Origin of the sequence: Paraburkholderia sp. IW21 (assembly GCF_041321145.1) — a bacterium.
Taxonomy (GTDB): domain Bacteria; phylum Pseudomonadota; class Gammaproteobacteria; order Burkholderiales; family Burkholderiaceae; genus Paraburkholderia.
This window is the reverse complement of the sequence record NZ_JBGGWA010000003.1, coordinates 115,344-171,112: the sequence shown is the minus strand read 5'-3', so window position 1 is coordinate 171,112 and position 55,769 is coordinate 115,344. Positions and strand designations below refer to the sequence as shown.

Sequence of the window (55,769 nt, the reverse complement as noted above, 5' to 3'; positions counted from 1 at the left end):
TCGCGGCCAACGCGCCGGTCGCGCTGCGCCTCGCCCTGCATCTGAAAGCGCGTTACGGCGCGGATTGGCAGGCGCGCGTCGCGCTGCTGTCGATCGACGATCCGGAATGGGCCGAATTGACCGGCATCACGACGATCCGCCAGCCGACCTATGAGATCGGCTACCGTGCGGTCGAGTTTCTGCATGAGCGCATTGACGGTGTCCAGACCACCGCGCGCGACTGCCTCTTGCCAGGCGAATTGATCGTCCGCGCGTCAACTTCGCGTTGATCTGCGATCATTCGGGCTGCGGCGCGCAGCGGGTGCGCGCCGGTCATCGCAAGGAAACTCATGGTTGTTGAACCGTTTACCCTCTCGACCCTCGCCCTCGCGACGCTGTTGGTCGCCGCCTTACCGTTCCTGATCTACCGCCGTTTGCGCCGGCCGCTCGCGCTGAACCCCCGCGACGCGATCACCGGCATTGCCGTGTTCGCGCTGTTCGCGATGGTGATCGAGCGCGCGCTGAACGACTATGTGCTGCATCGGAACGAGGTGAGCGCCACCTTCCTGTCCAATCCGCTGGCGTTCGTGGTGTACGGCGCGTTGGCTGCGGGGGTCTGCGAGGAAGTGGGACGCTTCATCGGCATGCGGCTGTTGATGAGGCGCGCGGCAGCGAAGTCCGGGGCCGCGGCGAATACGGGCGACGGCACGGCGCTGACCTACGGCCTCGGCCACGGCGGCGCTGAAGCCTGGCTCGTCGGCGTGCTGGTCCAGATTCAATGGCTCCTGTTCGCGGTCTTCGAAAACCGCGGCGAGCTGGACGGCTACCTGAGCAATCTGCCGGCCGACTCGCTGCTGCGCATTCACGTGATCCTCGCCAGCCTGACACCGCAGACGGCCGGCATTTTCGCGCTCGAACGGGTGGCCGCGCTGGTGTTCCAGATTGGCTTGTCGGTGCTGATGTGGCGCGGCGTGCGGGCGGGCTGGCGCGGAATCTTGCCGCTGGCGATTGCGCTGCACGCGCTGGTCGACGTGCCCGCTGCGCTGTTTCAGGCGAACCTTGTGCCGCTCGCTGCGGTGGACGGTGTGTATGCGTTGGGGGCGGTGGTTGTCGCGGGCGTGTTGTTCCGCGTGTTCCGACGCCCGGCGGCGGTTGCCGCGTGATGAGCCTGCCACGCAAGCCTTCGACGATCCTCTAATTTTCGGCACATCCCATGGAAGAAGCTTACCAATACGACTGCGCGAATTCCGAGTTCGAGGAATTGGCCCGCGTCGTCAGCGACTTGTTTCCCGAGCAGACGCAGTTCATCCAGCACGCGGCTGAAGACGGCACGCCAACGCTGGCGATTCACTGGGTTGCGATGCGGTTCGGCGCGGCCGCGCGCCGGATCGTGATGACCGTGGTGATCGCGCCGGCGGCGCTGGCGCGTTATCGCGCGATGCCGGCGCGGCTGCGCGGGCGCAGCTTCGCGGTGCTGCGGGCGTATGTCGAAGCGAGCATCGGCTCGCTCGAAGAGCAGTATGCGAACGGCGAGGCGGTGCCGCGCGATGTCACGGTGGATCTCGGCGACGAGTTTGCTTGAAACGGTTCGCTCAAGGCCCTCGGCCTGAAGGGACTGCGAGCGCCGCCGGGCTGACTGCGCTCATCCGGGCTGCGATTCAATCCGCGAGCCGATAGACCTTCGCAAAGCGTGCTGCCTGCACCACGCCGTAGTCGCCCGGGGCGTACTGCATGATCCAGTCGCCGGCCGCGCCGTGCAGTACGTCGCCGCCACCCGCTGAGCGGGCCAGCGAGAACGCTTCATTCATCTGCCTCGCGAGGACGACGGCCGGACGGTTGCGGTACGCACCCGGTTCGCCATGAGCGAGGGCGGTGTCTTCAGGCAGGTATTTGGCGTCGAAGCGTTCGCGCGAGACGACCCAGCGGTCGCCGGTCGAGCCGGTGATGAGCGCGTCGCCGCGGACATAGCGGTTCGGGCCTTCCAGGCTCATCAGTTCGCCTGCGGTCGCGGCGAATTCAACGCTGACAGTTTCGCTTTTGACGACGCGCTGGGCGTTGGCATCGTTACTCAGATCGAGGTTTTTGAGTTCGGTCATGAAGGGTATAGGGGCTAAGCTGCGCGCTCAGGAGCGCGGGACTCCGCATCATGCCAGATGCATCGCCCGCGCTCCGCGCAATCAACCGGTTACGGCTTTACCGTTGCATCGCTCGCCGGCGCCTTCTTGCCGCCGCCCTTGCCGTGATGACGATGCCCCCCCTCGGCGCCGCCCGGCTGATGGAAAGTGACATCAGCCAGCTTCTTCTGCTCCGGCGAGAAGCTGCTATACAGCGGATCAAACGCGTCGACCAGTTTCTTCATGCCGTCCGCATGTGCTTGCGCAATCGTCGCGTATTGCTTCATGTCGTCGAGCGCCGACAGGTTCGTCTCAGCCTTACGCTGCTGGAACAGTTGCCCCATCGTCTGGCCATTGTTGCGCATGACATCGGCAAAAGCGTTCCATTGCGATTCCTGGGCCGAGGTAATCTTCAGCTGCGAATGCAGGAAGGCGATGCGGTCTTCGACATTGCGCTCGTGACTCCCTTTGGCGGCGGGTGCCGGAGCCGAAGCGCTCATCGGTGCCGAAGCCGGCGCGGAAGTTTGTGCGAATGCGCCGCTCATAGCGATTGCGGAGGCCAGCATGACGAGTGTTTTTTTCATCGAAACTCCTGATGTCTGTTCGAATTGGGACAAGGCGAGCATGGCGAGCGGCCCACCATGCGTTACCCATGGCAACGCAAGATGGCCGGCTGCCCACTTCGCCGTCGCCGCTATTAGTATCACGATATCCCTACAATGCGGCTGCGGTGCGACAAACGCTTACAACCGAAACGAAAGGAAATAGCGGGTGGATAAATTCGTCAGCATGGAAATCTTCGTCGCAGTGGTCGAGGCGGGCAGTCTCTCGGCGGCTGCCGAGCGCTTCGATATTTCGTCGGCGATGGTGGGCAAGCACATCCGCTCGCTTGAAACCCGGCTCGCGACGCGGCTTCTGACGCGCACCACGCGCCGTCAGAGTCTCACTGAAATCGGCCGGCAATATTACGAGCAGTGCCGGCGCATTCTGGCCGACGTGAAGGAGGCGGAGTCCCTCGCCGAGGCGATGGCGGCCGCGCCGCGCGGCGTGCTGAAGGTGACGGTGCCGCTGACCTACGGCGTCGAAGTCTTTGCCCCGGCGATGACCGACTATCTGAGCGCGTGGCCGGACGTGAGTCTCGAACTCGATCTGTCGAACCGCATGATCGATCTGGTGGAAGAGGGCTTCGATGCGTCGGTGCGAATCGGGCATCTGCCGGATTCGAGCTTCGTCGCGCGGCCGTTGAAGCCTTACCGGATGCGCGCATGCGCGTCGCCGGCGTATCTGGAGCGCGCCGGCACGCCGCGCACGCCGGCCGATCTGGTTCAGCACGAATGCCTCGGCTTTCTGCATTGGGGCCGTGAAGGCTTGTGGCGGCTAGGCGGCGAGACCGCGGACGAAAACCAGCTGCGCGCTGGACGGTTCCGGGCCAATAACGGCCAGGCGCTCAAGGTCGCCGCGTTGCGCGGTTTCGGGCTGGTGTTGCAGCCGGAGGCGCTGCTCGCCAAAGAGATCGCCAGCGGCGAGCTGGTGTCCGTGCTGGCAGACTATCTGCCCGACGGCGCGCCCGTCCATCTGGTCTATCCACGCGATCGCCGCGCCACGCCCAAGCTCACCAGTTTTATCGATTTCGTGATCGAACGGTTTGGTGTGTGAGCGGGCGCCGCTCGCCTTTGCCGCTCGCGGCTCACGGCTCGCGGCCCACGGCTCGCGGCTCGCGGCTCGCGGCTCGCGGCTTCGCTGCCGAATGACTTCATCACTTCGCCACTTCGCCGCTCAAAGCTGAAGACGCGCGATAATCCGCTCCACTGCTGACCAACTTCTTTCGCCCTCGATGAGACCTCCGCGCCTCGACCAACTCGACGACCTCGACCGCAACCTCGTTGCGCTGCTGCAAGCCAACGCTCGCGAGAGCGTCGCCAATCTCGCGCGCCAGCTGGACGTGGCGCGCACCACCGTGATCGCCCGCATCGCACGGCTGGAGCGCAGCAACGTGATCGCGGGGTATAGCGTGCGGCTCGGCCAGGACGTGCTCGACTCGAGCATCTATGCCTACGTCGGCATCATCATTGCGCCGAAGCACGGGCCGACAGTGCAGAAACGGCTCGGCAAGATGCCCGAGGTGCAACTGCTGTGCGCGGTGAGCGGCGAGTTCGACTACGTCGCGTGGCTGCGCGCCGATTCGCCCGACCGCCTCAACGATCTGCTCGACCAGATCGGCGGCCTGGAAGGGGTGGAGCGCACCACGACGTCGATCATTCTCGCGCGCAAGATCGACCGCGGGATGGTGTGATCGCGACACCCGGTTTTACGCCGCTTTAATACCATTTCGACATTTAGACTGACGCGTTCGTCATAACGTCGAAGTTGATGGTCATATCGCAGCATTTTGCGCGTATGAACTGTTTTCGCTTCTCCCTAAACTGTGTCTCAAGGGTTCAGCCCGCCGGGCGCGGCGCCTTAAGCGCAGCGCACTTCCCAAGCTGGTGACAGCACACAGAAAACCAGGAGAAGCGCATGAAAGTAGCCATCGTTGGTGCAGGTTTGATCGGTCACACCATCGCCCACATGTTGCGAGGCACCGGCGACTACGACGTCGTCGCGTTCGACCGCGATCAGCACGCACTCGATAAGCTCGCCGCCCAAGGCATTCCGACCCGCCGCGTCGATTCGGCCGACGCCGCGGCGCTGCGCGCTGCCGTGCAAGGCTTCGACGCGCTCGTCAATGCGCTGCCGTACTACCTGGCGGTGAATGTGGCCTCGGCAGCCAAGGGCGCGGGCGTGCATTACTTCGATCTGACTGAAGACGTGCGCGCCACTCACGCGATCCGCGCGATCGCCGACGACGCCGAGCACGCCTTCATGCCGCAATGCGGTCTCGCACCCGGTTTCATCGGCATCGCCGCGCATGAACTGGCGAACCGCTTCAGCGAAATCCGCGACGTCAAGATGCGCGTCGGCGCGCTGCCGGAGTTCCCGACCAATGCGCTGAAATACAACCTGACGTGGAGCGTCGACGGTCTGATCAACGAATATTGTCAGCCGTGTGAAGCGATCCGCGACAGCCGCACGCAGTGGGTGCAGCCGCTCGAAGGCCTCGAACACTTCTCGCTCGACGGCACGGAATACGAGGCCTTCAATACATCCGGCGGCTTGGGCACGCTATGCGAAACGCTGTCGGGCCGGGTCGAAACGCTCGACTACAAGTCGGTGCGCTATCCGGGCCACCGCAACCTGATGCAGTTTCTGCTGGAAGACCTGCGTCTTTCCAGCGACCGCGACACGCTCAAGACCATCATGCGCCGCTCGGTGCCGTCGACCGCGCAAGACGTCGTACTGGTGTTCATCACGGTGAGCGGCATGCGCGACGGCCAACTGGTGCAGGAAGTGTTCACCCGCAAGATCTTCGCGAAGACGGTGTGCGGCGTGCCGATGAGCGCGATCCAGATCACCACGGCCGGCGCGATGTGCGCGGTGCTCGACCTGTTCCGCGAAAAGAAGCTGCCGCAAAGCGGCTTTATCCGTCAGGAGCAGGTGTCGCTGCGCGACTTCCTCGCGAACCGCTTCGGCCAGTTGTACGAAGGGCAGTCGCTGGATGAGATGGCAACGGCGTAAGGCGCGACTGTCGCCTTGAGGCTCAAAACCGAGGGCCGTACGTTCACGCGGCGATGTCTGCCGCACGTCGGGAAGAAGGCCCCGCAGAGGGCCACCCGAACGCCCCGCCCGGTGGGGCGTTTGCCTTTGCCGAAGCCCGGCGGTCCTATACGGGCACCGACGGCAGCATCACAGACGAAGCACGCGGTTCGCCCACGAGCCGTGCGAGCAACGCGTCGTAATCAGCAGCAGTTGGCGCGGTGTTATCGAACATCAACAGGTCTTCGCAAAGGCCGCCGCTCGGCACGAAGCGGCGTTGCCGGTACTCATCCCAATGCGCGAGTTTGTATGCATCGTTCGGATTGCCGCGCTCGACAATACGCCGATGGGCCATCTCTTCCGACGTGTAGACCCACACGACGCGCAGCGCCACGTCCGCGCCGACGCCCAGCCATGCGCGATCGAACAGGCGCCGCTCGCGCACTTCGCGCGATAGCGGGCCGACCACCAGTGCGCTGACGCCGATCTCGAGATTGTCGCGGGCGGTATCGAGCAGGCCGCGATACTCGGGATCGCGCAGGTGCTGCAGAAAAAGCGGGCTGTCGCGGTCGTTCGGATCGCCAGTCAGCATGGCCATGGCGGCGGCGCTGTAGCCACCGAACAGCGTATCTTTGTCGAGCAGGCAGAAGGGCGACGCGCTTGCCTGCATGAGCGGCCCGATCAGTTTCCTGGCCAGGGTTGTCTTGCCGGTGCCTGCGTGACCGCAGAAGAAAACCAGATGTGTCACGACGGCGTGTCCCCGGGCGTGGCGGGCGGGGTGCCGGCGTGCTGCTGCGGGTCACGCACGAACCTGCCGCTGGCCTCCAGCCACATCACATTGATGATGCCAAAGCCCAACGCCACGCCGATGCCGAGTATCCAGGTGAAATACCACATTGCAGTCTCCTTGATTGTATTGTCCGGCGAGGCAGGCAATGAAGCGTTGCGCATAGCCGATACAGAGAAGCAAACATGCTGGCAACAAAGGTAGCACGCGGCGGGTCTGAGGGTAAATCCGCAGCGCAGGGCGCCCACAGAGCAACCCTTTGCAGCGATCATGAAGAAGAACGCGGCGCCACGCAAGAGGGTGCGCCGCGTTTGGCCGTTCGGCCAGGATGGCGGAACGCGCCTATAACAAAGAAGCAGAACCACAACCACAACTCGGGAGACCCAGCATGCTCACGCGCCCGCGATTCCGCTGCGAAGCCCTGCTTCTCGCGCTTGCCATCGCCTCGCTCGCCGGTTGCGCCTCCACGCCCGCCGAGCCCGTCCCGTTCAAGGAGGTGCCGCAAGCGCGCATCGTCCAGCCCGGCTACACGCAGCCGGCAACCGGACTGGTCGCCGTGGACGTGCGGCGTGAACGTTCCCGCGACGTTATCGTCCGGTTCCGCGACGCGCTGGTGTATATCGACGGCGAGCAGGTCACCGATCTGATGAACGGCGAACATGTGGTCTTCTACCTGAGCCCGGGCATGCATCGCATCGGGGTGTCCACGCAATTCGATCCGGTCGTCGAGATGCGCTTCACGGTGACAGCCGACACGCGCTATACGAACCGCGCGTCGGTCACCTTCGGTGAAGATCACCGCATCGCCTTGCGCAGGGTTGCCCGATAGCGGCGGGCAGAGCCGTCGAGCGCCTCGTAGCGCTCAACTTCACCGCAAGCACGTTTTAACAATTGGATACATGACGTTCACGCCTGGCACTTAATATGACGGCTATTGCGTAATCGTCCATTGCAGACCTCACGCCGATCTTACGCAGTGTGGGAAGGCGGCCGGGCTGCTTCCGTTTTCAAGGTAATTCAACATGCTGATCAATTGCGCCGCCTATCAGGACGGCCGGAAGCTGGCTGACATCGATATCGATAGCATCAGCGACTACGTGGCACGGCCCGAGTGTTTCGTCTGGGTCGCGCTGAAAGACCCGGGATCGGACGAGCTGGCCGTGATGAAACATGAGTTCGGCCTGCACGAGCTCGCGATCGAGGACGCGCAAAACGGCCATCAGCGGCCGAAAATCGAGGAGTACGGCGAATCGCTGTTCGCCGTGATGCATACCGTCGAGATGGACGAAGAGGGCGAACTGCTGATCGGCGAAGTCGACGTTTTCGTGGGACGCAACTATGTGCTGTCGGTGCGCCGCGGCACGCGTGCTGGTTTTCAGAACGTTCGGGCCCGCTGCGAACGCGAGCCGCAACTGCTCAAGGAGGGCTCGGCATTCGTGCTGTATGCGCTCGCCGACGACATTGTCGATCGTTATTTCCCGATCATCGAGGCGATGAACACCGAGATCGAAGCGCTCGAAGACCGGATCTTCGAGCGCAATAATTCAGCGGCATCGCGCGCGATCATCGAGGACCTGTACTCGCTGAAACGCCGCCTCGTGATTCTCCAGCACCACATTGCGCCGTTGCAGGAAGCGATCGGCAAATTGACGGGCGGCCGTATTCCGAGCATCTGCGAAGGCATGCAGGCTTATTTTCGCGACGTCTACGACCACCTTGAACGGATCGTCAGAACCATCGACGGCCGGCGCGAAATGATCGTCACCGCAGTGCAGGTCAATCTGGGGATGATCTCGCTTGCGGAGAGCGAGGTGACCAAACGGCTCGGCTCGTTCGCCGCGTTGTTCGCGGTGCCGACCATGATCGCCGGCATCTACGGGATGAACTTCCAGAGCATCCCCGAACTGCATTACAAGTACGGCTATCCGGTCTGTCTGGCGGTGATGTTCACGGTGGATCTGATCCTTTACTGGCGCTTCCGCAAGGCCGGCTGGCTTTGACAAGCGGTTGGCCGCCGCCCCGCGTTGTCCCCGCTTGCACCACGCGCAATAAAAGTCCAGCATAAGCGACCCGCCGGCTGTTGAGCTTGCAGCCGGCGGCCAATCTGCCACGCACGGACCGAGCGAGGGACCCTTGCCAATATGCAGCCTGCCGGTGCGCTTATCCGCCGCGCCGGGTCGAATTGATCGAGCGCATGGCATCGACGCATTTTCTGCGTGCCGGTGCATTGCAACACGGCGAATCGTTGACAATCCGAACAGGCCGCGCTGAGAATAGGACGTCGCAAACCGCTGAGAATAGGACGTCGCAAACGTTTGCGCGCAACAAAAATACGGCTCGACCGCGAGCCCGACAAACCTTGGAGATAGGCATGAGCCATCGCATTCGCCGCCGCATACTGGCGGCCGCCGTCCTCGTCACCGCCACCGCCGCCTTGCCGTTTTCCACCGCGTATGCGCAAACCGCGCCCGCCCATAAGCCGAAGGTCGCGCTGGTGATGAAATCGCTCGCCAACGAGTTCTTCCTGACCATGGAAACCGGCGCGAAGGACTACCAGAAGCACAATTCTTCCCAGTTCGATCTGATCACGAACGGCATCAAGGACGAGACCGATACCGCGAACCAGATCCGTATCGTCGAACAGATGATCGTCTCGAAGGTCGATGCGATCGTGCTGGCTCCGGCTGATTCGAAGGCGCTGGTGCCAGTCGTCAAGAAGGCGGTCGACGCGGGCATCATCGTCGTGAACATCGACAACCGGCTCGACCCGGAGGTGCTCAAGTCGAAAGACCTGAATGTGCCGTTCGTCGGCCCGGATAACCGCAAGGGTGCGCAGAAGGTCGGCGATTACCTGGCGAAGAAGCTGAAGGCGGGCGACGAAGTCGGCATCATCGAAGGCGTGTCGACCACCACCAACGCGCAGCAGCGCACTGCGGGCTTCAAGGACGCCATGAACACCGTCGGCGCCAAGGTCGTGTCGGTGCAGTCCGGCGAATGGGAAATCGACAAGGGCAACGCGGTGGCGTCGGCCATGCTCAATGAGTACCCGAATCTGAAGGCGCTGCTGGCCGGTAACGACAACATGGCGATCGGCGCGGTCTCGGCCGTGCGCGCCGCAGGCAAGCAGGGCAAGGTGCTGGTGGTCGGCTACGACAACATCGGCGCGATCAAGCCGATGCTCAAGGACGGCCGCGTGCTCGCCACCGCCGACCAGTACGCTGCCAAGCAGGCCGTGTTCGGTATCGACACCGCACTGAAGGCGATCAACGAGCACAAGAAGCAGTCGCAGTTGTCCGGCGTGGTGGAAACGCCGTGCGATCTCGTGACCAAGTAGGCATCGAGCAGTAAGGACTGCAATAAGAACCCAGGCCAGCACCGCAATAAGCTCCAGGCACGCGGGTTTGCGCTGACGCCGTTGCATGCTGAATGCAAGGAAGAAGCACGCGAATCCGCGCCAATTCAATAAACGCTCAAGAAACCTGCCGCGCCGCCGTTAAAGCCAGAGGTAAGCGTCATGACGGCGGCTGCGCGGCGGGAGGGTGGCGTGGTCGAAGGCGCCGGCGCATTTCGCGCATTGAACCGGCATGACACGCGGCTGTCGTTGGCTGCCTCATTCGAGCGAATCGCATGAAGCCGCATCGAGAGCCCCGCAACCAGGATCGCGATGGATTCAACCGAGCACGACGTCTTGCCTGCCGTACTGTCTGTCACCGATATCGGTAAGACCTATGCCGAACCGGTGCTCGCCGGCGTTTCGCTGTCGCTGCGCGCCGGCGAGGTATTGGCGCTGACCGGCGAGAACGGCGCCGGCAAGAGTACGCTGTCCAAGATCATCGGCGGCCTCGTCGATCCGACCACCGGCACGATGCAACTCGGCGGCACCCCCTACGCGCCGGCAAGCCGCACCGAAGCCGAAGCGCTCGGCGTGCGCATGGTGATGCAGGAGTTGAATCTGCTGCCCACGCTGTCGGTGGCCGAAAACCTGTTCCTCAACCGCTTGCCGCAGGCGGGCGCCTTCCGCTTCGGCTGGATCGACCGTCGCAAGCTGCGCGAGGATGCGCGCCACGCCATGGCGCAAGTCGGCCTCGATGCGATCGATCCGGATACGCTGGTCGGCGAACTCGGCATCGGGCATCAGCAGATGGTGGAAATAGCGCGAAATCTGATCGACGACTGCCGCGTGCTGATCCTCGACGAGCCGACCGCGATGCTGACCGCGCGCGAAGTCGACCTGCTGTTCGAGCAGATCGACCGGCTCAAGACCCGCGGTGTCGCGCTGGTCTATATCTCGCACCGGCTCGAAGAGCTGGCGCGGGTGGCCGAGCAGATCGCGGTGTTGCGCGACGGCAAGCTGGTGCATGTCGACGCGATGGCGAACCTGACCAGCGATCAGATCGTGACGTGGATGGTCGGCCGTGAACTGGGCGAGCGGATCGATCTGGGCGTGCGCAACATCGGCGCGCCGCTGTTGAAGGTGGACACGCTCAGGCGCGGCAAGGTGGTGCGCGACGTGTCGTTCGAAGTGCGCGCCGGAGAGATTTTCGGCATCAGCGGCCTGATCGGCGCGGGCCGCACCGAGCTGATGCGGCTGATTTACGGCGCCGATCAGAAGGACGGCGGCACGGTGTCGCTGGCCAGAACGCCGGGCGCGCTGCCCACGCCCGTGCAGATTGCTTCGCCGTCGGATGCGGTGCGCGCCGGCATCGCACTGATCACCGAAGACCGCAAAGGCGAAGGCCTGTTGCTCCCGCAGCCGATCGCGGCCAACGTGTCGCTCGGCAATCTCGGCCGGGTGGCGCGGCACGGCATCGTCGACGCGAAGCGTGAGAACGTGCTGGCGCAAAAGCAGATCGACGCGATGCGGATTCGCAGTTCGGGGCCGGGGCAGATTGTCGGCGAACTGTCGGGCGGCAACCAGCAGAAGGTCGTGATCGGCCGCTGGCTGGCGCGCGACTGCCGCGTGCTGTTGTTCGACGAACCTACGCGCGGCATCGACGTCGGCGCGAAATTCGATATCTACGGGTTGATGGGTGCGCTGGCTCGTGAAGGGCGCGCGCTTGTCGTGGTGTCGAGCGATTTGCGTGAACTGATGCTGATCTGCGACCGGATCGGCGTGATGTCCGCGGGAAGCATGACGGGTGTGTTCGAGCGCGACGACTGGTCGCAGGATGCCTTGCTGGCGGCGGCTTTCGCCGGCTACCGCGGCCGCGAAGCGTTGCTGCACGCCCCCGATACCCACGCAGCAGGGAGTCTGTCATGACCGATCAATCGGTGCATGGAGCATCGAGCCGCAAGCAGGGCGCAGCCAATGTGCCCGGCGCGACTGACGTGGCTCAGGTCACGCCGCCCGCCGACCCGTCCGCGCCGCTCGCGAGCGGCAAGCCGGCCGGCACCCGGCTTGGCTTTTCCAACTATCTGGGCCTCGCCGGCGCGTTGCTGGCGATGATCGTGCTGTTCTCGCTGCTGAGTTCGCACTTTTTGACGTACGACACGTTCAGCACGATCGCCAATCAGATCCCCGATCTGGTGGTGATGTCGGTGGGCATGACCTTCGTGCTGATCATCGCCGGGATCGACCTGTCGGTGGGATCGGTGCTGGCGCTGGGCGGGTCGGTGGTGAGCGTGGCGGCCTTGAAGTGGGGCTGGGGGCCGTTGCCCTCGGCGCTGCTGGGCGTCGCCGCAGCCGCCTTGACCGGGACCGTGACCGGCGCGGTGACGGTGGGCTGGCGGATTCCGTCCTTCATCGTGTCGCTCGGCGTGCTCGAAGCGGCGCGCGGCATGGCCTATCAGATGACGAATTCGCGCACCGCCTATATCGGCGACGCCTTCGATTTTCTGTCGAACCCGATCGCGGTGGGCATCTCGCCGGCGTTCCTGATCGCGGTGGCGGTGATGGTGATTGCGCAACTGGTGCTCACGCGCACGGTGTTCGGCCGCTATCTGGTCGGCATCGGCACCAACGAGGAAGCGGTGCGGCTGGCGGGCGTCAATCCGCGGCCGTACAAGATCATTGTGTTTGCGTTGATGGGCGCGCTCGCGGGGCTGGCGGCGCTATTCCAGATTTCGCGTCTGGAAGCGGCCGATCCGAATGCCGGCGTCGGCGTGGAGCTGCAGGTGATCGCGGCGGTGGTGATCGGCGGCACCAGCCTGATGGGCGGGCGAGGTTCGGTGATCAGCACGTTTTTCGGCGTGTTGATCATTTCGGTGCTGGCGGCCGGCCTCGCGCAGATCGGCGCGAACGAGCCGACCAAACGGATGATCACCGGCGCGGTGATTGTGGTGGCAGTAGTGCTGGACACCTATCGCAGCCGCCGCAAGCGCGCATGACGGCGGCACGGGCGCTGTAACGCAAGCGGGGCAGTCAAAGTGGCAACAGCGGTAAGCGTGAGTATTCAGGGGTTGGTCTGTCTTCGATGAAGACGTCCGGTGGTCGCCAGATGGCGTGACCGGCGGGAAAAACAGGCAGGGGAGCACAGGTTATGGCGACGATCAAGGATGTAGCGGCCGTGGCGGGCGTGTCGTTCACGACGGTATCGCACGTCGTGAACAACTCACGGCCGGTGTCGGCCGACGTGCGCGCGAAGGTCGAACACGCGATCCGTCAGCTTCACTATGTACCGTCGGCGGTGGCCCGCTCGCTCAAGGCGCGGGCGACGGCGACGATCGGACTGGTGGTGCCGAACAGTACGAATCCGTATTTCGCGGAGATGGCGCGCGGCATCGAGGATGGTTGCTCGCGCAACGGCTACTGTCTGTTCTTCTGCAATTCCGACGACGATCCGGCCAAGCAGCGCAACTATCTGCGGGTGCTGCAGGAAAAGCGGATCGACGGACTGATCGTCGCCTCAGCCGGCGACGACGACGTACTGGCGCAGACACTCGCCGACGCCCGCGAGCCGCTGGTCATCGTGGACCGGAATATTGAAGGCGTGAACGCCGACCTGGTGCAGATCGATCACGAGAAGGGCGGCTATCTCGCGACACGCCATCTGCTCGAACTGGGGCACGTGCGGATCGGCTGCATCACCGGGCCGGTGAAGACGGCGGTGAGCGCCATGCGGGTGCACGGCTTCATCCGCGCCATGACCGAGCGCGGCATCGAGATTCCAGCCGGTGCGATCGTCGAAAGCGATTTTTCGGGGACGGGCGGTCATCGCGCGGCCGGGCAGTTGTTCGACACGGTGAAGCCGTCGGCGATATTTGCCGGCAACGACATGATGGGCATCGGCGCGCTGCGCGCCGCGGCGGAGCGCAATATCAGCGTGCCGCGCGATTGCTCGATCATTGGTTTCGACGATATCGAACTGGGCCGATTCACCTATCCGTCGCTCTCGACGGTCGGGCAGTCGGTCCGCGCGCTCGGCGACATGGCCGCGCAGACGCTGATCGAACGCATTGCCGGGACCTCGGCGGGCAATCCACGCGCCCCGGGCCGCCGGCGTGTCGTGTCGCCACGGCTGATCGTGCGCGAATCGACCGCGACCTGGGCCGGCGCCGCCAGGCGCGATCTCGCGGCCTGATCCAGAGCACCGCGATGCCGGGTGCGAGCCAAGAGGCTTCGCGCGGGAGCGACGCGCCAGTATTTTGTAACTTCTTCCGATTGCGCGTGGCGCCTTTCTTCGTACTATACAAATCCTTCAAGTATGTAAGCGAAATGCCGCAAACGAGTGTGTTGGAACGCCGTTTCAGAATGGCGCCATGCACGCAGACAACGACCTCGCCACCTCCGACGACGCGCTGCGCAAGGGCCAGTTCGTGTCGGCCAGGCGGGAACCCTGCTTGTGCGGATCGACCGCACGACGAAAAAGACCGCGATTGCGCATGCAACCGCGGTCTTTTGTCATGGCCTGCGGGCTAAGTAACGTTTGCGAGCCTGGTCCGTGCCCTGGCGAGCGTCGCGATCCGGTACATTGTCGGGCGCAACGACCGCTTGCATCGGCAACATCGCCGCTTCAGCCTGTCAGCGCGCGGACCATGAGCCCGCTATCTTCAACTGCTGCAATCCAACGCCGCAATCAACCGCTCAACGCGCCAGCCACAAAGGACCGACATGACGCCATACGACCTCGCGCACCGCCTCGTCGAAGCACGCCGGCAGCATCGCCCGATCGATGCGCCCGCACCCGACAGCCTGCCGCCTGACGCAGCCACCGCGTACGCGATCCAGCAGGCGGTCATTACGGGCCTCGGCGACTCGACCGGTGCATGGAAGATCGGCGCCAGAGCGCCGGGCGGGGCTGCCGCGGGCGCGCCGATTCCGGCTTCGCTGGTGTTGCCTTCGCCTGCCCGGCTGGCCCATGCCGGCTTCTTCCGCGTGCTGGTGGAACTGGAGATCGCCTTTCGTTTCACCGAGGCGATCGAGCCGCGCGGCCGCGCCTATGCGCGTGACGAGGTGCTCGCGAAGGTCGGCGTCGTACTGCCGGCCATCGAGATCGTCGATAGCCGCTTTGCCGAGTGGCCGAATGTCGCGCCGCTCGCGCAACTGGCCGACGCGCAGAACAACGGCGCGTTGATCACCGGGCATCCGGTTGCCTATGCAGGCCTCGCGCGTGGATTCGACTTCGTGTCGCCTGAACTGGAACTGAGCTTCGACGGCGACTCGCTGGTGCCGGAAGCCACCGGTAATCCCGCAGGCGATCCGCGCGAATTGCTAGTGTGGTTCGTCAACCATTGCGCCGCCATGGGCATCACCATCGAGCCGGAATGGACGCTCACCACCGGTTCGTACGTCGGCGCACACAATGTGGACAAGCCCGGCATTGTGCGCGGCCATATCGACGGTCTCGGCGAAGTGGAGATTGAACTGACCTGAGTGTGTAACGGTGCGCTTGTCACGGCACGTGACGAAGTCTCATGCAAAACGGCTGCCTGCGGGCGGCCGTTTTGCATTTGCCGCATCTGCACTGGGCGCTTGGTCGTATACACCTATGAAGCGGCACGTCGCGTTGCCGTGATCCAGTCATAGATGCGCCCGACCATGCCGCCGGCGCGGTTAATACCACGTGTCAGGCATGAGTGGCGCGCGGCGATCCGCTGCACTCAATGCGAAATGGCGCGGAACAAAACCGCCGGCGCGTTGACGAACTGCTTGACGATGCGCCAGTGAAGGGCGCCTCAGGTCAGCACGGCGAACGAACATGTAACACACGCTTGCTGTTGTAGACCCAAAGACCGTGCCGCGCGTTGATAAAAATAGTAGCCGGATGAAGGAAAACGCATGACGTCTGCGCTTGATGCAAGAAAGTGTGCGCGTGCAGACAGGCTGTCTGGTGCGGCAGTGAGATCGTTCGATGAACGAGACGCTCCGCATAACGGAGCATTGCAAGCGGAAGATTGTAGGTGAGCGAATCTGTGTTTCCAAGTGATGAATGTGGGGAGGCGCATACGGCGCGATTTTCGCAACGTAGTTCGTGAAAAAAAATTTAAAAGGGTTTAGGATGAATTCGAGCGATGTCGTTTCCGAATAGCGCGCCGCGCACGACATCGGTCTAGACTTCGGCGAGGAGGTAGCATGGATATCTACAGCAGTTTCGCGACCCGCTTCGAGAAAACACGAGAAGATGAACTCTCGCTCGAGGAGTATCTCGCGCTCTGCAAAGACAATCCCGCCGCGTACGCCACGGCTGGCGAACGCATGTTGACAGCAATCGGTGAACCCGAACAGATAGACACTCGCAACGATCCGCGCATGTCGCGCATCTTCGCGAACAAGGTCATCAAGGTATACCCCGCATTCCGTGAGTTCTACGGAATGGAAGACGTGATCGAGCAGGTGGTCGCCTACTTCCGGCATTCGGCCCAGGGGCTCGAAGAAAAGAAGCAGATTCTGTATCTGTTAGGCCCGGTCGGCGGCGGTAAATCGTCGATCGCGGAACGGCTGAAGCAACTCATGGAACGCGTGCCTTTCTACGCGATCAAGGGCTCGCCCGTCAACGAGTCGCCACTCGGTTTGTTCGATTACGACGAGGACGGTCCGATCCTCGAAGAGCAATACGGTATTCCACGCCGCTACCTGAAAAACATTCTTAGCCCGTGGGCGGTGAAGCGCCTGCACGAATACAACGGCGACATCCGCAAGTTTCGCGTGGTGCGCCGCTACCCGTCGATCCTTCGTCAGATCGGTATCGCCAAGACCGAACCGGGTGACGAAAACAATCAGGACATTTCGTCGCTCGTCGGTAAGGTCGACATCCGCAAGCTCGAACAGTACGCACAAGATGACGCGGACGCATACAGCTACTCCGGTGGCCTGTGTCTCGCGAATCAGGGTCTGCTCGAGTTCGTCGAAATGTTCAAGGCGCCGATCAAGGTCTTGCACCCGCTGCTCACCGCGACTCAGGAAGGCAACTTCAAGGGCACGGAAGGCTTCGGCGCGATCCCGTTCGACGGCGTGATTCTGGCTCACTCCAACGAGTCGGAATGGAAGGCGTTCCGCAACAATCGCAACAACGAAGCACTGCTTGACCGGATCTTCGTCGTGAAGGTGCCGTACTGCCTGCGCTACGGTGAAGAGGTCAAAATCTACGAGAAGCTGCTGCGTAATTCGTCGCTGGCCAATGCGATATGCGCACCGGGCACGTTGAAGATGATGGCACAGATGTCGGTGCTCACGCGCTTGCAGGAGCCGGAAAACTCCAGTCTGTTCTCGAAGATGCAGGTGTACGACGGCGAGAATCTCAAGGACACCGATCCGAAGGCCAAGTCGTATCAGGAATATCGTGATTTCGCGGGCGTGGATGAAGGGATGACCGGCGTGTCGACCCGCTTCGCGTTCAAGATCCTGTCACGTGTATTCAACTTCGATTCGACGGAAGTCGCAGCGAATCCGGTGCACTTGATGTACGTGCTCGAACAGCAGATCGAGCGCGAGCAGTTCCCGCCGGAAACCGAGCAGAAGTATCTGTCGTTCATCAAGGACGTGCTGGCGTCGCGCTATGCCGAGTTCATCGGCAAGGAGATTCAGACCGCGTATCTGGAGTCGTATTCCGAGTATGGTCAGAATATCTTCGATCGCTACGTGACGTATGCGGATTTCTGGATTCAGGATCAGGAATTCCGTGACCACGACACCGGCGAGAGTTTCGACCGCGCGGCGCTGAACGCCGAACTGGAGAAGATCGAGAAACCTGCGGGCATCAGCAACCCGAAGGACTTCCGCAACGAGATCGTCAACTTCGTGTTGCGTGCGCGTGCTGCGAATGCGGGGAAGAATCCTGCGTGGATCAGCTACGAGAAGCTGCGCGTCGTGATCGAAAAGAAGATGTTCTCGAACACGGAGGAACTGCTGCCTGTGATCTCGTTCAACGCCAAGGGCTCGGCGGAGGAACAACGCAAGCATGAAGACTTCGTCAACCGGATGGTGACCAAGGGCTATACGCCGAAGCAGGTGCGCTTGTTGTGTGACTGGTATCTGCGCGTGCGCAAATCGTCATGATACGCACTGCGTGCCGCCTGCGCGGTCTGTCCGCGCGGGCACCTTGCGAGGCGCAAGCTGTATGGACATAGCGTTTGTTTGTAGACATGCCTATGCAGCGTGCGTCTCGCGCAGCGGAAATCAGTGCAGTTGCATGGGGTCGGGGTAAGTGCTGAAGCGCTAACTCTGGTCGACATGCGACTGCATAGGATCGGAGTAAGCGCTAAAGCGCTAACTCTGGTCGACATGCGAGTGCATAGGACCAGAGTAAGCGCTAAAGCGCTAACTCTGGTCGATACGCGAGTGCATAGGACCAGAGTAAGCGCTAAAGCGCTAACTCTGGTCGATACGCGAGTGCATAGGACCAGAGTAAGCGCTAAAGCGCTAACTCTGGTCGATACGGGAGACCGGGCGTGCTTCATCAAATCATCGACCGCAGGTTAGCAGGCAAGAACAAGAGCATTGCAAACCGCGAGCGCTTTCTGCGCCGCGTTAAGAACTATATTCGTCGCGCCGTCTCGGAAGCGGTGCGCGACCGCAGCATCAAGGACATTCAGAACACCCAGAGCATCATCATCCCGCGCAAGGACATCGCGGAACCGTCGTTCCGGCATGGTCCCGGCGGCAAGCGCGAAATGGTGCACCCGGGCAATTCCGACTACATCCGTGGCGACAAGATCCAGCGCCCGCAAGGGGGCGGTGGTGGAGGCGGCGGCAATCAGGCCAGCAATGAGGGCGAGGGTCAGGACGACTTCGTATTCGAGCTGAGCCGCGAAGAGTTCATGCAGTATTTCTTCGACGACCTCGAACTGCCGCGTCTCGTCAAAACCCATCTGATGGCCGTGCCTACGTGGAAAAGTATCCGCGCGGGCTGGGCGGCCGAAGGCACACCGAACAATATCGACGTGGTCCGGTCGCTGAGGAGCGCGCTCGGCCGCCGTATTGCGCTCGGTGCGCCGCTCGTCAATCAGTTGCACGAGATGGAGCGGCAACTCGAAGTGATGAAGGCCGATCCGGACGACCGTCGCGACGAAATCAAACTGCTCGAAGAGGAAATCCACCATTTGCGCGGGCGCATCTGGCGCATTCCGTTTATCGATCCGTTCGATTTGCGCTACGTAAACCGGGTGAAGCAGCCCACGCCGTCCAGCCAGGCAGTGATGTTCTGTCTGATGGATGTGTCGGGTTCCATGGACGAGCAGCGCAAGGATCTCGCCAAGCGCTTCTTCATCCTGCTGTATCTGTTCCTCAAGCGTAACTACGAAAAGATCGAAGTGGTGTTCATCCGGCACCATACGCGCGCCGAAGAAGTCGATGAAGACACGTTCTTCCATTCGACCGAAAGCGGCGGCACGGTGGTGTCGAGCGCGCTGGAGCTGATGCAGAAAGTAATGGACGAGCGCTATTCGCCGACTGAATGGAATATTTACGGCGCTCAGGCTTCCGACGGCGACAATTGGACCGACGATTCGCCCAAGTGCCGCAAAATACTTTCGGGTGACATCCTGGATAAGGTGCGCTATTTTGCGTATATCCAGGTCACGCCGGAAGAGCAGAACTTGTGGCTCGAATATGCGCAACTGGCGCTGAGCCAGCCGCACATGGCGATGAAGAAGGTCGAAACCGCGGCTGACATCTATCCGGTGTTTCGCGAATTGTTTGAGAAGCAGGTGGCGTCTTCATGACGACAAAGCACCTGCACGACGAAGCGCCCGGCGCTCAGCCGGAGCGCGGGAAAGGCGTGCCGCAGCGTCAGTCGGGGCATGCCGAGGCGAAGGCGGACGATTCTGGAGCCGCCGCAGCCGGAGCAGTCGAGACCGCTGCAGCACGGGGACACACCGGAACGCCCCCTGCGGGGCAAAGGGAAGTCCGTATGAACGTAGCCGATAGACGGCCTTTGCCGTGCCCGTCCGACTGGACCTTCGAATTGATCGAAGAGTACGACTCGCATATTGCCCTTGTTGCAGAGCAATATGAACTCGACGTGTATCCGATCCAGCTCGAACTCATCAGCGCCGAACAGATGATGGACGCCTACGCGTCTGTCGGCATGCCTGTGAATTATCGTCACTGGTCGTTCGGCAAACACTTCCTCGCCACTGAAAAAAGCTATCGTCGCGGCCAGATGGGGCTGGCGTATGAGATCGTCATCAATTCGAACCCCTGCATCGCGTACCTGATGGAAGAGAACACGATGACGATGCAGGCGCTCGTCGTCGCACACGCGGCCTATGGCCACAACTCGTTCTTCAAGGGCAACTATCTGTTCAAACTGTGGACTGATGCGCACGCGATTATCGATTACCTCGTCTACGCGAAGAACTACATCGCGGAGTGCGAGGAGCGCTTCGGACTCGACCGGGTGGAGGAACTGCTCGACTCGTGCCATGCGTTGATGAACTACGGCGTGGACCGTTACAAACGTCCGCAGAAATTGTCGCTGGAAAAAGAGTTTGCGGCGCGCCGCGAACGTGAGGCTTATCTGCAATCGCAGGTGAACGAGCTGTGGCGGACCTTGCCGACCCGGCATACGCCTTTGCCGGAGGAAATCGAGGAGCGTTATCCGCCGGAGCCGCAGGAAAACCTGCTGTATTTCGCGGAGAAAAATGCGCCGTTGCTCGAGCCGTGGGAGCGGGAAGTGATCCGCATCGTGCGCAAGGTCGGGCAGTATTTTTATCCGCAGCGGCAAACCCAGGTGATGAACGAAGGCTGGGCGACATTCTGGCACTACACGTTGCTCAACACGATGTACGCCCAAGGCAAGCTGGAAGACGGCTTCATGATGGAGTTTCTCCATTCGCACAGCAATGTGGTCTACCAGCCGCCGGTGACGAAACCGTATTACAGCGGCATCAATCCGTATGCGCTCGGTTTTTCGATGATGAGCGACATCCGCCGGATCTGCGAGGCGCCGACGGAGGAGGACCGCAAGTGGTTCCCGGAACTGGCCGGCAGCCCGTGGCTACCCGCCATGCACTACGCAATGCGCAACTTCAAGGACGAGAGTTTCGTCGCGCAGTATCTGTCGCCGCATCTGATCCGGGAAATGCGTCTGTTCTCGGTGCTGGATGACGACATGCGCGATGCGCTCGAGGTCTCGGCGATTCATGACGACAGTGGGTATCAGTATGTGCGTCAGGCGCTGTCGCGGCAGTACGACATGCATCATCGGGAGCCGAATATTCAGGTGTGGGCGGTCAACACGCGCGGCGACCGGAGTCTGACGCTGCGGCATTTCATGAGCGACAACCGGCATCTGTCCGGTGATAGCGATGAGGTGCTCAAGCACATGGCGCGCCTGTGGCAGTTCGATGTCTACCTGGAAAGCGTCGATGAGAACGGTACGGTGAGAAAGCGCTATGAGTGCAAGTATGTGCCGCCCGCGGTGAGGGTTTGAACTCCCGGTAAGCGCCCGTCAAGCAGAAGCCGATTCGTTCTGCCAGAAGCCCCCGTATGCCGCGCCTTACGGGGGCTTCTGCTATTGGACGTGCCGTGGACACTGTTCCGCATTTTTCAATAATTTTTAAAAAATTATTGAAAAATGCGTTCGGCTTCCGCTCGCGCGCCATAGGCTCCTAACAAACCCCCCATCTCTCCCTTGCAATTCTGTAAAATTCGCGCACGCGCGCCACGGGGGCCACTGCGGCACCTCGCTGCGCGTGTTGTGAAGGCGGCGCCGCGACCGCCACCTCCGTTTAAAGACAAGGAAAGACAACAGCATGACCGACCTATCCGACCAAACAACCGTGGCCTCGGCACACGACACCCGGCGCCGCATCTTCGCGATCGTTGGCGCTTCGTCAGGCAATCTAGTCGAGTGGTTCGACTTCTACGTGTACTCGTTCTGCGCGCTGTATTTCGCGCCGGCATTCTTCCCGAGCGGCAACACCACCACGCAGTTGCTCAACACCGCGGGCGTCTTTGCCGCGGGCTTCCTGATGCGCCCGATCGGCGGCTGGTTCTTTGGCCGGCTTGCCGACAAGCACGGGCGCAAGACCGCGATGATGGTGTCGGTGTTCATGATGTGCGGCGGCTCGCTCGTGATCGCCGTGTTGCCCACCTATGCGCAGATCGGCGCATGGGCGCCGGCTTTTCTCCTGATGGCACGCCTGTTCCAGGGCTTGTCGGTAGGTGGCGAATACGGCACCAGCGCGACTTATATGAGTGAAGTCGCCCTCAAGGGCCGTCGCGGGTTCTTCGCGTCGTTCCAGTACGTCACGCTGATCGGCGGCCAGTTGTGTGCGCTGCTGGTGCTGGTGATCCTTCAGCAAACGCTCTCCACGGAAGATCTGAAAGCGTGGGGCTGGCGTGTGCCGTTCGTGATCGGTGCGCTGGCGGCGCTGGTCGCGCTGTATCTGCGTAAATCGCTTGAAGAAACCACCACCGCCGAGATGCGTCAGCGCAAGGAAGCCGGCACGCTGCGCGGCCTGTGGCTGCACAAGGGCGCATTTGCGACGGTACTCGGCTTCACGGCCGGCGGCTCGCTGATTTTTTATACGTTCACGACGTACATGCAGAAGTACCTGGTCAATACCGCCGGCATGCAGGCGAAGACGGCAAGCAACGTGATGACCGCGGCGCTGTTCGTCTACATGGTGATGCAACCGGCTTTCGGCGCGTTGTCGGACCGAATTGGTCGCCGTCGGTCGATGCTGTTCTTCGGCTTCTTCGCGACCATCGGCACCGTGCCGTTGCTGCATGCGTTGAAAGACGTGACGAGCCCGTATGCGGCGTTTGGCCTCGTCGTGGTGGCGTTGGCGATCGTCAGCTTCTATACGTCGATCAGCGGTCTGATCAAGGCCGAAATGTTCCCGCCGGAAGTGCGCGCGCTCGGCGTGGGGCTGTCGTATGCGGTGGCCAATGCGATCTTCGGCGGCTCGGCGGAATACGTTGCGCTGTGGCTGAAGTCGGTGGGTAGCGAGTCGACGTTCTACTGGTACGTGACCGCGCTGTGCGCCATCGCCGGCATCGTGTCGTTGCGCATGCGTGATCCGTCGAAAGAAGGGTATCTGCGTCACGAGCCGTGAGCGTGAGCGACACGCTCGAACAGCGCGCATGAGCGCTGCTTGAGAACGGCGGCCACGGGCAACCCGGCCGCCGTTTTTTATTCCATCGGCGAGGCACGGCAAACCAGCGGCAGGGCGCCCGCTCAAGCCACCACGATCTCCGTCCCCACTGCGTGCAGCAGATCGCGCAGCGCCTCGGCTTGCGCCATCTTCGCATTGCTGCGCAGATGAATCTGCAGTGCGCGCCCGGCGATTCCGTCAACGGGATGCGCGAGCCATAACTCCACCGCGAGCCCCAATCCTTCCGGCTGATTGACGACGACCGGTTCGATCACGCGCGGTTTGAAACAGGCACTGTCGGACATGGCGAATCCCCTCGGGGCTGATGACGGTTCAAGGTTCATCCTAATCAGCCGCACGCGAAAGACCAAGCGACAAATACGCGTTTGCTAATCAGCGGATGCTTAGCAGGAAACGCGCTATCGGATTAGTTCGGAGCGATCGGTCACGCGCTCCGTCATAACGGTCGCCGGCTCCGCGACGACGGCAGGTGCTACGGCAACGGCTGCCCGCTGCCGGATGGCCATCGCCGAGCGCGAGAGCATCAGCAGATGGTAGTAGAGCCGCGTGCTGAATCCATAGTTGTATGCATACAGATGAGTGAACGCGATCTTCAGTCCGGCGAACGCGTGCCGATTCTTCGCATGGACCGAGACGACGATCGGCGCGAGACGGCGCAATGCGAGCTTGCGCGACGGCTCCAATCGCGGCGGCAATTTCAGCGCCTTGACGAACGCATACGCACTGATGGTGGCCGCGGCCGTCGTGCCACGGGTGCGATGCGAAATCGAGGTCGTTGTCTTGCGATAGACCGATACATAGTCATGCAGATAAAACACTTCGCGCGCTGAGAGGCAGAGCTCCGTGCCGAACACGAAATCGCAACACGTCCCGTACCGTTCCTTATAGCCAATCCGCTTCACGAGTTCCGCGTTGGCCATCCAGCCGTTGTTCGGGAACATCTGGATCAGCCCGGTTCGCCCGGGCAAGGGCTGCAAGCCTTCGGCGTCCCGGGTGCGGCGAAAGGCGGTGTTCAGTCGCGCACTGGCTTCGAAATCAATGGCGCCGCTGTGATCGGCCTCGTATTGATCGGCGAATGCCGCCTCGAGTTGCGGATGAAGCGCCCACAGCGATACGAGCTTTTCGACGCCGTCGGTGGTGAGCAAATCGTCGTCGTGAATCAACAGGATCTTGTCGCCGCGCGCGCTCGAACAGGCTCGCGACATTGCGCGCCTGGCCGAGCGGCGGCTGGTTCATCGCGTAACGGATGCGCGGCTCGTTCGCATAGCGCGCCGCGATCAACTGCCGGGTGCGCGCGTCCTTCGAATCATCGCCGATCACGATTTCCAGATTGCCGTAGGTCTGCGCAAGGCAAGAATCGATGCACGCCACGATGAGTTCAGGACGATCGCAGGTGGGCAGGCAGATCGAAACTTTGGGGGAGTGAGAGGAGGTCGGGGGGATGGGCATGGGGCGTCGCCTTTGTTATCTGTTGAGGGGCGGCAGCCGGTTCGCTTGGCGCACACATCGCTGCATGCAGGAAAATAGTCCATCACCCGAAAAAATAATGGCTAATAATTCGGAAAAAATGTCTGCCTTCTGAAAGCCTGTCGAAGGGGAAATTTTTTGCGGCTCTGCGCCCGAAACGCAGCAAAGCCGCTTGTAGGCTAGCGTTTAATATTTCAACCGACTGACGGTTCGCCCTCGCCGGGTTTCTTGCCCGGACGGTCTGCCGGTGACTGATCGCGCCCTTCATCGTCGCGTTCGGGTAGCTTGCTCTTCTCGTTATCGCTGTGCACAGCCGGTTGCGGATGTTCGATGTCGGCGGGCTTCGTTTCCTTGTTCTCTTTGGTTTCGTTCATGGCTTTGCTCCTTGATTGAGGACACTTGAATTCCAGCAAGGCTCGGGCCTGAGGCTCGAGGGCCGCTGTCCGCGCATGATGGGGCGACGTGAGCAGCTGGCTTTGACGCGATGTGGTTGACGACGATTTCATACGACTGCGAGACGGTGTGTCGGGCGGTGTGTCGGGCGGCGTGACGGTGCGTCGCATGACGAATTTGAACGGCGGCAATCGCTATACTTGAACTGACCGGCATGTGACGTTTAAATGCGTGCGGCTTTCACCTGTCCCGGTCAGGCAATGCGTTTCGTGCCGAACAATTCGATGTGCATTCCGAATGCGGAGAGGCATTGAAGAAAGTTCGGTATCCATATTGAATAATGATGGACGAGGCCTCTTTCAGCCCGTTTTGACACTGTCTTGTCGTGGAGAATAGTATGGATCTTGCTCAACTTGTTGAAAACAAAATCAACGAAAGCGCTTCGAAGATAGTCAAGGGAGGCAGCGGAACTGACGACGTAGCATTCGGGAAACTGACGTTTTATCTTGCACTGCGGCGAGTTCAGCAGAAGAAGGCTACTGCGGAGGACGTTGGTTTGCTGGATGCCATCAACGATACTTTGCAGGCGCTCGCGATCCTTGAAGAAGGGCAGACTTTTTACAGGGTTTAGGGAGGCGAAATTTGTCGGGCCGTCGGCACTTACAAACAACCCCTTGACCGTGGGGCTCAATCAGCGCACCGTGAAGAAGAAAAAGAACCCCGGGAGCCCGACATGTCTCTCAACTTCCCGAACCCGAGCCGCAGTTACGACGCCTTCCGTCATTGCGTCAATTTCTGGGGCTATGACAATGCACGCGAAATCGCCTTCACGGTTGACAATTCGGTCATTTCGAATCTGAGCCCCAGCGTGGGCTCTGACGAGCCGGCAGTGTTGGCAGCCTTCGACCGTCATCGCGAGCAGATCCTGACGCTTGCTCGCGGTCTGTATGTCGGTGGCCCGCAAAACCGCTATACGATTTCCTGATATTTCTTGATACAGCGCGGCGCGGCATGTCCAACCGGACCTGCCGTGCGCCGCCTTGTTCCACAGCCTAAGCAGTGCGGCGCCCACCGCCGCCTCATCCGCTTTGTCGCAGGAGTTTCACCATGGATGATGACCAGGTCAATCTGGAAGAAATCGCCGATGGCAAACGGCGGCGTGAAGCATCACGCCTCGCCGAAATTGACGAAGCCGCTGCGCCAGCGGCGATTGCGCCGCAGCACGGCCAGCAGGGCAATGAAGCCTCACCGAAGCAATGGGTTAAGCACGTCACGAAGTGGCTGGGCGCAAAGCGTACGCTGATGCAAACGCGCCGCATCGTGCCGCTCAAAAAGAAACCTGCCGTTCTTTAAGCATTCGCAACGAAAAAAAACCGGCATAAGGCCGGTTTTTCTATTTGGACAGTGCCCGTTGAAACCTTCCGATAACGGCAAAACTGGGCGTTTTGCTGGATTCTTGCGCGCCCGGCCGAAGCGACGCGACAGCATCGCTAATCAGCTTGCGGCAAGCGCTAACATCCCGTAGCCGCAGCGTCCGGCGACGCCTCGCGTTCGATCTTTTCGAATACGTCCATCAACCTTCCGATACGTTGGACGCTGCCAGGCGGCAGTCGTCCTTCGCCGGGCGATAAGGCGAGAATCCGGCGGCGCCAATAGGGCAAGCCCAGCGGCGGGGCAGTCATGAGAAATGGAATAATCAGTTCGAGATGAGCGAGCTCGCTCTCGAAGGGGTAGTTCGACATAGGTTTCCCGTGCAGGCTATAAGTGCCTCCATGGAGAATGCGCGCGGCGCGGGGCGATTGTCTGCACGCTACCGTACAGGATGCGAAGTGGCGCCCTGTGTCGCCTGTCCACGCACTTCGCGGGTGACAGGCGCTTCGTCGAGTTGGCGAAACACCCATGCCGAGGCCAGCGTGATGACGCCCACGCACACGAAGCTCAGACGGAATCCGAGTGCCGCCGAGCCCCATTGCGCCGAGAAAAAATTCACGAGTCCACCCCCGATCGATACGCCCAACCCGATCGCCAGCATCTGCACCATCGAAAAGAGACTGTTGCCGCTGCCGGCGTCTTCATGCGAGAGGTCTTTGAGCGTGGCGCTGTTCATCGCCGCGAATTGCATGGAGTTGGCCGCGCCGAACACCGCCAGAATCACGACTTCGACCATGAGCGGCGTGCCACGGGTAATCAGTGCGAACGCAACGATCGAGGTGCCGACTATCACCGTATTGACGAGCAGGAAGGTGTCGTAACCATAGCGGCGTATGAGCGGCGCAATCCAGCGTTTGGCGAGCGTGCCGGCAAGCGCCGCGGGCAGCATCATGAGGCCGGAGTGCAGCGGTGAGTAACCGAGTTGCAGTTGCAGCAGCAACGGCACCAGGAACGGCACGGCGCTCGAACCGACGCGGCACACCAGGTTGCCGATCAGGCCGACGCTGAAATTCGGCTCGCGGAACAGCGAGAGTTTGAAGAGCGGATTGCTGCGGCGTTTTGCGTGCGGAATGTAAGCGAGCGCGCTGACGACAGCGAGCGCGAAGAGACCTGCCGACCATGCCGCGCGATGCGTCTCCACCGGCGCCTCGATGGCCAGCGAAAACGCGATCATGCAGAGCGACAGGAGCCCGCAGCCGACGAAGTCGAATGGGGGCGCCTTGGTTTCGCCATGCGACGGCAAAAACCGCTGCACGGCGTAGAGGCCCACCGCGCCGATCGGCACATTGATCAGAAAGATCCAGTGCCACGTGACCGCCTGCACGAACCAGCCGCCGAGCGTCGGTCCGGCAATCGGTCCCAACTGGCCGGCAATCGAAATGAAGGCCAGCGCCGACACGTATTGCTCGCCCGACACGCTGCGCAAGACGGCGAGCCGTCCGATCGGCAGCAGCATCGATCCGCCCAGCCCTTGCAGGACCCGCGCCATCACCAGTTGGCCGAGCGTATGCGCGCTCGCGCAACAGACCGAACCGAGCACGAACACGAGGATCGCCACGAAATACACGCGCCGCGTGCCGAAGCGGTCGGCGAGCCAGCCTGAGGCCGGGGTGAGCATCGCCATCGTCAGCGTGTAGGCGACTACGATCGGCTGCATGGCGAGCGGCGCGACATGCAGGCTGTTCGCCATCGACGGCAACGCCGTGTTGACGATCGTCGTGTCGAGCGACTGCATGAAAAAGCCGGCGGCGACGATCCAGAGTAGTGCGGTCTGGGCGGAGTCCTTGTTCATGTTCAATTGAAGCTGCGGGGCGGTCGGGGCGAATGGGCGGCCTGGACACAATGCAATCGTTGGGGGTTCCATCATCATATTGACGTCGACGTTAATCGGGAACCCCACTGGGGGCGCTGACTGTTATCGACTTTGCCGATAACCGAGGCGACAATGGCACATGCTCAATCCCATCTGGCTCAAGACCTTCGCGACCGTCGCGGCCTGCCATAGCTTTACCGAGGCAGGGCGGCAGCTCGATCTCACGCAGTCGAGCGTCAGCGAACATATCCGCCGCCTCGAGCAAAGCGTCGGCCGACGCCTGTTCGTGCGCGACACGCATTCGCTTGCGATGACCCCGGACGGCGAGGCCATGCTGGCGCACGCCAGTGTGATCCTGCAAGCGCTCGCGCGGGCCGAGTCACAGTTTCGGGCGCCGCGCCTGAAGGGGCGCGTGCGGCTCGGTTCATCGGACGACGTCGCGCTCGGTCCGCTGCCCACGGTGCTGGCGGCGTTTCGCGATGCGCATCCCGATGTCGAACTGGAAATCACCATCGGCATGACCGGCAAGCTATACGAGTTGCTGGACGCTGGTTCGATCGATCTGCTGGTGGGTAAGCGGCGTCTCGGCGACCGTCGCGGTGTACCGCTTTTCACGGGACGGCTGGAGTGGCTGGCGCGCATCGGCACGCTGGTCGATCTCAGCCAGCCGTTGCCGCTGATTCTGGTCGCCGAGCCGAGCGTGACGCGCGCCGTGGTGCTCGATGCGCTAGCCGAAGCCGGCTTCAGCTGGCAGCTGGTGTGCACGAGCAGCAGTCACGCGGGCTGTATCGCGGCCGCGCGCGGCGGGCTTGGCATTACGGTTCGTCCGCAGTACCTGGCCGCGCGGGGCCTTGCGCCGCCGCTGAACGCAGCCAGTCTCCCGGCGCTGCCCTCGGTGGAATTCATCGCGCTGGCGGCCAAACGGCTTAGCCGCCCGGCGGGCACCTTGCTGCAACTGTTGCACGACAGCGATTTACGCGGCTCGTGGATTGGTGAGTGACTCCGCCCAGGCGGCGCTTGAGTCGTGCGAATGCACGGTGAAACGTACAGCGAACGTGCCCCAACCACCGGCGAAACATATCTCCTGCATGCTTGTTGCGTGTTTGCGGCGCCTGCCAAATTTAATTTTTTCACACTAGAGCGAATCGCTATACTTTCCATAGACGGTTCATTGGTCCATATAAGGAACATAAAATCGTCTCAAGAAGCGAAAATTGCCACGTGAAAGGTTCGGGACACAACGCCTTTCACACGTGCGCGGGGACCGCACGTCACGAGCCAAAGCGCCAAACCAGCCAGAGCTACGACAACCACGATGACCAAGAACCTGACCATCAATCTACGGATCGCGATCACCATCGCGTTTCTCGGCGTGCTGCTGATTGCCACCGGCGCGCTCGGCATCCTCGGAATGGACGAAAGCAACGCGGCGCAGCGCGACGCTTACACGGTGCATTTCGCTTCGGTCGTGGCGCTCGGCAAATCGGGCACCGCCATGTCACGCGCGCGCTTCGGGCTCGATTGGGCGATGAGCAATCCGCACTCGCCGCAACTGGCCGCGCAACTGGAGCGCGCCCGCATGCTGCTTGCCGATTCCGACAAGTGGTGGAACAGCTTCCGCGATCTGCCGAAAACGCCTGAACTGCAACGTCTCACCGACGACCTCGACGCGAAGCGCACAGCCGTGCGGCGTGACGGCATCGACAAGCTGGTCGACGCGATCCGCACGGGCGATGCGAGCTGGATGGACGAAAACCGCGCGCATCGTCTGATCGGTCTTTACACGGCAATGAACACGAGCCAGAGCGCGCTCGAGGACTATCTGAACCAGCAGGCAAGTGAAGCCAGCGAGCGCTCGGCCACGCTTTTTCAGACGCTGCTGGTCGCATGCATCGGCAGCGTTCTGGTGGGCTTGACGGTGGCGTTCATCAGTTGGCGCACGTTGCGCCGCGCGATCATGGCGCCGCTGAACGACGCGCTGCGCCAGTTCGACGCCATCGCCGCCGGCGAGTTAACCACGCACGTGTCAATCCGCTCGAACGACGAAATGGCGACGCTGTTGCGCGGTGTCGCGTCGATGCAGGACAAGCTCGGCGCGACCGTCACCACGGTGCGAGCGGGTTCGCACTCCATTGCTTCGTCGACGCAGCAGATCGCCGCGGGCAATCTGGATCTGTCGCAACGCACCGAGGAACAGGCGGCGTCGCTGGAAGAAACTGCCGCGGCGATGGAGCAGCTCACCTCGACCGTCCAACTGAACGCCGAGAACGCGCATCACGCGAGCGAGCTGGCTTTGCGCGCTTCCGAAATGGCCGCGCGCGGACGCAGTTCGGTCGGCAGCATGGTCGAGACGATGCAGGTGATTCACGCGGTCTCGTCGAAGATGACCGGCATCATTACCGCGATCGAAGGCATCGCGTTTCAGACCAATATCCTTGCGCTGAATGCGGCCGTTGAAGCCGCGCGCGCGGGCGAAGAAGGGCGTGGCTTCGCGGTCGTCGCGGGCGAGGTCCGCAGTCTTGCGCAGCGTTCGGCTGCTGCTGCGAAGGAAATCGGCACGCTGATTGCGGAGTCGACTTCGCGCGTAGAAAGCGGCGCGGCGCTTGTCAACGAAGCAGGCGATACCATGCAGGAAATCGAAGCGGCAATCGAGCGCGTGGCGCGGATTGTCGGCGAGATTGCGGCGGCTTCGAAGGAGCAGAGCGATGGCATCAGGCAGGTGAGCCTTGCCGTCACGCAGATGGATGAGGTCACGCAACACAATGCCGCGCTGGTCGAGGAAAGTGCGGCCACCGCGAATTCGCTGGCGGATCAGGCGCGCCAGCTGAGCGAATTGACCGCGGCTTTCAAGGTCGCCCGCGACGTAGCGGCGCGTGAGCCTTCGTTCTGAGAGCGACGGCCTCCTCTCAAGCCGGCAGTTTGCGAAACGAAACCGCAAAGCGGTTCCATGCATTGATCGACGAGATCAGCAGCGTCAGGTCGACCAGTTCTTCATCGCTGAAGTGCGGCCGCACGACATTCCACACCGCATCGGGCACATGTTCGTGCGACACCAGTGTCAGCGCTTCGGTCCATTCGAGTGCGGCACGTTCGCGGTCGGTGAAAAAAGGCGTTTCGCGCCAAACCACCACAGTGGCCAGGCGCCGATCGGTTTCGCCGCCTTTGCGGGCGTCGGCCGTATGCATGTCGACACAATAGGCGCAGCCGTTGATCTGCGAGGCGCGCAGCCGGACCAGTTCGGTCAGCGATTTTTCGAGTGCCGATTTGCCGATGCGCTCTTCGACGCCGATCAGCGCCTTGATCGCGGCGGGGTTGGCTTTGTAGAAGTCGAGACGTTGTTCCATGATTCACTCCTGAGTCGGTTTGGACGCATTCAGTGGTGCGGTGAATGAAGATTAATCGCATGAGTGGCTTTGCAAAATAACCGATTTTGGCTATTTTCAGGTGGCCACTTTTAGTCGGCCAACAAGGGTACCTGTTGCAACTCAAGCGTCCTTACCGGTTGTAATGGCATCGTTGCCGCGCTTCGGGCGATTCTGTATGGTGGGTCATCGACCTACTCGAAGAGACCTTGAATGACGCTCGCCGCAGACCCGCTTCCGCAACCGATTCGCTCCGATGTCCTGATCGTCGGCGCCGGCCCGGTGGGCCTCTTTGCCGCTTTTGAGGCGGGCGTGATCGGCCTGACGTGTCAGATCGTCGATGCGCTCGGCAAGGTCGGCGGCCAGTGCACCGAGCTCTATCCCGACAAGCCAATTTACGACATTCCCGCGATTCCGTCGTGTACCGCGCGCGAGCTGGTGGACCGGTTGATGGCGCAATGCAAACCGTTCGACGTGCCGATGCATCTGGAGCAGCGGATCGAGTCGGTGGAGCAGCGCGACGACGGGCGATGGACCTTGCGTACTGACCGCGGCCTCGTCTTCGACGTGGCGGCGATTCTGCTTGCCGCCGGCAACGGGGCGTTCGTGCCGCAGAAGCTGGTACTCGCCGAAGCCGTACCGCTTGAGTCACGCCATGTGCACTACAGCGTGAAACGCCTTGCCGATTTCGCCGACAAGACGGTGGTGGTGGCCGGCGGCGGCGATTCCGCGCTCGACTGGGCGCTAGCCCTGCGCAAGGTTGCGCGGCGCGTGACGCTGGTACATCGGCGCAATGGTTTCAGCGCGGCCGATTCGAGCGTCGAATTGATGCGGCGCGCGGTCGAAGCGGGCGAGATGGATTTCATCGTCGGCGCGATTTCGGGCCTTAACGTGGAGCATGACGCGTTGCAATCGATCTCGCTGCGGCATATTGGAGGCGAAACGCAGCTGGAAGCCGGGCAACTCGTTGTGTTGTACGGGTTGGTCGCCGATCTGGGGCCGATCGCGCGATGGGATCTGTCGATTCACGGCGGCCGGGTCGATGTGGATACGTCCAACTACGAAAGCTCGCGGCCGGGTATCTTCGCGGTCGGCGACATTGCCAATTATCCGAACAAGCAGAAGTTGATTCTGTCCGGTTTTCACGAAGCATCGCTGGCGCTGCGCAAGGCGTATTCGTATGCGTACCCGGATAAGAAGCGGGTGCACGTCCATTCCAGTTACGACGCGAAGTTGGCGGAAAAGGTTGGGGCGGCGGGGTGAGCGTCAGGCTGAAGTTCAGTGACGTGTCGGCATTTGCCTGTGTTTCATCTGTTTATTGATGCTCTGTTTTGCGGAAGAGCCCGCTGGTAATCCGTGGATTGCCAGCGGGCTTTTTGCATGGGCTTATTTGCCGGCCGGTTGGCTGGCGCCTGCCGCCGCACTGGCCGCCTTATCCTTCTTTTTAGCCTCGTGGTGGCCGATCGCGCAGCCGGCGGCCGCGCCTGCTACACCGTGGCCGCCGGCGACGTGGCCGGTGGCTCCACCCACAACCGCGCCTTTGGTGCAGCCTTCGGCTTGCGCGGCGGTGTAGGTCAGAGCTAGTGCTGCAGCGAGGGCTAGGGTAGTCAATGCTCGTTTCAATTGAAGCTCCTGGTTTTTGATAGGGGTGCTCTGCGAGTTAGCAATTCCGAGGCCCGGGCCGCCGCCGGCGCTCCTCTGATGCCTGATAACCACTGAAGACGGTGACGTCCCCCGGCATTTGACCCCTGCGGCACGCCGCTTGCTGTTCGTCTGCAAGCCCTGCGGCTACTGAACATACGCAGGCATAGATCGAATAGCTTCAGGGAGGCATGATGCTCGATACGCGTGATCGTGCGGCCAGCGCGAGTGCGCGGCCGCCGGAAAGACCCGGCCGAACGCGCTCTCCCGATTCGCACGCGGCACGGTCCGCGAGCGAGCCCGCGCAGTCTGCCGGGGCGCTTGAAATTTTTCTGCGTGACACGCCTCTTGATGCGAACGACCCCGCCTCGCTCGGCGAAGTGTTGCGCGCCCTGGTCGAATGCGGCTACGACCGTTTGCCATACCTGCCATTTCCGGGTCACGGCCAGACGTTGGCGCGCTGGCGTGCTCTCGCCGCGGTCGCCGCGCGTGATCTCGGACTCATCAAGCTGTTCGAAGGCCATACCGATGCGCTTGCCATCCTCGCCGAATTGCACGGACCTACGCCGCCTGCGGGCAGTCGCTGGGGCGTGTGGGCCGCGGAGCCGCCCGATGCGCGCGTGCAAGCGAAAAAAGCAGGAGCCCGAAGTGATGGCGCGGACCTGCACCTCACCGGCACCAAGGCCTGGTGCTCGGGCGCGGGCGTAGTCAGTCACGCGCTCGTCACCGCATGGCTTGACGATAAACCCGTGCTCGTAGCCGTCGCGATGGAGGAGGCTTCGATCTCGATCGATACGTCGAAGTGGCAAGCCGTCGGCATGCAGGCAACCGCGAGTGCCGACGTCATCTTCGATCAGACACCGGCTACGCTGGTGGGCGCCGCGCATGCGTACGTGTGCCGCCCGGGCTTCTGGCATGGCGGGGCGGGCATTGCCGCATGCTGGTACGGCGCCGCTGCGCAGATTGCCGGGATGTTGCGCGACGCGTCCATGCAACGCGCCGACCCACATCGGCTCGCCCATCTCGGCGCGGTCGACGTCGCTTTGGCCGGTGCCGCTGCGGTGTTGCGCGAAACCGCTACCCATATCGATGCGAACCCGCAGGCCGACGTGCAACGCGAAGTCATGCGCGCACGTCTTGTCGTCGAAGAAGCGGCGACTGCGGTCATGAGCCACGCCACGCGAACGCTCGGCGCCGGCCCGTTGTGTCGTGATGCACGCTTCGCCCGGGCGCTGGCGGACCTGCCGGTGTTCTTACGGCAAAGCCATGCCGAACGCGACCTTGCAGCACTCGGCGAGTTGACCTTCAAGGCGAAGGTCGAAGCCAACGCCAGGGCCAACGTCGACACCGATTCCGGCGCCGGAGGTTCCCCGTGGCTGCTCTGACGCGATCCGTGGAGGGCTGCTGACATGTCCTCGCCCGTGGTGTATTTCGATGAACTCTACAAACGCAGCGATGACCCCTGGAAGCTGCGCGAAGGCTGGTACGAAAACCGCAAGCGTTCGCTGACGCTCGCGTTGCTGCCGCGTCCGCGTTATCGGAATGCATTCGAGCCGGGCTGCGCGAACGGCGAACTGACGTCCGAACTGGCGGCGCGTTGCGATGCGCTGCTCGCAGCCGATCTGCACGAAACAGCGGTGCGTCTCACGCGGGAGCGCGTTGCCGGCGCCCCGCAGGTGCGTGTCGAACAACGCACGGTGCCGCGCGAATGGCCGACCGACGCAGGGCCGTTCGATCTGATCGTCATCAGCGAATTTGCCTATTACCTTGATGCAGCCGACCTCGAAACGCTAGCCGCGCGGATTGCCGCATCGCTGACGCCGGACGGCACGCTGCTCGCCTGCCACTGGCGCCGGCCTTTCGCCGAGGCGCTCGAATCCGCCGATACCGCGCATGCACTATTCGATACGCACTGCGGCCTGTCGCGTCTCGCGCACCACGACGAAGCCGATCTGCTGATCGACGTATGGTCGCGAGACGCACGTTCGGTGGCGCAACGCGAGGGGCTCCTATGATCGGTGTCATCGTTCCGGCGCATAACGAAGAGGCGTTGCTGGCGCCTTGTCTTGCTGCCTTGATCGAAGCATCGCGGCATGCCGATCTGGCGGGCGAGGCGGTGAGGATCGTCGTCGTGCTCGATGCCTGCAACGATTTTTCCGGCGCGATCGCGCGCGCTTATGGCGTCGAGACACTGACGCTGAAGGCACGCAATGTCGGCATAGGGCGTGCGACGGGCGCGGATTTCCTGCTGGCCGGCGGTGCCCGCTGGCTCGCCTTCACCGATGCCGACAGCCGCGTCTCGCCAGGCTGGCTGGTCGCGCAGTTGGCGCTGGACGCCGACGCGGTGTGCGGCTCGATTGCCGTCGACGACTGGACCGCGCATCCGCACAGCGTGCGCGAATATTTTCGCAAGACCTATGTCGATGCCGACGGTCACCGCCACATTCATGGCGCCAATCTCGGCGTCTCGGCCGACGCTTACCGGCGCGCGGGCGGTTTCCCGCCGCTGAAGTGCAGCGAAGACGTGGCACTCGTCGATCAGCTGATCGCCATTGGCGCCCGCATCGCGTGGAGCGCGGCGCCGCGCGTGATCACGAGCGCGCGCACGGCGGCCCGGGCACGCGGCGGCTTTGGCGACACGCTCGCCGCATGGGCGGCCGGATAATGCGTGCGGTGCCTGCTGCCCGCTCGACGTTTGCTTCGGACAACACAAGAGCAAGCCGGCGGCACGCCGCGAGGAGGGCGGCATGATGGATGTGATCTTGCTGTTGTTCGGCGAGGGCAAAAATCTCGACCCGCTGCAGATGGGCATGCGCTCGATTGCGGTGTTTCTGATTGCGTTGGTGCTGATCCGTGTGTCGGGGCGCCGCTCATTCGGGCAACGTTCGCCGTTCGACCTGGTGGTGGTCATCCTGCTCGGCGCGACGCTGAGCCGGGCGATCGTCGGCGCCTCGCCGTTTGTCGCGACCATTGGGGCGGCGCTCGTGATCGTCGTGTGTCACCGGTTGCTCGCGTGGGCCTGCATGCGTTCGCAGGCGTTGGAGCGTCTCGTGGGCGGTGTGGAACGCGAGTTGTTCAGCAACGGCAAATTCGACGCGCACGAAATGGATGCCGCGCTCGTGAGCAGAACCGATATTCACGAAAGCGTGCGGCAGAAAACCGGCTCGCGCACGATGGACGACGTGGCCGCGGCAATTCTGGAACGCAACGGCGAAGTGAGCGTGATCCGGAAGAAGGCGGAATAAGGCGCGGCTTTCACCCGCGACCGCCTCGCGAGATCTCTTCGCCGGCACCACGCGGCATACGCAACGTGACGGGAATCGAAGCGAACGAGCACAGTCCCACCACCAGAAACGCAGGCCAGAAGTCTGACCATGTGATGCTCGGATGCCCGTTCAGCACCCGCGAAATCTGCAGCATGATGCCGCCGACCGTCACGCCGAGGCCGAGCGACATCTGCTGCACGACGCTGCCGAGGCTCGTGGCGCGCCCGACATCGCGGCTGGGGATTTCCGCGTAGGTCAGCGAGTTGAGACTGGTGAACTGCAGCGCGGGAAAGAAGCCGCCGAGCAACACCACGACCCAGATGATCCAGGTCGGCGTGCCGGGAAAGAACAGTCCGCACGCCGCGATCGAAAGCCCCGACAGCGCCGCATTGACCACCAGCACCGAACGGAAACCGAAGCGATGCAGCACGCGCGAGGCGATCGTGCGCATGAACATGCCGCCGAACGCGGACGCACAGGTGATCAGGCCGGATTCGAACGCGCTCATGCCGTGTCCTTCCTGCAGCATCAGCGGCAGCAGAAACGGCAACGCGCCGAGGCCGATGCGAAAGAGCGAGCCGCCGAGCACGCTCGCCTGGAACGTCGGCACCTTGAAAAGGCGCAGGTCGAGCAACGGAAATTTGACGCGCTGCGCGTAGGCGACATAGACCGCGAGTAAAGCGGCGCCGCTCGCGCACATGCCGAACGCGTTCCGATTCGAAACGAGTTCGCCGCCGACCAGCGACAGCCCGAGCAGAAGCAGCACCGCGCCCGCCGCCGACAGAAAAAAGCCGATCCAGTCGAGTGGCCCCGGATGCGGTTCGCGCGTGTTGGCGATGTACCGGTTGGTCAGATAGACGCCGAGAATGCCGATCGGCACGTTGATGAAAAAGATCAGACGCCAGTGCAGATACGTCGTGATGAAGCCGCCGAGCAGCGGCCCGGCGGCCGGCCCGAGCATCGCGGGGACGCTCAGGTAATTCATCGCGCGGATGAAGTCGGATTTGGGGACCACGCGGAAGATGATGATCCGCCCAACCGGCACCATCATCGCACCCCCGACGCCTTGCACGAATCGCGCGAGCGTGAAGGTGGCCAGCGAATTCGACGCCGCGCAGAGCAGCGAGCCGGTCACGAAGATGCCGATCGCCGTGCGGAAGATCGTGCGCGCGCCGAAGCGATCGGCGAACCAGCCGCATACCGGAATGAACACGCCGAGGCCCAGCACGTAGCTCGTCACCGCGATTTTCAGCGTGACCGGATCGCGCCCGAAGTCGCGCGCCATGGCGGGTAAGGCGGTGACGATCACATTCGCGTCGACGCTTTCCATGAACATCGCGCATGCGACGATGAGAGGCGCAATCAGGGCTTTCTGGGCGACGGGCATGGAGGCGGGCGATCTGCGACGAAAGGTCGCAGGCAAAGGTGTGATTATTGCACCTGTTCGGTGCGGATTGTGGATGCGAGGCGCCCGATCGGCCCCTTTTCAAGATTAACCGTATCGCGGATGTGCAAGTGACGCAATATGTCCGCGACATTTTTGATATTTGTTGCAGTGCGACATGAGCGCGCTATAATCGGGTTATTGCCTAGGTATAAACCCTATAAAAGAATCCGACATGAACACCGCTACCGCCCGCACTGCTACCACCCCCAACAACACGTGGCTGAGCAAGCTGCGTGCTCTGGCGCTGCACGCGCTGAACCTGCATCTGCAAAACTGCGCCGTACTCGCCGAAGCACACCGCCGCCCGCAGTAAGCGCCGGCACGGAGGCTGCCCGGCAAAGGAGGACGCGGATAACCGCGTCCCAGCGTGCGGCTCGCCCGGATTCAGAACGGCCTTTTCCCATCAAGTGCCGACCTTTACCTGCCACCGTAATGTTGCGCCGTGCTATCGGCGTCACGTCGAATCTTCGGCTCGCACACGCTTGATAAGCGTCTAAACTCTTCCCTCCTGTCGAGCGCAGCGCTTCACACCTGCAAACAACCTAATCGGCAATATCGACCGTTTATCGGCGCAGATTGCTCTGTCAAGCCGGAAGTGCATTCCCCTTTCGCTTACGGCCTAGGTTAAAACCCTGCGAATTGCCTGACGCTGTCAACCTTTTCCACGCTTTGCCGTTATCCGTTTGTAATCGCCGAAACAAGGCGACCCCGTGGCAGACGACCCGTCGCCGCGACAGCTCCACGCAAGGTCCGTATTGACCATGTTTCACCGATATAACAATAAATTCGACCGGCTAGGCGCGATGTTCAACTGTGCATCGAAGACGCTTGGCCAACGCGGCCTCCTCTCGCCCGTGCTCGCGCTCGTTATTTGCGGGTTGCTGCTGGTCGTCTTGCAACATCTTTCGCAAGCGGTCGACTACCGGTCGGTGACGCGCCAGTTGTGTCAATTGACGGCGGACGAGTGGACCGCGGCGCTCGGCGCGACCGCGCTCAGTTATATCGCGCTGGTCGGCCGCGACGCAGTCGGTTTGCGCTACCTGGGCGCCTCGGTGCCGCGCGTGGCGTTGTGGATCGGCGCGACCGCGGGCTCCGCGCTCGGCAATGCGACCGGTTTCGGCGCGTTGACAGGGGGCGCCGTGCGCGCGCGCGTCTACGGGGTGTCGAGCGTCACGCCTGCGCAAATCGGCCGCATGACGGTTTTTACCAGCATTTCGCTGGCGCTCGCTCTGGTGCTGATGACGGCGCTCGGCATGGTGTGCATCGCCGGCCCGCTTGCGGCGATGCTGCATCTCCCTTCTGTCACGCTGCGTTGGAGCGGTGCGGCACTGCTGGTGGTGCTCGGACTCGCGGCCGCCGCCTGCCGCCGCGAAACGCGGCCGATCCGCACGCGCTGGCAGTGGCTGTCGTTCGATATTCCGGCACGCCGCGATCTGCTCGCGCAAGTCGCCCTTGCCGCACTCGACGTGGTGGCCGCGGGCCTCGCGTTGTGGGCGCTCCTGCCGCATGCGGACGTCAGCTTTGTCACGTTCATCACCGTCTACGCCGCCGCGATGCTGCTCGGCATGATCGGCCACACGCCCGGCGGCGTCGGCGTGTTCGAAGCAGCGATGGTGTTCACGCTGAACGGCAGCGTGCAAACCCAGCAGATGATCGCGGCGCTGCTCGCCTATCGTGCGATTTACTTCGGTGTGCCGCTGATCGTCTCGGCGGCACTGCTCGCCGGTTTTGAAGGCCGCGCGCTGAAAAGCCGCCTGCCGCTGCGGCATGCAGCAGGTGCATCGAAACTCGCACCGCTGTTTCTGAGCCTCGTCACCTTCGCGGTGGGCGGCATGCTGGTGATTTCCAGCGCGACGCCGGCGTTCTGGCGGCGCATCCTGATTTTGCGCGACGTGCTGCCGTTGTGGGTGCTCGAAAGCTCGCAGATGCTGTGCAGCGTGCTCGGCGTGTTACTGCTGTTCGTCGCGCGCGGTTTGCTGCGGCGTCTGGACGCCGCGTGGTGGATGACCTTGCTGCTGGCGGTGCTGAGCCTCGCGCTGTCGCTGACCAAGGGGCTTGCATTCGTCGAGGCGGGCGTGCTCAGCATGCTGATCGCGCTACTGCTTTCCACCCGCGGCCGTTTCAACCGTCATTCGTCGCTGTTCGCCGAGCGTTTCACGGCGGGCTGGCTGGTCTCGGTGGCGATGGTGCTGATGCTGGCCGTGTGGGTCATGCTGTTTGCGTTTCGCGACGTGCCGTATACGCGTGACCTGTGGTGGCAATTCGCCTTCGACGAACGCGCACCCCGCGCCTTGCGCGCGACGCTGGCGGCGAGCGTGTTCGCCGCGACTTTCTCGTTCTGGCAGTTGCTGCGCCCGGCGGCGGGCCGCTTCGTCAAGCCCGCGCCGGAAGATCTGCACGACGCGGCGCGCATTGTGCGCGCGCAGGAGCGTAGCGACGCCGGTCTCGCGCTGATGGGCGACAAGAGCTTCCTCTTTTCCGAGTCGCGCGAAGCGTTCCTGATGTACGCGAAAAATGGCCGCACGTGGGCCGCGCTTCACGATCCGGTCGGCCCGCGCGAGGAGTGGGCCGGACTGATCAGCAAGTTCGTCGCGCTCGCGCATGCGCACGGCGGCCGCGCAGCCTTCTATCAGGTACGTGCCAATGCCTTGCCGCTCTATCTCGACGCCGGCCTCACGCTGATGAAGCTCGGCGAGGAAGCCCACGTGGTGCTCGACGATTTCGACCTGAAGGGCTCGCATCGCGCGCATCTGCGCTATGCGCTCAAGCGCGGCGAGCGTGATGGCTTCGCCGTCGAGGTGATCGATCAGGCGGATGTGCCCGCGTCGCTCGAAACGCTGCGCGGGATTTCCGACGGCTGGCTCGACAGCCGCGACGCGCGCGAAAAGAGCTTCTCGGTAGCCGCGTTTACCGACGAGTACCTCGCCGCGCAATCCGTGATGCTGGTGCGCCAGAACGGCGCGCCGGCCGCTTTTGTGACCTTCATGACGACCGATATGAACACCGAAGCGACGGTCGGCGTGATGCGGCATGTGGAAAGCGCGTCGCCGTATGCGATGGAATATCTGTTTACCCAACTGGCGCTGCATCTGAAGCAGGCGGGTTTCCGCTCGCTCAGTCTCGGCATCGCGCCGCTCTCCGGCATGCAGCCGACACCGCTCGCGTCGCGCTGGCATCGGTTGGCCGGCATCGTGTGGCGCTTCGGCGGCCGCTTCTACAACTTCCGCGGACTGCGTGCTTTCAAAAGCAAGTTCCAGCCGCATTGGGAGCCGCGCTATCTCGCGGCGTCGGGTTCGGTGGGGGTGTTCTTCACGCTCGCGGACCTGTCATTGCTGGCAGGAGGCCGGCGTTCATGACCTTGCATCCATTTTTCAAGCTCGCCGTGGCGGCGAGCCTCGTTGTTTGCAGCGCGGCCGCCTTTGCTGCGACCACCACCGTGTCAGGCGGCCGTTATGGCAACGTGACGGTCACGCAGCCTGTCGGCCCATTGCGCGGCTTCGTGGTGCTTTACTCGCCGGCCACCGGCTGGAGCGCGGCGGACCAGCAAACCGCCGATGCGCTCGCCAAGGCCGGCGCGTTGACCGTCGGCGTGGATACGGCGCGTTATGCCGCCAATCTGAGGGCAAAAAAAGAAGCCTGCCATCAGCTGGTAGGCGATGCCGAAGCCTTGAGCCATCAACTGGAACGGCAATCGCAATCGAGCCACTATTTCGCGCCGATCGTCGCCGGTGTGGGGCAGGGCGCGACGCTCGCGATGCATGTGCTCGAACAGGCGCCGTCGAATACGATTGCGGGTGCGGTTTCGGTAGACGCGCAACGTGATCTCGATCGGCGCTTTCAACCGTGCCCGCCGGACCCGACGGTGATTCGCGACAAGGTGCCGGGCTTCGTCGAAAAAGCGACGACAGGCAACGCCGACCGCGCGCGTCTCGTCGCGTTGCTCACGCCGCATCTGCAGCCGGTGTCGACGAGCGATGACGACCTCTCCGACCTGCCGCTGATCGAGTTGCCCGCGGCGCATCCGAACGGTCTCATGGCGATTGTGATTTCCGGCGACGGTGGCTGGCGCGATCTCGACAAGACCATCGCCCAAGCGTTGCAGAAAGACGGCGTCTCGGTGATTGGCCTCGACAGCCTGCGCTATTTCTGGAGCGAAAAGTCGCCGACGCAGACGAGTCACGATCTCGCGCGCATCATGCAGACCTACGGGTCGCGCTGGGACGCGGAGCACATTGCACTGGTCGGCTATTCGTTCGGCGCCGACGTGATGCCGTTCGCGTATAACCGCCTGCCCGAGGCACTGCGTGCGAAGGTGTCGCTGATCGCGCTACTCGGCTTCGCGCCCGACGCCGATTTCCAGATCCGTGTGGGCGGCTGGCTCGGCATGCCGGCGAGCGACAAGGCGGTGAAGGTGCAACCGGAATTGACGCGTGTGCCACCCGCGATCGTGCAATGCTTCTACGGTGAAAACGAGGAAGACACCTTGTGTCCGGCACTGACCAAAACCGGCATCGAGGTGATTCGCACGTCGGGGGATCATCACTTCGGCGGCGATTACAACGCGCTGGAGCGGCGCATTCTCGACGCCTTCAAAAAGCAAAGCGGCGTGCGCGATTAACACGCCAGATGACTCTTGATGCAGCGAGCAGGGATTGACAAAGCCCGTCAAGTCAACGAAGATCGACCGCATGAACTGCCTCGACATCCGTATTGCGCTGATTATTAGCACCATTCATCGAATGGTGGGTTAGCGCGCGTCTGATAGCAGTGACATCAACCCGCCCCACGAGGCGGGTTTTTTTATGTCCGCTTTTCTGCCTGCCTCCTGGTGATCTCTCTGGTGATTTGTCCTTGCCGCATAGGAGCTTGCCTTGCCGTTACACGAACTCAAACAGTTTACGGATGCCGCTGACAGCGTGGCGCTGCGCCACGACTATCTAAAGAAAACCCTGACCGCGCGCGTCTACGACGTGGCCCGCGAGACCGAACTCGAACGTGCGCCGAATCTGTCGGCACGGTTGCGCAATCCTGTCTATCTGAAGCGTGAAGACAATCAGCCGGTGTTCTCGTTCAAGGTGCGCGGCGCGTACAACAAGATGGCGCATATTCCGGCCGAAGCGCTGGAACGTGGGGTGATTACCGCGTCGGCGGGTAATCATGCGCAGGGTGTGGCGCTGTCCGCGGCACGGATGGGCGTGAAGGCGATCATCGTGGTGCCGGTGACGACCCCGCAGGTGAAGGTCGACGCGGTGCGCGCGCATGGCGGGGCGACGGTCGAAGTCGTGCAGTTCGGCGAGTCATACAGCGATGCGTACGGGCACGCGGTAAAGCTGCAGGAAGAACGCGGCCTGACCTTCGTGCACCCGTTCGACGATCCGTACGTGATCGCCGGCCAGGGCACGGTCGCGATGGAAATTCTCAGCCAGCACCAGGGGCCGATCCACGCGATCTTCGTGCCGATCGGTGGTGGTGGACTGGCGGCAGGCGTTGCCGCATATGTGAAATCCGTGCGCCCGGAGATCAAGGTGATCGGCGTGCAGACCGACGATTCATGCGCGATGGCAGCTTCCTTAAAAGCCGGCGAACGGGTCACGTTAAATGAAGTGGGCCTGTTCTCGGACGGCACCGCGGTGAAGCTGGTCGGCGAAGAAACCTTCCGCCTGTGCAGCGAATATCTCGACGACGTCCTGCTCGTGAACACCGATGCCTTGTGCGCGGCGATCAAGGACGTGTTTCAGGACACCCGCAGCGTGCTGGAGCCGGCCGGCGCGCTTGCCGTGGCGGGGGCCAAGCAGTATGCCGAACGCGAAGGTCTCGAGGACCAGACGCTGATCGCGATCACGTCCGGCGCGAACATGAATTTCGACCGCATGCGTTTCGTGGCCGAGCGCGCCGAAGTCGGCGAAGCACGCGAAGCCGTGTTCGCCGTGACGATCCCCGAAGAGCGCGGCAGCTTCCGCCGCTTCTGCGAACTGGTGGGCACGCGCAGCGTCACCGAGTTCAACTACCGGATTGCGGACGCGAATTCAGCGCATATCTTCGTCGGCGTGCAGATCCGTAACCGCAGCGAATCGGCGCAGATTGCCGGCGCATTCGAAGCGCACGGTTTCGCCACTGTCGACCTCACGTTCGATGAACTCTCGAAGCAGCATATCCGCTACATGGTCGGTGGCCGCTCGCCTTTGGCGCATGACGAACGTCTGTTCCGTTTCGAGTTTCCCGAACGGCCGGGCGCGCTGATGAAGTTCTTGTCGTCGATGGCGCCGAACTGGAATATCAGCCTGTTCCACTACCGCAACCAGGGCGCGGATTACAGTTCGATTCTGGTCGGCATTCAGGTGCCGGAGAGCGAGAACCGCGAATTCGAGCGCTTCCTCACGACGCTCGGTTATCCGTACTGGGAAGAGACGCAGAACCCTGTTTATCGCTTGTTCCTCGCATAGTCACACACGTGCTATTTGCCTCGCGAAAACAGGCGTCACGTCCGTTATCTCGAAACTGGATACTGCATATCCACCATATCGCGTTGCGCGATACAGCGCATGATTGTCAAACTGAGTGCAAATCAAACGCCGCATTCAGGAGACAACTCATGCGCACCCAAGTTGGCATCATCGGTGCCGGGCCCGCGGGCCTGCTTCTTTCCCATCTGCTTCACCTGCGCGGCATCGACTCCGTCGTACTCGAATCGCGCACTCGCGAACAGATCGAATCCACCATCCGCGCCGGCGTGCTCGAACAAGGCACGATGGACTTGCTCACCGAAGCCGGTGTCGGCGCGCGCATGAAGGCCGAAGGCGCGCTGCACCACGGCTTCGAACTGGCTTTCGAAGGCAAGCGGCGCCGTATCGACCTGACCGGACTCACCGGTCATTCGATTACGGTTTACGCACAGCACGAAGTCATCAAGGATCTGGTGGCCGCGCGCGTGGCCGCCGGCGGGGCGCTGCGTTTCGGGGTGTCGGACACGTCGCTGCACGGCATCGATACCGATAAGCCGTCGATCAGCTATCGCCACGAAGGCGAGGCGTGCGAGTTGCAATGCGACTTCGTGATCGGCTGTGACGGCTCGCAAGGTGTCTCGCGCGCGTCGATTCCGCAGGCTTTGCGCAAAGACTTCGAGCGCGTCTATCCGTTCGGCTGGTTCGGCATTTTGTGTGAGGGGCCGCCGTCGTCGGAAGAATTGATCTACGCGCGGCACGACCGCGGTTTCGCACTGGTCAGCACGCGCTCGCAGAACGTGCAGCGCATGTATTTCCAATGCGATCCTAAAGATTCGGTCGACAACTGGTCCGACGACCGAATCTGGGCCGAACTGCACGCACGCGTCGATTCACACGACGGCCAGAAAATCGTCGACGGCAAAATCTTTCAGAAGAACATTGTCGGCATGCGCAGTTTCGTGTCGGCCACGATGCAGCACGGCCGTCTCTTTCTCGCCGGCGACGCCGCGCATATCGTGCCGCCCACCGGTGCCAAGGGCATGAATCTCGCCGTTGCCGATGTGCGCGTGTTGACCCGCGCGCTGAACGCGTTCTACGTAGAAAATCGCACCGATCTGCTCGACAGCTACAGCGAAACCGCGCTCAAGCGCATCTGGCGTGCCGAGCATTTCTCGTACTGGATGACGAGCATGATGCACCGCATCGAAGGCGCGTCGCCATTCGAGCAGCAGCTGCAGGTGGCCGAACTCGAATACGTGACCACCTCACGCGCGGCGGCTACCGCGATGGCGGAGAACTACGTGGGCGTCGCGGTAGCACAGTAAGAAGGAGGCGAGGGTGCGGTGCCCGCGGGGTGCCTGATTAAGCGACAAATCCCGTTGCGCCTCGGTTGACGCGCGAGCATTTGCCATTGTCGTGCCGAAAGCAACAGTGAATTCAGGAATGGAGGATTTATCCGCGCCTGTTCCACACCTAAACTGTCTTCATCGACTGCACGACGCGTCGCATCTGCAGCGCGTACCAGCCAATCTCTGGAGGTGGTGTCATGAAATCGCTCATCAAGACTGTTGTTATTGCCGTTGTTCTCGGTGCGCCGATCGCTTCGTTCGCGCAGTCAAATCAGCCGGCGCCGCAAAACGCGCAGGGTACGCAAGCGCAAGTCTTCGAACAGCAGGGCGCCGCTCAGGCTGATACCAGTGGTTATGGCTCGGGTGGGCATGGAACGTGGCAAGCCGGTCAGGGCAGCGAGACGGCAGTCAGTTCCTATTCGCCGCCGATCCATAACGCACGTTAAGGGCAAAACGAAGTACGCAAACTCATTCCGCGCTGTTCGGCTTATTCGCTATCTCGTGAGTCGAATAAAAAAATGCCGGTCACCGACATATTCCGGTGACCGGCATTTTTTGTTTCCGCAGCATGGCTGCGCCCTTTTCAACTGCGGTGACGCTGCTGATGATCCTGACGTTCAGAGGTGGCACGCGAGCATGATCACGTGCCCACCAAGGCGCTATGACATGCGCAACAGTGTCATCTCGTTGCGAAGCAAGGCGTGAAGGTCCTCGTCCGTGGGCCGCGTGCCCCAATGACGTGCGCCAGCCACCGACGCAATCGCGATCCACGAATGAGGTGGAAACCATTCGCGGAGCACGCTGCCGTCCCGGCGCAAACACAATTGACCAGTTTGTTCGCTGTATTCGGCGGAGATGAGCGTCCCGTCGACTTGTGCCGTTACACGCCGTGGATCGCTGCGTAGCAAATCGTCGCTCCTGCAAATGGTGTGGCGCGAATGCCTGCGCGGGCCGGCGTCGGTACTGACGCCGCCGTCGCCCATGCATTAGTGGTCGCCGTGCCCATGATCATCGCCGTGCCCGTGATCACCGTGATCACCGTGATCATCGCCATGGCCGTGCCGGTCGCCGTGATCGCCGCCGTGATCATGCCAGTCGCCTCGCGGGGCCTCGCGATAGCCGCGCGCGTCATGCCATTCGCGGTTGTCGTGATGGCGCTCTTCCCACTCGCGTCGTTCCCAGTAGCGGTGCCCGTCGTAATAGCGGTCGCCGTACCAGCCCGGACTCACCACCATCACCGGCTGGGGCGCGTAGACAGGCGGAGGCGGCGCATACACCGGCGCGGGCGCGTAGACGACGCCCGGAATGCCGATGTTCACTCCCACATCGACATGCGCCAGCGCGACGGACGATGCACTGATCCCCAAACCTGCGACGATCGCCACAGCCAGCCGACGGCTTCGTGAATTATTCATGTTTTATTCTCGGGTTTTACGATTGAGAGTAGACAACGCTGCGCGGACAGCGCTTAGTCATGGTCGTGTTCATGATCGTGATAGTGGCCATGATCGTGATAACCGCCGCCCTCGGGCACGAGGATGCAACCGCCCAATGCACTTCCGAGGGTGACAGCCAGTAGGACGAGCGCGAAAATTCGTTTCATGATGTTGCCTTCCTTTTAACGTGTGATCGAACTCTACTGAGCGGCTGGATTACCGGTGTGTTCGTGTGTAACAGGACGTGTCGATTCCCTGGCGCATCCGCTGTGTGTGTGACACCAGGTGAGGGGATGTCGCGGCGCTGCGATGACCTGTTCCGCCGGCGTGAAATTAGCGGGCAACCTGTTGAGCACACACTGAAAAACGTCGGACCGTTGCGCGTCCCGTGTCTTCGGGCGGGTTGAATCGCATGGGTATGAACAACTGAAATGTGCAGGACACGTCGGCTCGTTATGACTATGCCTGACGGATACATTCAGTTGCAGACTCGCAGTGCGAGCGGGTGTGATAGACCGGTAATCGCGCGTTCACTGCGCTGCCGAAGCGCTGCCATGTGACATGCGGTAAACCGACCGCCCGCGTGACATCAGCTTTTCTTAAGGATTGGTCCGTAGCATGTTTGGCGTATGCACGCAGTATGCCCGTAATTCCTGTACGTCGGCGTAAAGATGTCGCCTTCAATCGACGGCTGAACGCCTACTAACGAACTCTCATGATGATGCGATCCGACGAAGTCACTCTTTCACGTTACGCGGCCGGCTATGACGGCGTAGCCAAGTTTCTTCACTGGCTGGTGGTCTTATTGATCGTCGCGCAGTTCGTGATCGGTTGGACCATGCCGGACATTCATAAGGGCACGCGGCCCGACGGTCTGATCGCATGGCATCTCGGTGTCGGTGCAACGCTGATCGCTGCGATTGTAGTGAGAATCGTCTGGCGTCTCACGCATCCACCGGCGCCCGCATCGCTTTCACCGCTGCTCAGCGTCGTTTCGCGCGTCACGCATGGTGCTCTCTATCTCGCGCTGCTGGCTGTGCCGGTGTTGGGGTGGGCCAATGCGTCTTCGCGCGGGTGGTCCGTCAAGCTGCTCGGCCTGCTGCCTTATCCGGCCATTTCGTCGGTCGGCTCGTCACTCGGTCACGAAATGGGCGACATCCACGGCTATCTGGCCTGGGTGTTGTTCGCGCTGATCGTATTGCATGTCGCGGCGGCGCTCTTTCATCGTTTCGTGCTCAAGGATCAGGTCTTGCAGCGGATGCTGCCTTGAGCGGTAGTGCGCATGCCAGTTTGTTGTCCGCTTGTCCTCTGCTTTCAACCGGCGACAGAGCGCCGGGTGGTGGCGCTGTTGCCGATCGCGCCGAGAATCGCGAAGACCCGGCCGACTGACCACGCCGATTCGCACTTGTCGTTGCCCATGCCGCCTCGATCGTCCGCGCTGTCCGCGTCTTGCGCGTGCGCGGCCTCGTCCCTGCGCTGTTTGCCCCTTGCGAGCTAGCGCGAAAGCCATCCTCCGTCCACCGCAAGCGTATGGCCGTGCACGTAGTCTGACGCGGACGACGCAAGGAACACAACGGACCCCGCGAGATCCTCCGGCGTGCCCCAGCGACCTGCCGGGATGCGGCCGAGAATCTCGTCGTTGCGCCGCGAGTCGTCGCGCAGCGCCGCCGTATTCGCGGTTGCCATGTAGCCGGGCGCGATCGCGTTCACATTGATGCCATGCCCGGCCCATTCGTTCGCGAGAAGCCGCGTGAGACCCAGCACGCCGCTTTTCGACGCCGTGTAGGACGCCACGCGTATACCGCCCTGGAACGACAGCATAGACGCGATATTAATGATCTTGCCGCCGCTTTGCTGCTTCACGAATTGCCGGGCGACGGCCTGAGAAAGAAAGAAGACGCTTTTCAGGTTGACGTTCATCGTCGCGTCCCAGTCGTCTTCGCTGAAGTCGAGCGCGTCCTCGCGGCGGATGATGCCCGCGTTGTTCACGAGCACGTCGACGCGGCCGAATGCTTCGACAGCCGTGCCCACGATGTCGCCGACCGGCGCAATCGACGCCAGATCGGCTCGCACGTCGACGAAACGGCGACCGGCCGCTTCGACGCGCGTGGGTGTGTCGCCTGCGTCGGCGCGGCTCACGCCGACGATGTTGCAACCGGCGGTAGCGAGCGCGACCGCCATGCCTGCGCCGAGGCCCGTATTGCTGCCGGTGACGATGGCGACTTTGCCGGTCAGATCAAAGGTATTCACTGTGCGTAAGCGCATTTTTTGGTGCCTGTGATGTGTTGCGCGGCGCGCATGCTGTACGTCAACGCAGATCGCCAATCGCGATGCGATTCCTGCCGCTGAACACCTGGTTTTCGCCGACCATCCCCCAGATGAACGTGTACGCGCGCGTCGCCGGCCCCACGTCGCCGACGATGATGCGATCGATGTAATTGTAGGTGAACCGAAGCGCGTCGCGCTCGAACACCTGTTCGACGAGAAACTGCTTGCCCAGCCCTGCGGTATTCAGCGTCTTCGCGTGTTCGCTGTTGATGCGCGAGTTCTTCGGCCGCTGCGTGCATCCGCCGATTCCGTTCTTCGGTTTTGCGCTCGGCAACGGTATCGACTTGAACGTGATCGTCACGAGCGTTTGCCGGGCATCGCGCTGGGTCTTGGGGTGATTGTCGTGACGGGTATTCCGCTGATCCTCGCGGATCGCTGGATCGCGGGCGGTAATGGGGCTGCGGGGCTGGCGGCGGCGTCGACGGCGGGGGCGACGACGTCATCACCGCTCGGTGAGCGGGACGCGCATGTTCAATGGGGGCGTGCGTGGTTGAGCCGCTATTCGGCTGGCGCTCCGGACATCATCGAAGAGGGCCGCTCGGTTGCAAAAGGTTCGCCTGCTTGCGCCATCTTGCATCTGCTTAAAACGTATTGTCGATCATCGGGTTCAGTTGCGATGCTTCCCCGTAATGTAGCCACATCCAACTGGTGGCTCACCCGACGCTAAAAATTGTCCGGCAACGTCGTGTGGAATGAGATCACGGGTGAGAAGATCAGTATTTCCGACAACATCATCACAGTATCGGGCGACCCGAACGGAGACTGCGGCGGCGCAACCGTCAACGCGGGTGCGACGAACACCATCGCGATCAAGGCCGACGGCTCGCAGGACCTGATCGTGAAGTACGACGGCGACGACACGACGTACCGGCGCACGTACAACGCTGCAAATGTGATGACCGCGTTTGTGATCACCAGTCCGGACGGCTTCCATGTCGACACGCTCTACGATCCGGTGACCGGACGGGAGACAGAAATGACGTTCGCGAATGCGGACGGTTCGGGCAGCACCTACACGTTCAATTCGGACGGGCGACAGATCGAGACATTCAATTTCAACGCGGACGGTTCGGGGCGCAGGCTTTTCATGGATCCGCTGACACACGGGTGTACCGGTATCAACGAGGTCCACGCCGACGGTTCAGAGACCATCGTCTATCGCAGCCCCGGTTCGCTAACACTGTCCCTGTTCAATAGCAGCCACGCCATGAGTGACACCATGTCGTCCGCGACGCAGCCGATGATCGCGAACAGTTATGACCCGTCGTCGAATGAGAGCATCAACGCCAACGCCTACACCTCAGCCGACCATCAGGCTGCACAACTGATCGAGGCGATGGCGACTGTACGCCCCAATGCAGCCGGGAATGCGCTCAAGCGAGCATGACATCTCTCGGATTCTTAATTTCAAGCTTGTATATTCAGATTAATCTGATGAGTCAGCCGATCGAATTAAGAATTTTTAGTGGGAAGGTGTTTTACAAAAAATGACAGCATCGCTTCTATTTTTGTATTATTATTTTTAATTGAATATTAGCTTGACTGGGCGGAAAATTATCGCAACGTAGAGAAGTTCCGACAAAAAAGTTTACTATCTCAAGAATGACTAAGGGTTCAAAATAATAATTCCGGCATCAGCACGAATCACAGAGAAAATTCATGTCCTGCATCGGTTTTATAAAGGCGTTTTCAATGTAATTAAGGGGTGAGGCGGATAGGGATGCAAAAATGTTCCAAACCAAGCAACTGTGCGCCAACATGGCACGCGTTGGGGCCGTTGCAACGCCATTCGTTATGATCCTACTGGCGCTGCCTTACCAGGGGGCAACTCCACCACAGGTCCCACTAATAAAAGGGAAGGGACACTCGCTTACCTCCATGAACAATACGGGACGAAAAAATTTTCGGAGGCTTCAAAACCAATGAAGGTCGCACACACCGGTTGCAAAATTTTGAACAACTTATTCCATTGCGACAATTGATGGTAAATGAAACCACCCCAACGATTAATGTCGAAGGCTTCATCCCTGGGAATGGCAAGGGTAGATTTTGGGTAACGCAGGCCAGCACGCTTGATGGAAAAATACTCCTGGATAAGGATGCGGTTGCAAAAGAACTGGCTGTTAGTAGAAATCCGTTTGGATGGAATCTTTTCTACATGTAAATTTTTTTGATGGACTGTTCTGGATTTTTTTTCTTCAATTGACGCATTTAAACTCATCAGAAAATCACGGGAATTAAATAAATGAGCGCAATTACGATTCGGCAGGGGGTGGCTAGCCTCATCAATTGTCTCATTAACGGCACGGTAAGTTCAGGAGACGCGGCCAAGTCCGCCGGACAAGCTATAACAGAAAATGACACTAATGCGGCTCTACTCAATGGCACTAGCGGTGGCGCAAGTCTCACAGGCACAATAGCCAGTTCCGTCCAAATGCAGCAGCAGTTTGCTTCTACTTACAAAAAGGATGCGACATCGGCTCGTTTCGCCAAAGATCAAAATTAAGTCATCAACATATGCCGGCATATGCCGCGCCACCTCTTTATTCACCAATCATCTACCTAGCTCCACTGGCCCGTCGAAATACAACATATGTCAAATATAAGTTTGCTCAAAGCATTCTCGATATTGAGAAGTGGATCGGACTACCAGATAGGGGAAGGCCACCATTGGAAGCGCGGCGTCCTGAACTTGGCTATAGGTCTAGTAGTCATATTTCCGCTTCTTAATTTTTGGCGAAGTCAATTTTATGCAGGAGCAGTGCCTCCCGAAGCCCTCCTTATTCGAGGTGTCGGAAATTTTACGATCGGAAATTATAATTCACGTGGAATTACTAGAAAATACAACATAAACTTTAAAACCAATGATGGGAAAATTTTTTACGTTATAGATAATGCCATAAGTGCCGAAAAAATCAGAAAATTTAACTCAGAATTTAATCTCCAGGTGGAAGGCTTCCTGCTTCAGGATGGTCGCGGGCTTTTTTGGCCTACATTGATTATCACGTCAGACGGACATGTATTGCTTAGCCGGATGGAGTCGAGTCGAATCCTAAACAACCAGCGCCGGCCATTTGGTGAACTATTGTTGCTGGAATATGGATCAACCATTCCCTTATGGCTTATTTCTCTTTCAAATGCAATCAAGCTCAGAAAAAAATTTCCAGAGATAATTAAATGAAACCACAAAGCTTTATTGAAGCCATCGGCGATGTCGTCGCTTTTATTACCGGCTCGTCCGTCAGCGTGGCCGATGCGGCCAATTCTGCCCAGCAGGCGGTCGCCGAGCAAGCTACGTCAAAAAAAGTCATCGCTACGGCTGGAGCTGCGAATGATCTGCTCGGCGTGGTCGCGGGAGGAATGCGGCATACCTTGCAGCGGTTTTCGCCAACGTCGGAGGAGGCCGCCGAACTGTTAGGTATAGCCGTGGCAGCAACGTCCGCGTTCGGCTCACGCACGGGACATTTCCAATATGACCTTGTTTAAAGCTTTCTTGATCTTGCTGCGGGGGCCGGCCGAAATGATTGGGCCGGAATATAAATGGAAGCAGTCTATTTTGAGTGGAGCTATAATTTTTACCATAATATCGCCATTTCTTGCCTTCGTGCATTCCATGCCTTATCAGGGTGTTATACCTCCAGACGCATCTGTTTTAAAGGAGCGTGGTGTATTTGTTTTTGGCAGTGATCAACACGGGCTCAAAAAGTATCCATTTATCGATTTTAAAGCTGAAAATGGACGAGCTTATCGGCTTCAGGATTACATAGGTTATGACTCGATTTTTGAATTTAACAAAGCCAATCCTGGCAATCAGGAGGTCTACGCGGAAGGCTTCTTCCTGCGAGATGGCGTGGGTCGGTTCTGGCCAACTCAGGTAACGACCATCGATGGTAAGGTTTTGCTGGGCAAAGATAGCCAGCGTGTGGCGCTGATGAGTGCCAGAGATCCGCTCGGGACGATTTTTTATATGTACCTTATCGCCGGATTTTTTTGGATTTTATCTGCCTTTAACGTCATTAAAATCAAGAAAAAAGCACTTCAAGATTAAATATGTCAACGATTACCACTGGGCAAGGCATTGCATCGCTCGTTAATTTCCTAATTGGCGGTACAGTTAGTTCAGCCGATGCCGCCAACGCGGCGGAACAAGCTCGCGCTGAAACTGACCCAACGCTCCAACTGCTTGGCCGATTTACTGCGGCTGCAGACCTTGCTGGCATAAGCGCCAGCACCGGTCAGATGTTGCAGCAGTTTGCGTCGGATTCAGCCGAGGCGGGAAAATTGCTGGGCTCTGCCGCGAAGAAGGCGGGTTGGATAGGACTCGCGGCGGCTACCCTCACGGCGATTGAAGTAGCGCGCCAAAGAGGTCCAGCAAATGTGCCAGTTACCAACTTGGCGCCAATTGTGGCAGCGGGCCTCGGCATCGGTGCTGCTGCTGCCGTTGCGCCTGAAGTCGCAATCGCATTGGGCTTTCTTGCGGCCGGCATGACGGTGATCGGCTGGGCAACTCAAGATTCCAAGTATTCGATTTCAAACGTGCTGCAAGAACTGCAAGGCGTCGTTCAGTCATATTACGGCCAGCTCTCCGCTTCAGATCAGGCTGTATTCACAAGCACTCTGTCGAACACCATGCAGTTAACGCTATCCGGCGGCATGATGGTGCCGCAGGTAGACAATTCAGGCTGGATCGCCGGATACAAGGTGGAGATTCCGTCGCGCGTGGCTCAGCAAGGCGACGGCAGCACGCTTTACACCTTCGCATCTGGCGTGACCTATCTTGTTGGGACCGTATCTGATGACGGACCGTTGAAGGATCCGTCAGTAAGCGCGGGGAAAAGCGTCTGGACCATTCCCGAGACTGACACGAACAAGGCCGTTCCGGAAACCGACGCGAGCAAATCCCTCACGCTCAACATCTACCAGGACGGCTGCTACACCACGCACTTCACAGACTCAGAGGGCAATCTGGTTACAGAGGTGTACATCACCGGTTCGTCGGGAGCCTACACGGTTGCGCCCATGAGCAATCCGTCAGGCGGCGGCGAGTATCAATTCGTCTACGTGGTGGGAACCGACAATCAGGTTACCGTGCTGGGCGACAACAACATGGTCTCGCTGGCTCCCGGAAACCGCGCCAGCATCGAGGGTGCGGGCAATACGATCCACGCAGCCGAAGGCACGACGGTCAACCTTGGTTCCGCATCCGGCAACGTCGTCTGCAATGAGATCTCGGGTGAGAAGATCAGTATTTCCGATGGCATCGTCACGGTATCGGGCGACCCGAACGGAGACTGCGGCGGCGCGACCGTCAACGCGGGCGCGACGAACACCATCACGATCAAGGCCGACGGCTCGCAGGACCTGATCGTGAAGTACGACGGCGACGACACGACGTACCGGCGCACGTACAACGCTGCAAATGTGATGATCGCGTTTGTGATCACCAGTCCGGACGGCTTCCATGTCGACACGCTCTACGATCCGGTGACCGGACGGGAGACAGAAATGACGTTCGCGAATGCGGACGGTTCGGGCAGCACCTACACGTTCAATTCGGACGGGCGACAGATCGAGACATTCAATTTCAACGCGGACGGTTCGGGGCGCAGGCTTTTCATGGATCCGCTGACACACGGGTGTACCGGTATCAACGAGGTCCACGCCGACGGTTCAGAGACCATCGTCTATCGCAGCCCCGGTTCGCTAACACTGTCCCTGTTCAATAGCAGCCACGCCATGAGTGACACCATGTCGTCCGCGACGCAGCCGATGATCGCGAACAGTTATGACCCGTCGTCGAATGAGAGCATCAACGCCAACGCCTACACCTCAGCCGACCATCAGGCGGCACAACTGATCGAGGCGATGGCCGCTTACGCCCCGGAGCCGTCGGCATCAATGAGTCTCGCCACCATGCCGCCTGAAAACGGGCAGCTTTTACTGGCCGCTTCCACGCACTAACTACTTGACGAACCGATCGTGCGCAACCGCTTCCCGCAGCCATACGGGGGGCCGCGCATAGGTGCGCACATCAATCAACACGCTCTCCAGTTAAAACGATGGGATTTGAAGAACAACCGGCACAGCTGGAAGACGCCGGCCTGGCCGCACTCGTCGTCATCGCACGCTTTCACGGCATCGCCACCGATGCTTCGCAGCTAAGGCATGCGGCGGCCCTCGAAGGATGCGCGTTTTCCGAAGCGCAACTCGTCCTTTCTGCGCGAGAAATTGGACTGAAGGCCAGCGCCGTGGCACTTGTGCCGGAACGACTGGGCAAAACACCATTCCCTGCGCTCGCACTGGACCGGACGGGCCGGCATTTCATTCTTGCCGGTTCGGACGGAACGACCGCGCTTGTCCTGGAACCCGGCATGCAAGCG

The 55,769-nt window shown here is 61.2% G+C and carries 57 protein-coding genes and 3 pseudogenes (2 of these 60 cut by a window edge); 43 read left to right on the top strand and 17 right to left on the bottom strand.

All coding sequences use genetic code 11. The features are described 5' to 3' along the window. The 3 genes in view from ACAX43_RS08080 to ACAX43_RS08070 are tightly spaced (at most 60 nt apart) and all read left to right on the top strand, a layout consistent with a single transcriptional unit that may run on beyond the window. Positions 1-269, top strand: partial view of a LacI family DNA-binding transcriptional regulator gene (locus ACAX43_RS08080; RefSeq protein WP_370707887.1) — the end only. Its footprint begins 844 nt before the window's first position; only the last 269 of its 1,113 coding nucleotides appear in the window; its start codon lies off the left edge, out of view; the stop codon is at positions 267-269. Positions 270-329: 60 nt separating this feature from the next. Then, positions 330-1,142 (top strand): YhfC family intramembrane metalloprotease, encoded by an 813-nt coding sequence (locus ACAX43_RS08075; RefSeq protein ID WP_370707886.1) that lies wholly within the window; start codon positions 330-332, stop codon positions 1,140-1,142. Between the two features lie 50 nt (positions 1,143-1,192). Further along, positions 1,193-1,561: a DUF3022 domain-containing protein gene (locus tag ACAX43_RS08070; RefSeq protein WP_370707885.1), complete on the top strand. Its 369-nt coding sequence runs from the start codon at positions 1,193-1,195 to the stop codon at positions 1,559-1,561. Between the two features lie 76 nt (positions 1,562-1,637). Here ACAX43_RS08070 and ACAX43_RS08065 read toward each other — a convergent pair whose 3' ends face one another. Together ACAX43_RS08065 and ACAX43_RS08060 are read right to left on the bottom strand one after the other, a co-directional pair. Continuing rightward, positions 1,638-2,075, bottom strand: a complete 438-nt coding sequence (locus ACAX43_RS08065) for a PGDYG domain-containing protein (protein ID WP_370707884.1) — start codon at positions 2,073-2,075, stop codon at positions 1,638-1,640. A gap of 89 nt (positions 2,076-2,164) precedes the next feature. Then, entirely contained in the window at positions 2,165-2,677 is a 513-nt protein-coding gene (locus ACAX43_RS08060) for a Spy/CpxP family protein refolding chaperone (protein ID WP_370707883.1), read from the bottom strand. A gap of 187 nt (positions 2,678-2,864) precedes the next feature. Here ACAX43_RS08060 and ACAX43_RS08055 point away from each other — a divergent pair, with 187 nt between their 5' ends. From ACAX43_RS08055 to ACAX43_RS08045, 3 genes are all read left to right on the top strand, one after another. Beyond that, on the top strand, positions 2,865-3,749 hold the full coding sequence (locus tag ACAX43_RS08055; RefSeq protein WP_370707882.1) for a LysR family transcriptional regulator: 885 nt from the start codon (positions 2,865-2,867) through the stop codon (positions 3,747-3,749). A gap of 178 nt (positions 3,750-3,927) precedes the next feature. After that, positions 3,928-4,386 (top strand): Lrp/AsnC family transcriptional regulator, encoded by a 459-nt coding sequence (locus ACAX43_RS08050; RefSeq protein ID WP_370707881.1) that lies wholly within the window; start codon positions 3,928-3,930, stop codon positions 4,384-4,386. A 224-nt stretch (positions 4,387-4,610) separates the two neighbouring features. Further along, a complete protein-coding gene (locus tag ACAX43_RS08045; RefSeq protein WP_370707880.1) occupies positions 4,611-5,708 on the top strand; it encodes a saccharopine dehydrogenase C-terminal domain-containing protein in 1,098 nt (365 codons plus the stop codon). A 145-nt stretch (positions 5,709-5,853) separates the two neighbouring features. On the opposite strand, the gene ACAX43_RS08040 is transcribed toward ACAX43_RS08045, so the two are convergent. Beyond that, positions 5,854-6,474: an AAA family ATPase gene (locus ACAX43_RS08040; RefSeq protein WP_370707879.1), complete on the bottom strand. Its 621-nt coding sequence runs from the start codon at positions 6,472-6,474 to the stop codon at positions 5,854-5,856. Continuing rightward, positions 6,471-6,623: a cytochrome bd-I oxidase subunit CydX gene (gene cydX, locus ACAX43_RS08035; protein ID WP_370707878.1), complete on the bottom strand. Its 153-nt coding sequence runs from the start codon at positions 6,621-6,623 to the stop codon at positions 6,471-6,473. Before cydX ends, ACAX43_RS08040 begins: the two co-directional genes overlap by 4 nt. 278 nt (positions 6,624-6,901) lie before the next feature. On the opposite strand from cydX, the gene ACAX43_RS08030 reads away from it, so the two are divergent. The 11 genes from ACAX43_RS08030 to ACAX43_RS07980 all read left to right on the top strand — a co-directional run bounded on the left by ACAX43_RS08030 (position 6,902) and on the right by ACAX43_RS07980 (position 22,953). Continuing rightward, a complete protein-coding gene (locus tag ACAX43_RS08030; protein ID WP_370707877.1) occupies positions 6,902-7,342 on the top strand; it encodes a hypothetical protein in 441 nt (146 codons plus the stop codon). A gap of 193 nt (positions 7,343-7,535) precedes the next feature. Beyond that, the gene (gene corA, locus ACAX43_RS08025) at positions 7,536-8,513 is read left to right on the top strand and encodes a magnesium/cobalt transporter CorA (RefSeq protein WP_370707876.1); all 978 of its coding nucleotides are present in this window, start codon (positions 7,536-7,538) and stop codon (positions 8,511-8,513) included. A 371-nt stretch (positions 8,514-8,884) separates the two neighbouring features. Beyond that, positions 8,885-9,847, top strand: a complete 963-nt coding sequence (locus ACAX43_RS08020; protein WP_370707875.1) for a sugar ABC transporter substrate-binding protein — start codon at positions 8,885-8,887, stop codon at positions 9,845-9,847. A gap of 330 nt (positions 9,848-10,177) precedes the next feature. Continuing rightward, complete coding sequence (locus ACAX43_RS08015) at positions 10,178-11,773, top strand: sugar ABC transporter ATP-binding protein (RefSeq protein ID WP_370707874.1); 1,596 nt, start codon at positions 10,178-10,180, stop codon at positions 11,771-11,773. Beyond that, complete coding sequence (locus ACAX43_RS08010) at positions 11,770-12,840, top strand: ABC transporter permease (RefSeq protein WP_370707873.1); 1,071 nt, start codon at positions 11,770-11,772, stop codon at positions 12,838-12,840. Before ACAX43_RS08015 ends, ACAX43_RS08010 begins: the two co-directional genes overlap by 4 nt. A 152-nt stretch (positions 12,841-12,992) precedes the next feature. Further along, complete coding sequence (locus ACAX43_RS08005) at positions 12,993-14,033, top strand: LacI family DNA-binding transcriptional regulator (protein WP_370707872.1); 1,041 nt, start codon at positions 12,993-12,995, stop codon at positions 14,031-14,033. Positions 14,034-14,563: 530 nt separating this feature from the next. Beyond that, the gene (locus ACAX43_RS08000; protein ID WP_370707871.1) at positions 14,564-15,325 is read left to right on the top strand and encodes a hydratase; all 762 of its coding nucleotides are present in this window, start codon (positions 14,564-14,566) and stop codon (positions 15,323-15,325) included. 699 nt (positions 15,326-16,024) lie between these two features. Further along, positions 16,025-17,947: a PrkA family serine protein kinase gene (locus tag ACAX43_RS07995; RefSeq protein ID WP_370707870.1), complete on the top strand. Its 1,923-nt coding sequence runs from the start codon at positions 16,025-16,027 to the stop codon at positions 17,945-17,947. 392 nt (positions 17,948-18,339) lie between these two features. After that, positions 18,340-19,611 carry a YeaH/YhbH family protein gene (locus ACAX43_RS07990; RefSeq protein ID WP_370707869.1) on the top strand — a complete coding sequence of 424 codons (1,272 nt, stop codon included), beginning with the start codon at positions 18,340-18,342 and terminating at the stop codon, positions 19,609-19,611. Next, positions 19,608-21,323 carry a SpoVR family protein gene (locus tag ACAX43_RS07985; protein WP_370707868.1) on the top strand — a complete coding sequence of 572 codons (1,716 nt, stop codon included), beginning with the start codon at positions 19,608-19,610 and terminating at the stop codon, positions 21,321-21,323. Before ACAX43_RS07990 ends, ACAX43_RS07985 begins: the two co-directional genes overlap by 4 nt. A gap of 322 nt (positions 21,324-21,645) precedes the next feature. After that, on the top strand, positions 21,646-22,953 hold the full coding sequence (locus ACAX43_RS07980) for an MFS family transporter (RefSeq protein WP_370707867.1): 1,308 nt from the start codon (positions 21,646-21,648) through the stop codon (positions 22,951-22,953). Positions 22,954-23,075: 122 nt separating this feature from the next. Here ACAX43_RS07980 and ACAX43_RS07975 read toward each other — a convergent pair whose 3' ends face one another. The 3 genes and pseudogenes from ACAX43_RS07975 to ACAX43_RS07965 form a co-directional block, all read right to left on the bottom strand. Next, complete coding sequence (locus ACAX43_RS07975; protein ID WP_370707866.1) at positions 23,076-23,297, bottom strand: hypothetical protein; 222 nt, start codon at positions 23,295-23,297, stop codon at positions 23,076-23,078. 114 nt (positions 23,298-23,411) lie between these two features. Next, positions 23,412-24,462, bottom strand: a pseudogene (locus ACAX43_RS07970) (glycosyltransferase family 2 protein). Between the two features lie 212 nt (positions 24,463-24,674). Further along, positions 24,675-24,854, bottom strand: coding sequence for a hypothetical protein (locus ACAX43_RS07965; RefSeq protein WP_370707865.1), 180 nt, complete (start codon positions 24,852-24,854; stop codon positions 24,675-24,677). 416 nt (positions 24,855-25,270) lie between these two features. Between ACAX43_RS07965 and ACAX43_RS07960 the strand changes: the two genes are divergently transcribed. The 3 genes from ACAX43_RS07960 (at position 25,271) to ACAX43_RS07950 (ending at position 26,226) form a co-directional block, all read left to right on the top strand. Next, positions 25,271-25,504 (top strand): hypothetical protein, encoded by a 234-nt coding sequence (locus tag ACAX43_RS07960; protein WP_370707864.1) that lies wholly within the window; start codon positions 25,271-25,273, stop codon positions 25,502-25,504. Positions 25,505-25,606: 102 nt separating this feature from the next. After that, positions 25,607-25,858: a DUF1488 domain-containing protein gene (locus ACAX43_RS07955; RefSeq protein WP_370707863.1), complete on the top strand. Its 252-nt coding sequence runs from the start codon at positions 25,607-25,609 to the stop codon at positions 25,856-25,858. 122 nt (positions 25,859-25,980) lie between these two features. After that, a complete protein-coding gene (locus tag ACAX43_RS07950) occupies positions 25,981-26,226 on the top strand; it encodes a hypothetical protein (protein ID WP_370707862.1) in 246 nt (81 codons plus the stop codon). A gap of 158 nt (positions 26,227-26,384) precedes the next feature. Here the strand turns inward: ACAX43_RS07950 and ACAX43_RS07945 are convergent, their stop codons facing one another. Continuing rightward, complete coding sequence (locus tag ACAX43_RS07945) at positions 26,385-26,615, bottom strand: hypothetical protein (RefSeq protein ID WP_370707861.1); 231 nt, start codon at positions 26,613-26,615, stop codon at positions 26,385-26,387. A gap of 68 nt (positions 26,616-26,683) precedes the next feature. Next, entirely contained in the window at positions 26,684-28,096 is a 1,413-nt protein-coding gene (locus tag ACAX43_RS07940; RefSeq protein ID WP_370707860.1) for a DHA2 family efflux MFS transporter permease subunit, read from the bottom strand. A 160-nt stretch (positions 28,097-28,256) separates the two neighbouring features. Between ACAX43_RS07940 and ACAX43_RS07935 the strand changes: the two genes are divergently transcribed. Next, positions 28,257-29,117: a LysR family transcriptional regulator gene (locus tag ACAX43_RS07935; RefSeq protein WP_370707859.1), complete on the top strand. Its 861-nt coding sequence runs from the start codon at positions 28,257-28,259 to the stop codon at positions 29,115-29,117. Positions 29,118-29,432: 315 nt separating this feature from the next. Further along, positions 29,433-31,007, top strand: coding sequence for a methyl-accepting chemotaxis protein (locus ACAX43_RS07930; RefSeq protein WP_370707858.1), 1,575 nt, complete (start codon positions 29,433-29,435; stop codon positions 31,005-31,007). Between the two features lie 16 nt (positions 31,008-31,023). On the opposite strand, the gene ACAX43_RS07925 is transcribed toward ACAX43_RS07930, so the two are convergent. Continuing rightward, positions 31,024-31,461, bottom strand: coding sequence for a carboxymuconolactone decarboxylase family protein (locus ACAX43_RS07925; protein WP_370707857.1), 438 nt, complete (start codon positions 31,459-31,461; stop codon positions 31,024-31,026). Between the two features lie 231 nt (positions 31,462-31,692). Between ACAX43_RS07925 and ACAX43_RS07920 the strand changes: the two genes are divergently transcribed. Further along, entirely contained in the window at positions 31,693-32,742 is a 1,050-nt protein-coding gene (locus tag ACAX43_RS07920; protein ID WP_370707856.1) for an NAD(P)/FAD-dependent oxidoreductase, read from the top strand. Between the two features lie 123 nt (positions 32,743-32,865). On the opposite strand, the gene ACAX43_RS07915 is transcribed toward ACAX43_RS07920, so the two are convergent. Next, on the bottom strand, positions 32,866-33,102 hold the full coding sequence (locus tag ACAX43_RS07915) for a hypothetical protein (RefSeq protein ID WP_370707855.1): 237 nt from the start codon (positions 33,100-33,102) through the stop codon (positions 32,866-32,868). 212 nt (positions 33,103-33,314) lie between these two features. On the opposite strand from ACAX43_RS07915, the gene ACAX43_RS07910 reads away from it, so the two are divergent. From ACAX43_RS07910 to ACAX43_RS07895, 4 genes are all read left to right on the top strand, one after another. Next, positions 33,315-34,505, top strand: a complete 1,191-nt coding sequence (locus tag ACAX43_RS07910) for an acyl-CoA dehydrogenase (protein ID WP_370708306.1) — start codon at positions 33,315-33,317, stop codon at positions 34,503-34,505. A gap of 24 nt (positions 34,506-34,529) precedes the next feature. Beyond that, complete coding sequence (locus ACAX43_RS07905; protein WP_370707854.1) at positions 34,530-35,135, top strand: class I SAM-dependent methyltransferase; 606 nt, start codon at positions 34,530-34,532, stop codon at positions 35,133-35,135. Further along, positions 35,132-35,785 carry a glycosyltransferase family 2 protein gene (locus tag ACAX43_RS07900; protein ID WP_370707853.1) on the top strand — a complete coding sequence of 218 codons (654 nt, stop codon included), beginning with the start codon at positions 35,132-35,134 and terminating at the stop codon, positions 35,783-35,785. Before ACAX43_RS07905 ends, ACAX43_RS07900 begins: the two co-directional genes overlap by 4 nt. Positions 35,786-35,867: 82 nt before the next feature. After that, entirely contained in the window at positions 35,868-36,365 is a 498-nt protein-coding gene (locus ACAX43_RS07895; RefSeq protein WP_370707852.1) for a DUF421 domain-containing protein, read from the top strand. A gap of 10 nt (positions 36,366-36,375) precedes the next feature. On the opposite strand, the gene ACAX43_RS07890 is transcribed toward ACAX43_RS07895, so the two are convergent. Beyond that, positions 36,376-37,773, bottom strand: coding sequence for an MFS transporter (locus ACAX43_RS07890; protein WP_370707851.1), 1,398 nt, complete (start codon positions 37,771-37,773; stop codon positions 36,376-36,378). 232 nt (positions 37,774-38,005) lie between these two features. On the opposite strand from ACAX43_RS07890, the gene ACAX43_RS07885 reads away from it, so the two are divergent. The 6 genes from ACAX43_RS07885 to ACAX43_RS07860 all read left to right on the top strand — a co-directional run bounded on the left by ACAX43_RS07885 (position 38,006) and on the right by ACAX43_RS07860 (position 46,071). Further along, a complete protein-coding gene (locus ACAX43_RS07885; protein ID WP_370707850.1) occupies positions 38,006-38,146 on the top strand; it encodes a hypothetical protein in 141 nt (46 codons plus the stop codon). A 490-nt stretch (positions 38,147-38,636) separates the two neighbouring features. After that, complete coding sequence (gene mprF / locus ACAX43_RS07880) at positions 38,637-41,189, top strand: bifunctional lysylphosphatidylglycerol flippase/synthetase MprF (protein ID WP_370708305.1); 2,553 nt, start codon at positions 38,637-38,639, stop codon at positions 41,187-41,189. Further along, entirely contained in the window at positions 41,186-42,451 is a 1,266-nt protein-coding gene (locus ACAX43_RS07875) for a virulence factor family protein (protein WP_370707849.1), read from the top strand. The genes mprF and ACAX43_RS07875 overlap by 4 nt, the downstream gene beginning before the upstream one ends. 253 nt (positions 42,452-42,704) lie before the next feature. Continuing rightward, positions 42,705-44,276, top strand: a complete 1,572-nt coding sequence (gene ilvA, locus ACAX43_RS07870) for a threonine ammonia-lyase, biosynthetic (protein ID WP_370707848.1) — start codon at positions 42,705-42,707, stop codon at positions 44,274-44,276. A 149-nt stretch (positions 44,277-44,425) separates the two neighbouring features. Continuing rightward, positions 44,426-45,601 (top strand): 4-hydroxybenzoate 3-monooxygenase, encoded by a 1,176-nt coding sequence (locus ACAX43_RS07865; RefSeq protein ID WP_370707847.1) that lies wholly within the window; start codon positions 44,426-44,428, stop codon positions 45,599-45,601. Positions 45,602-45,822: 221 nt separating this feature from the next. Then, entirely contained in the window at positions 45,823-46,071 is a 249-nt protein-coding gene (locus tag ACAX43_RS07860) for a hypothetical protein (protein WP_370707846.1), read from the top strand. A gap of 213 nt (positions 46,072-46,284) precedes the next feature. Here ACAX43_RS07860 and ACAX43_RS07855 read toward each other — a convergent pair whose 3' ends face one another. The 3 genes from ACAX43_RS07855 to ACAX43_RS07845 form a co-directional block, all read right to left on the bottom strand. Then, a complete protein-coding gene (locus tag ACAX43_RS07855; protein WP_370708304.1) occupies positions 46,285-46,533 on the bottom strand; it encodes a hypothetical protein in 249 nt (82 codons plus the stop codon). A gap of 78 nt (positions 46,534-46,611) precedes the next feature. After that, complete coding sequence (locus ACAX43_RS07850; RefSeq protein WP_370707845.1) at positions 46,612-47,040, bottom strand: hypothetical protein; 429 nt, start codon at positions 47,038-47,040, stop codon at positions 46,612-46,614. A 53-nt stretch (positions 47,041-47,093) separates the two neighbouring features. Then, complete coding sequence (locus ACAX43_RS07845) at positions 47,094-47,228, bottom strand: hypothetical protein (protein WP_370707844.1); 135 nt, start codon at positions 47,226-47,228, stop codon at positions 47,094-47,096. A gap of 548 nt (positions 47,229-47,776) precedes the next feature. Here ACAX43_RS07845 and ACAX43_RS07840 point away from each other — a divergent pair. Continuing rightward, positions 47,777-48,331 carry a cytochrome b gene (locus tag ACAX43_RS07840; RefSeq protein ID WP_370707843.1) on the top strand — a complete coding sequence of 185 codons (555 nt, stop codon included), beginning with the start codon at positions 47,777-47,779 and terminating at the stop codon, positions 48,329-48,331. A gap of 224 nt (positions 48,332-48,555) precedes the next feature. Here ACAX43_RS07840 and kduD read toward each other — a convergent pair whose 3' ends face one another. Together kduD and ACAX43_RS07830 are read right to left on the bottom strand one after the other, a co-directional pair. Next, complete coding sequence (kduD, locus tag ACAX43_RS07835) at positions 48,556-49,326, bottom strand: 2-dehydro-3-deoxy-D-gluconate 5-dehydrogenase KduD (RefSeq protein ID WP_370707842.1); 771 nt, start codon at positions 49,324-49,326, stop codon at positions 48,556-48,558. A 124-nt stretch (positions 49,327-49,450) separates the two neighbouring features. Then, positions 49,451-49,600: pseudogene (locus ACAX43_RS07830) on the bottom strand (5-dehydro-4-deoxy-D-glucuronate isomerase); the annotation flags it as partial. Between ACAX43_RS07830 and ACAX43_RS07825 the strand changes: the two are divergent. The 9 genes and pseudogenes from ACAX43_RS07825 to ACAX43_RS07785 all read left to right on the top strand — a co-directional run. Continuing rightward, positions 49,599-49,837: pseudogene (locus tag ACAX43_RS07825) on the top strand (2-keto-3-deoxygluconate permease); the annotation flags it as partial. The pseudogenes ACAX43_RS07830 and ACAX43_RS07825 sit on opposite strands and share 2 nt — an antisense overlap. 222 nt (positions 49,838-50,059) lie before the next feature. Beyond that, positions 50,060-50,776 (top strand): hypothetical protein, encoded by a 717-nt coding sequence (locus tag ACAX43_RS07820; protein WP_370707841.1) that lies wholly within the window; start codon positions 50,060-50,062, stop codon positions 50,774-50,776. 594 nt (positions 50,777-51,370) lie between these two features. Next, positions 51,371-51,553 carry a hypothetical protein gene (locus ACAX43_RS07815; RefSeq protein ID WP_370707840.1) on the top strand — a complete coding sequence of 61 codons (183 nt, stop codon included), beginning with the start codon at positions 51,371-51,373 and terminating at the stop codon, positions 51,551-51,553. A gap of 81 nt (positions 51,554-51,634) precedes the next feature. Further along, on the top strand, positions 51,635-51,895 hold the full coding sequence (locus ACAX43_RS07810) for a hypothetical protein (RefSeq protein WP_370707839.1): 261 nt from the start codon (positions 51,635-51,637) through the stop codon (positions 51,893-51,895). Between the two features lie 255 nt (positions 51,896-52,150). Next, the gene (locus ACAX43_RS07805; protein WP_370707838.1) at positions 52,151-52,570 is read left to right on the top strand and encodes a hypothetical protein; all 420 of its coding nucleotides are present in this window, start codon (positions 52,151-52,153) and stop codon (positions 52,568-52,570) included. Next, positions 52,567-52,875 (top strand): hypothetical protein, encoded by a 309-nt coding sequence (locus tag ACAX43_RS07800; protein WP_370707837.1) that lies wholly within the window; start codon positions 52,567-52,569, stop codon positions 52,873-52,875. Before ACAX43_RS07805 ends, ACAX43_RS07800 begins: the two co-directional genes overlap by 4 nt. After that, positions 52,862-53,437 (top strand): hypothetical protein, encoded by a 576-nt coding sequence (locus ACAX43_RS07795; RefSeq protein WP_370707836.1) that lies wholly within the window; start codon positions 52,862-52,864, stop codon positions 53,435-53,437. The genes ACAX43_RS07800 and ACAX43_RS07795 overlap by 14 nt, the downstream gene beginning before the upstream one ends. 2 nt (positions 53,438-53,439) lie before the next feature. Further along, a complete protein-coding gene (locus tag ACAX43_RS07790) occupies positions 53,440-55,350 on the top strand; it encodes a hypothetical protein (RefSeq protein ID WP_370707835.1) in 1,911 nt (636 codons plus the stop codon). 98 nt (positions 55,351-55,448) lie between these two features. Further along, positions 55,449-55,769: the 5' portion of a type I secretion system permease/ATPase gene (locus ACAX43_RS07785; protein ID WP_370707834.1), read on the top strand. It continues 1,806 nt past the right edge of the window; only the first 321 of its 2,127 coding nucleotides appear in the window; the start codon lies at positions 55,449-55,451; the stop codon falls past the right edge of the window.

What these genes read in the sequence shown, in the direction of transcription:
- ACAX43_RS08075 (WP_370707886.1), top strand. Translation starts at nt 330, where the DNA reads ATGGTTGTTGAACCGTTTACCCTCTCGACCCTCGCCCTCGCGACGCTG.
- ACAX43_RS08070 (WP_370707885.1), top strand. Translation starts at nt 1,193, where the DNA reads ATGGAAGAAGCTTACCAATACGACTGCGCGAATTCCGAGTTCGAGGAA.
- ACAX43_RS08065 (WP_370707884.1), bottom strand. Translation starts at nt 2,075, where the DNA reads ATGACCGAACTCAAAAACCTCGATCTGAGTAACGATGCCAACGCCCAG.
- ACAX43_RS08060 (WP_370707883.1), bottom strand. Translation starts at nt 2,677, where the DNA reads ATGAAAAAAACACTCGTCATGCTGGCCTCCGCAATCGCTATGAGCGGC.
- ACAX43_RS08050 (WP_370707881.1), top strand. Translation starts at nt 3,928, where the DNA reads ATGAGACCTCCGCGCCTCGACCAACTCGACGACCTCGACCGCAACCTC.
- ACAX43_RS08045 (WP_370707880.1), top strand. Translation starts at nt 4,611, where the DNA reads ATGAAAGTAGCCATCGTTGGTGCAGGTTTGATCGGTCACACCATCGCC.
- cydX (WP_370707878.1), bottom strand. Translation starts at nt 6,623, where the DNA reads ATGTGGTATTTCACCTGGATACTCGGCATCGGCGTGGCGTTGGGCTTT.
- ACAX43_RS08030 (WP_370707877.1), top strand. Translation starts at nt 6,902, where the DNA reads ATGCTCACGCGCCCGCGATTCCGCTGCGAAGCCCTGCTTCTCGCGCTT.
- corA (WP_370707876.1), top strand. Translation starts at nt 7,536, where the DNA reads ATGCTGATCAATTGCGCCGCCTATCAGGACGGCCGGAAGCTGGCTGAC.
- ACAX43_RS08020 (WP_370707875.1), top strand. Translation starts at nt 8,885, where the DNA reads ATGAGCCATCGCATTCGCCGCCGCATACTGGCGGCCGCCGTCCTCGTC.
- ACAX43_RS08015 (WP_370707874.1), top strand. Translation starts at nt 10,178, where the DNA reads ATGGATTCAACCGAGCACGACGTCTTGCCTGCCGTACTGTCTGTCACC.
- ACAX43_RS08010 (WP_370707873.1), top strand. Translation starts at nt 11,770, where the DNA reads ATGACCGATCAATCGGTGCATGGAGCATCGAGCCGCAAGCAGGGCGCA.
- ACAX43_RS08005 (WP_370707872.1), top strand. Translation starts at nt 12,993, where the DNA reads ATGGCGACGATCAAGGATGTAGCGGCCGTGGCGGGCGTGTCGTTCACG.
- ACAX43_RS08000 (WP_370707871.1), top strand. Translation starts at nt 14,564, where the DNA reads ATGACGCCATACGACCTCGCGCACCGCCTCGTCGAAGCACGCCGGCAG.
- ACAX43_RS07995 (WP_370707870.1), top strand. Translation starts at nt 16,025, where the DNA reads ATGGATATCTACAGCAGTTTCGCGACCCGCTTCGAGAAAACACGAGAA.
- ACAX43_RS07985 (WP_370707868.1), top strand. Translation starts at nt 19,608, where the DNA reads ATGACGACAAAGCACCTGCACGACGAAGCGCCCGGCGCTCAGCCGGAG.
- ACAX43_RS07980 (WP_370707867.1), top strand. Translation starts at nt 21,646, where the DNA reads ATGACCGACCTATCCGACCAAACAACCGTGGCCTCGGCACACGACACC.
- ACAX43_RS07975 (WP_370707866.1), bottom strand. Translation starts at nt 23,297, where the DNA reads ATGTCCGACAGTGCCTGTTTCAAACCGCGCGTGATCGAACCGGTCGTC.
- ACAX43_RS07965 (WP_370707865.1), bottom strand. Translation starts at nt 24,854, where the DNA reads ATGAACGAAACCAAAGAGAACAAGGAAACGAAGCCCGCCGACATCGAA.
- ACAX43_RS07960 (WP_370707864.1), top strand. Translation starts at nt 25,271, where the DNA reads ATGGATCTTGCTCAACTTGTTGAAAACAAAATCAACGAAAGCGCTTCG.
- ACAX43_RS07955 (WP_370707863.1), top strand. Translation starts at nt 25,607, where the DNA reads ATGTCTCTCAACTTCCCGAACCCGAGCCGCAGTTACGACGCCTTCCGT.
- ACAX43_RS07950 (WP_370707862.1), top strand. Translation starts at nt 25,981, where the DNA reads ATGGATGATGACCAGGTCAATCTGGAAGAAATCGCCGATGGCAAACGG.
- ACAX43_RS07945 (WP_370707861.1), bottom strand. Translation starts at nt 26,615, where the DNA reads ATGTCGAACTACCCCTTCGAGAGCGAGCTCGCTCATCTCGAACTGATT.
- ACAX43_RS07940 (WP_370707860.1), bottom strand. Translation starts at nt 28,096, where the DNA reads ATGAACAAGGACTCCGCCCAGACCGCACTACTCTGGATCGTCGCCGCC.
- ACAX43_RS07935 (WP_370707859.1), top strand. Translation starts at nt 28,257, where the DNA reads ATGCTCAATCCCATCTGGCTCAAGACCTTCGCGACCGTCGCGGCCTGC.
- ACAX43_RS07930 (WP_370707858.1), top strand. Translation starts at nt 29,433, where the DNA reads ATGACCAAGAACCTGACCATCAATCTACGGATCGCGATCACCATCGCG.
- ACAX43_RS07925 (WP_370707857.1), bottom strand. Translation starts at nt 31,461, where the DNA reads ATGGAACAACGTCTCGACTTCTACAAAGCCAACCCCGCCGCGATCAAG.
- ACAX43_RS07920 (WP_370707856.1), top strand. Translation starts at nt 31,693, where the DNA reads ATGACGCTCGCCGCAGACCCGCTTCCGCAACCGATTCGCTCCGATGTC.
- ACAX43_RS07910 (WP_370708306.1), top strand. Translation starts at nt 33,315, where the DNA reads ATGCTCGATACGCGTGATCGTGCGGCCAGCGCGAGTGCGCGGCCGCCG.
- ACAX43_RS07905 (WP_370707854.1), top strand. Translation starts at nt 34,530, where the DNA reads ATGTCCTCGCCCGTGGTGTATTTCGATGAACTCTACAAACGCAGCGAT.
- ACAX43_RS07900 (WP_370707853.1), top strand. Translation starts at nt 35,132, where the DNA reads ATGATCGGTGTCATCGTTCCGGCGCATAACGAAGAGGCGTTGCTGGCG.
- ACAX43_RS07895 (WP_370707852.1), top strand. Translation starts at nt 35,868, where the DNA reads ATGATGGATGTGATCTTGCTGTTGTTCGGCGAGGGCAAAAATCTCGAC.
- ACAX43_RS07890 (WP_370707851.1), bottom strand. Translation starts at nt 37,773, where the DNA reads ATGCCCGTCGCCCAGAAAGCCCTGATTGCGCCTCTCATCGTCGCATGC.
- ACAX43_RS07885 (WP_370707850.1), top strand. Translation starts at nt 38,006, where the DNA reads ATGAACACCGCTACCGCCCGCACTGCTACCACCCCCAACAACACGTGG.
- mprF (WP_370708305.1), top strand. Translation starts at nt 38,637, where the DNA reads ATGTTCAACTGTGCATCGAAGACGCTTGGCCAACGCGGCCTCCTCTCG.
- ACAX43_RS07875 (WP_370707849.1), top strand. Translation starts at nt 41,186, where the DNA reads ATGACCTTGCATCCATTTTTCAAGCTCGCCGTGGCGGCGAGCCTCGTT.
- ACAX43_RS07865 (WP_370707847.1), top strand. Translation starts at nt 44,426, where the DNA reads ATGCGCACCCAAGTTGGCATCATCGGTGCCGGGCCCGCGGGCCTGCTT.
- ACAX43_RS07860 (WP_370707846.1), top strand. Translation starts at nt 45,823, where the DNA reads ATGAAATCGCTCATCAAGACTGTTGTTATTGCCGTTGTTCTCGGTGCG.
- ACAX43_RS07850 (WP_370707845.1), bottom strand. Translation starts at nt 47,040, where the DNA reads ATGAATAATTCACGAAGCCGTCGGCTGGCTGTGGCGATCGTCGCAGGT.
- ACAX43_RS07845 (WP_370707844.1), bottom strand. Translation starts at nt 47,228, where the DNA reads ATGAAACGAATTTTCGCGCTCGTCCTACTGGCTGTCACCCTCGGAAGT.
- ACAX43_RS07840 (WP_370707843.1), top strand. Translation starts at nt 47,777, where the DNA reads ATGATGATGCGATCCGACGAAGTCACTCTTTCACGTTACGCGGCCGGC.
- kduD (WP_370707842.1), bottom strand. Translation starts at nt 49,326, where the DNA reads ATGCGCTTACGCACAGTGAATACCTTTGATCTGACCGGCAAAGTCGCC.
- ACAX43_RS07815 (WP_370707840.1), top strand. Translation starts at nt 51,371, where the DNA reads ATGGTAAATGAAACCACCCCAACGATTAATGTCGAAGGCTTCATCCCT.
- ACAX43_RS07810 (WP_370707839.1), top strand. Translation starts at nt 51,635, where the DNA reads ATGAGCGCAATTACGATTCGGCAGGGGGTGGCTAGCCTCATCAATTGT.
- ACAX43_RS07800 (WP_370707837.1), top strand. Translation starts at nt 52,567, where the DNA reads ATGAAACCACAAAGCTTTATTGAAGCCATCGGCGATGTCGTCGCTTTT.
- ACAX43_RS07795 (WP_370707836.1), top strand. Translation starts at nt 52,862, where the DNA reads ATGACCTTGTTTAAAGCTTTCTTGATCTTGCTGCGGGGGCCGGCCGAA.
- ACAX43_RS07790 (WP_370707835.1), top strand. Translation starts at nt 53,440, where the DNA reads ATGTCAACGATTACCACTGGGCAAGGCATTGCATCGCTCGTTAATTTC.